General features: G+C 68.2%; 56 protein-coding genes and 3 tRNA genes (2 of these 59 running past the window's edge). 5 read left to right on the plus strand and 54 right to left on the minus strand.

Features of this window, described 5'->3' with window-relative positions; translation table 11 throughout:
• From rpsE to ACP56T_RS09615, 48 genes are all read right to left on the minus strand, one after another.
• Window positions 1-509: the 5' portion of a 30S ribosomal protein S5 gene (gene rpsE, locus ACP56T_RS09380; protein WP_430911877.1), read on the minus strand. 79 nt of this gene lie to the left of the window's left edge; 509 of the gene's 588 nt are visible here — the first part of the coding sequence; the start codon lies at window positions 507-509; the stop codon falls past the left edge of the window.
• Between the two features lie 204 nt (window positions 510-713).
• A complete protein-coding gene (gene rplR / locus ACP56T_RS09385) occupies window positions 714-1,076 on the minus strand; it encodes a 50S ribosomal protein L18 (protein WP_430911878.1) in 363 nt (120 codons plus the stop codon).
• A gap of 13 nt (window positions 1,077-1,089) precedes the next feature.
• A complete protein-coding gene (rplF, locus tag ACP56T_RS09390) occupies window positions 1,090-1,623 on the minus strand; it encodes a 50S ribosomal protein L6 (RefSeq protein WP_430911879.1) in 534 nt (177 codons plus the stop codon).
• A 16-nt stretch (window positions 1,624-1,639) separates the two neighbouring features.
• Window positions 1,640-2,035 (minus strand): 30S ribosomal protein S8, encoded by a 396-nt coding sequence (rpsH, locus tag ACP56T_RS09395; RefSeq protein ID WP_430911880.1) that lies wholly within the window; start codon window positions 2,033-2,035, stop codon window positions 1,640-1,642.
• Between the two features lie 12 nt (window positions 2,036-2,047).
• Window positions 2,048-2,353, minus strand: a complete 306-nt coding sequence (gene rpsN, locus ACP56T_RS09400) for a 30S ribosomal protein S14 (protein WP_430911881.1) — start codon at window positions 2,351-2,353, stop codon at window positions 2,048-2,050.
• Between the two features lie 45 nt (window positions 2,354-2,398).
• Entirely contained in the window at window positions 2,399-2,965 is a 567-nt protein-coding gene (gene rplE, locus ACP56T_RS09405) for a 50S ribosomal protein L5 (protein ID WP_430911882.1), read from the minus strand.
• Complete coding sequence (rplX, locus tag ACP56T_RS09410; RefSeq protein WP_430911883.1) at window positions 2,958-3,275, minus strand: 50S ribosomal protein L24; 318 nt, start codon at window positions 3,273-3,275, stop codon at window positions 2,958-2,960. Before rplX ends, rplE begins: the two co-directional genes overlap by 8 nt.
• On the minus strand, window positions 3,275-3,643 hold the full coding sequence (gene rplN / locus ACP56T_RS09415; RefSeq protein WP_305527278.1) for a 50S ribosomal protein L14: 369 nt from the start codon (window positions 3,641-3,643) through the stop codon (window positions 3,275-3,277). Before rplN ends, rplX begins: the two co-directional genes overlap by 1 nt.
• A gap of 259 nt (window positions 3,644-3,902) precedes the next feature.
• Entirely contained in the window at window positions 3,903-4,160 is a 258-nt protein-coding gene (rpsQ, locus tag ACP56T_RS09420; protein ID WP_430911884.1) for a 30S ribosomal protein S17, read from the minus strand.
• A gap of 11 nt (window positions 4,161-4,171) precedes the next feature.
• Window positions 4,172-4,387: a 50S ribosomal protein L29 gene (gene rpmC / locus ACP56T_RS09425; protein WP_430911885.1), complete on the minus strand. Its 216-nt coding sequence runs from the start codon at window positions 4,385-4,387 to the stop codon at window positions 4,172-4,174.
• 15 nt (window positions 4,388-4,402) lie between these two features.
• Window positions 4,403-4,816, minus strand: a complete 414-nt coding sequence (gene rplP / locus ACP56T_RS09430) for a 50S ribosomal protein L16 (RefSeq protein WP_430911886.1) — start codon at window positions 4,814-4,816, stop codon at window positions 4,403-4,405.
• Window positions 4,817-4,837: 21 nt separating this feature from the next.
• On the minus strand, window positions 4,838-5,587 hold the full coding sequence (gene rpsC, locus ACP56T_RS09435) for a 30S ribosomal protein S3 (protein WP_430911887.1): 750 nt from the start codon (window positions 5,585-5,587) through the stop codon (window positions 4,838-4,840).
• Between the two features lie 10 nt (window positions 5,588-5,597).
• Window positions 5,598-5,984 carry a 50S ribosomal protein L22 gene (gene rplV, locus ACP56T_RS09440; protein WP_430911888.1) on the minus strand — a complete coding sequence of 129 codons (387 nt, stop codon included), beginning with the start codon at window positions 5,982-5,984 and terminating at the stop codon, window positions 5,598-5,600.
• Window position 5,985: 1 nt separating this feature from the next.
• Window positions 5,986-6,264, minus strand: a complete 279-nt coding sequence (gene rpsS, locus ACP56T_RS09445) for a 30S ribosomal protein S19 (protein WP_430911889.1) — start codon at window positions 6,262-6,264, stop codon at window positions 5,986-5,988.
• Between the two features lie 5 nt (window positions 6,265-6,269).
• A complete protein-coding gene (gene rplB / locus ACP56T_RS09450; RefSeq protein WP_430911890.1) occupies window positions 6,270-7,106 on the minus strand; it encodes a 50S ribosomal protein L2 in 837 nt (278 codons plus the stop codon).
• A gap of 29 nt (window positions 7,107-7,135) precedes the next feature.
• Entirely contained in the window at window positions 7,136-7,432 is a 297-nt protein-coding gene (locus ACP56T_RS09455) for a 50S ribosomal protein L23 (RefSeq protein ID WP_430911891.1), read from the minus strand.
• Window positions 7,429-8,049, minus strand: coding sequence for a 50S ribosomal protein L4 (rplD, locus tag ACP56T_RS09460; RefSeq protein ID WP_430911892.1), 621 nt, complete (start codon window positions 8,047-8,049; stop codon window positions 7,429-7,431). Before rplD ends, ACP56T_RS09455 begins: the two co-directional genes overlap by 4 nt.
• On the minus strand, window positions 8,049-8,771 hold the full coding sequence (gene rplC, locus ACP56T_RS09465) for a 50S ribosomal protein L3 (protein WP_430911893.1): 723 nt from the start codon (window positions 8,769-8,771) through the stop codon (window positions 8,049-8,051). Before rplC ends, rplD begins: the two co-directional genes overlap by 1 nt.
• A gap of 50 nt (window positions 8,772-8,821) precedes the next feature.
• Window positions 8,822-9,130, minus strand: coding sequence for a 30S ribosomal protein S10 (gene rpsJ, locus ACP56T_RS09470; protein ID WP_109895582.1), 309 nt, complete (start codon window positions 9,128-9,130; stop codon window positions 8,822-8,824).
• A gap of 86 nt (window positions 9,131-9,216) precedes the next feature.
• The gene (gene tuf / locus ACP56T_RS09475; RefSeq protein WP_430911894.1) at window positions 9,217-10,407 is read right to left on the minus strand and encodes an elongation factor Tu; all 1,191 of its coding nucleotides are present in this window, start codon (window positions 10,405-10,407) and stop codon (window positions 9,217-9,219) included.
• Window positions 10,408-10,456: 49 nt separating this feature from the next.
• On the minus strand, window positions 10,457-12,532 hold the full coding sequence (gene fusA, locus ACP56T_RS09480) for an elongation factor G (RefSeq protein ID WP_430911895.1): 2,076 nt from the start codon (window positions 12,530-12,532) through the stop codon (window positions 10,457-10,459).
• Window positions 12,533-12,565: 33 nt separating this feature from the next.
• Complete coding sequence (gene rpsG / locus ACP56T_RS09485; protein WP_430911896.1) at window positions 12,566-13,036, minus strand: 30S ribosomal protein S7; 471 nt, start codon at window positions 13,034-13,036, stop codon at window positions 12,566-12,568.
• 122 nt (window positions 13,037-13,158) lie between these two features.
• Window positions 13,159-13,530: a 30S ribosomal protein S12 gene (rpsL, locus tag ACP56T_RS09490; protein WP_150966907.1), complete on the minus strand. Its 372-nt coding sequence runs from the start codon at window positions 13,528-13,530 to the stop codon at window positions 13,159-13,161.
• 345 nt (window positions 13,531-13,875) lie between these two features.
• Window positions 13,876-14,502, minus strand: coding sequence for a DUF805 domain-containing protein (locus ACP56T_RS09495; RefSeq protein WP_430911897.1), 627 nt, complete (start codon window positions 14,500-14,502; stop codon window positions 13,876-13,878).
• A gap of 196 nt (window positions 14,503-14,698) precedes the next feature.
• The gene (rpoC, locus tag ACP56T_RS09500; protein WP_430911898.1) at window positions 14,699-18,910 is read right to left on the minus strand and encodes a DNA-directed RNA polymerase subunit beta'; all 4,212 of its coding nucleotides are present in this window, start codon (window positions 18,908-18,910) and stop codon (window positions 14,699-14,701) included.
• A 173-nt stretch (window positions 18,911-19,083) separates the two neighbouring features.
• Window positions 19,084-23,208, minus strand: a complete 4,125-nt coding sequence (gene rpoB / locus ACP56T_RS09505) for a DNA-directed RNA polymerase subunit beta (protein ID WP_430911899.1) — start codon at window positions 23,206-23,208, stop codon at window positions 19,084-19,086.
• Between the two features lie 252 nt (window positions 23,209-23,460).
• On the minus strand, window positions 23,461-23,841 hold the full coding sequence (gene rplL / locus ACP56T_RS09510) for a 50S ribosomal protein L7/L12 (protein WP_430911900.1): 381 nt from the start codon (window positions 23,839-23,841) through the stop codon (window positions 23,461-23,463).
• Window positions 23,842-23,904: 63 nt separating this feature from the next.
• Window positions 23,905-24,435 carry a 50S ribosomal protein L10 gene (rplJ, locus tag ACP56T_RS09515; RefSeq protein WP_430911901.1) on the minus strand — a complete coding sequence of 177 codons (531 nt, stop codon included), beginning with the start codon at window positions 24,433-24,435 and terminating at the stop codon, window positions 23,905-23,907.
• 550 nt (window positions 24,436-24,985) lie between these two features.
• Entirely contained in the window at window positions 24,986-26,614 is a 1,629-nt protein-coding gene (locus ACP56T_RS09520; RefSeq protein WP_430911902.1) for a B12-binding domain-containing radical SAM protein, read from the minus strand.
• Window positions 26,615-26,800: 186 nt separating this feature from the next.
• Window positions 26,801-27,499 (minus strand): 50S ribosomal protein L1, encoded by a 699-nt coding sequence (gene rplA, locus ACP56T_RS09525; protein WP_430911903.1) that lies wholly within the window; start codon window positions 27,497-27,499, stop codon window positions 26,801-26,803.
• 13 nt (window positions 27,500-27,512) lie between these two features.
• On the minus strand, window positions 27,513-27,962 hold the full coding sequence (gene rplK, locus ACP56T_RS09530; protein WP_430911904.1) for a 50S ribosomal protein L11: 450 nt from the start codon (window positions 27,960-27,962) through the stop codon (window positions 27,513-27,515).
• 235 nt (window positions 27,963-28,197) lie between these two features.
• Window positions 28,198-28,731: a transcription termination/antitermination protein NusG gene (gene nusG, locus ACP56T_RS09535; RefSeq protein WP_430911905.1), complete on the minus strand. Its 534-nt coding sequence runs from the start codon at window positions 28,729-28,731 to the stop codon at window positions 28,198-28,200.
• A 68-nt stretch (window positions 28,732-28,799) separates the two neighbouring features.
• Window positions 28,800-29,099, minus strand: a complete 300-nt coding sequence (gene secE, locus ACP56T_RS09540) for a preprotein translocase subunit SecE (protein WP_430911906.1) — start codon at window positions 29,097-29,099, stop codon at window positions 28,800-28,802.
• Window positions 29,100-29,293: 194 nt separating this feature from the next.
• Window positions 29,294-29,370, minus strand: a tRNA-Trp gene (locus ACP56T_RS09545).
• Window positions 29,371-29,437: 67 nt separating this feature from the next.
• Complete coding sequence (locus ACP56T_RS09550; protein ID WP_430911907.1) at window positions 29,438-29,770, minus strand: YbjQ family protein; 333 nt, start codon at window positions 29,768-29,770, stop codon at window positions 29,438-29,440.
• 105 nt (window positions 29,771-29,875) lie between these two features.
• Window positions 29,876-31,066, minus strand: coding sequence for an elongation factor Tu (gene tuf, locus ACP56T_RS09555; protein WP_430911908.1), 1,191 nt, complete (start codon window positions 31,064-31,066; stop codon window positions 29,876-29,878).
• Between the two features lie 131 nt (window positions 31,067-31,197).
• Window positions 31,198-31,644, minus strand: coding sequence for a DMT family transporter (locus ACP56T_RS09560; protein WP_430911909.1), 447 nt, complete (start codon window positions 31,642-31,644; stop codon window positions 31,198-31,200).
• Window positions 31,645-31,751: 107 nt separating this feature from the next.
• Window positions 31,752-31,825, minus strand: a tRNA-Gly gene (locus ACP56T_RS09565).
• Window positions 31,826-31,899: 74 nt separating this feature from the next.
• Window positions 31,900-31,983 (minus strand) — tRNA-Tyr (locus ACP56T_RS09570).
• Between the two features lie 72 nt (window positions 31,984-32,055).
• The gene (gene recJ / locus ACP56T_RS09575) at window positions 32,056-33,891 is read right to left on the minus strand and encodes a single-stranded-DNA-specific exonuclease RecJ (protein WP_430911910.1); all 1,836 of its coding nucleotides are present in this window, start codon (window positions 33,889-33,891) and stop codon (window positions 32,056-32,058) included.
• Window positions 33,892-33,994: 103 nt separating this feature from the next.
• Window positions 33,995-35,392, minus strand: coding sequence for an NAD(P)(+) transhydrogenase (Re/Si-specific) subunit beta (locus ACP56T_RS09580; protein ID WP_430911911.1), 1,398 nt, complete (start codon window positions 35,390-35,392; stop codon window positions 33,995-33,997).
• A 4-nt stretch (window positions 35,393-35,396) separates the two neighbouring features.
• Window positions 35,397-35,843 carry an NAD(P) transhydrogenase subunit alpha part 2 gene (locus tag ACP56T_RS09585; protein ID WP_430911912.1) on the minus strand — a complete coding sequence of 149 codons (447 nt, stop codon included), beginning with the start codon at window positions 35,841-35,843 and terminating at the stop codon, window positions 35,397-35,399.
• A gap of 17 nt (window positions 35,844-35,860) precedes the next feature.
• Entirely contained in the window at window positions 35,861-37,003 is a 1,143-nt protein-coding gene (locus ACP56T_RS09590; RefSeq protein ID WP_430911913.1) for a Re/Si-specific NAD(P)(+) transhydrogenase subunit alpha, read from the minus strand.
• A 135-nt stretch (window positions 37,004-37,138) separates the two neighbouring features.
• Entirely contained in the window at window positions 37,139-37,432 is a 294-nt protein-coding gene (locus ACP56T_RS09595; RefSeq protein ID WP_430911914.1) for an aa3-type cytochrome c oxidase subunit IV, read from the minus strand.
• A 193-nt stretch (window positions 37,433-37,625) separates the two neighbouring features.
• Window positions 37,626-38,987: an ABC1 kinase family protein gene (locus ACP56T_RS09600; protein WP_430911915.1), complete on the minus strand. Its 1,362-nt coding sequence runs from the start codon at window positions 38,985-38,987 to the stop codon at window positions 37,626-37,628.
• 93 nt (window positions 38,988-39,080) lie between these two features.
• Window positions 39,081-39,467 (minus strand): type II toxin-antitoxin system death-on-curing family toxin, encoded by a 387-nt coding sequence (locus tag ACP56T_RS09605; protein WP_430911966.1) that lies wholly within the window; start codon window positions 39,465-39,467, stop codon window positions 39,081-39,083.
• A gap of 14 nt (window positions 39,468-39,481) precedes the next feature.
• The gene (locus tag ACP56T_RS09610; RefSeq protein WP_430911916.1) at window positions 39,482-39,907 is read right to left on the minus strand and encodes a hypothetical protein; all 426 of its coding nucleotides are present in this window, start codon (window positions 39,905-39,907) and stop codon (window positions 39,482-39,484) included.
• A gap of 83 nt (window positions 39,908-39,990) precedes the next feature.
• Window positions 39,991-41,865: a M3 family oligoendopeptidase gene (locus tag ACP56T_RS09615; protein ID WP_430911917.1), complete on the minus strand. Its 1,875-nt coding sequence runs from the start codon at window positions 41,863-41,865 to the stop codon at window positions 39,991-39,993.
• A 250-nt stretch (window positions 41,866-42,115) separates the two neighbouring features.
• On the opposite strand from ACP56T_RS09615, the gene ACP56T_RS09620 reads away from it, so the two are divergent.
• The 3 genes from ACP56T_RS09620 (at window position 42,116) to ACP56T_RS09630 (ending at window position 47,535) form a co-directional block, all read left to right on the plus strand.
• A complete protein-coding gene (locus tag ACP56T_RS09620; RefSeq protein WP_430911918.1) occupies window positions 42,116-43,600 on the plus strand; it encodes a sigma-54-dependent transcriptional regulator in 1,485 nt (494 codons plus the stop codon).
• Between the two features lie 116 nt (window positions 43,601-43,716).
• Window positions 43,717-45,813 carry a L,D-transpeptidase family protein gene (locus ACP56T_RS09625; protein ID WP_430911919.1) on the plus strand — a complete coding sequence of 699 codons (2,097 nt, stop codon included), beginning with the start codon at window positions 43,717-43,719 and terminating at the stop codon, window positions 45,811-45,813.
• Window positions 45,814-46,065: 252 nt separating this feature from the next.
• Window positions 46,066-47,535, plus strand: coding sequence for a peptidoglycan L,D-endopeptidase MepK (locus ACP56T_RS09630; protein ID WP_430911967.1), 1,470 nt, complete (start codon window positions 46,066-46,068; stop codon window positions 47,533-47,535).
• Between the two features lie 37 nt (window positions 47,536-47,572).
• Here the strand turns inward: ACP56T_RS09630 and ACP56T_RS09635 are convergent, their stop codons facing one another.
• The 4 genes from ACP56T_RS09635 to ACP56T_RS09650 all read right to left on the minus strand — a co-directional run bounded on the left by ACP56T_RS09635 (window position 47,573) and on the right by ACP56T_RS09650 (window position 53,694).
• Window positions 47,573-47,827, minus strand: coding sequence for a hypothetical protein (locus tag ACP56T_RS09635; protein ID WP_430911920.1), 255 nt, complete (start codon window positions 47,825-47,827; stop codon window positions 47,573-47,575).
• Between the two features lie 243 nt (window positions 47,828-48,070).
• The gene (ppdK, locus tag ACP56T_RS09640; protein ID WP_430911921.1) at window positions 48,071-50,776 is read right to left on the minus strand and encodes a pyruvate, phosphate dikinase; all 2,706 of its coding nucleotides are present in this window, start codon (window positions 50,774-50,776) and stop codon (window positions 48,071-48,073) included.
• A gap of 284 nt (window positions 50,777-51,060) precedes the next feature.
• Entirely contained in the window at window positions 51,061-53,019 is a 1,959-nt protein-coding gene (locus tag ACP56T_RS09645) for an HAD-IIIC family phosphatase (protein ID WP_430911922.1), read from the minus strand.
• 3 nt (window positions 53,020-53,022) lie between these two features.
• Complete coding sequence (locus ACP56T_RS09650) at window positions 53,023-53,694, minus strand: L,D-transpeptidase (protein ID WP_430911968.1); 672 nt, start codon at window positions 53,692-53,694, stop codon at window positions 53,023-53,025.
• 177 nt (window positions 53,695-53,871) lie between these two features.
• Here ACP56T_RS09650 and ACP56T_RS09655 point away from each other — a divergent pair, with 177 nt between their 5' ends.
• Window positions 53,872-54,315 (plus strand): VOC family protein, encoded by a 444-nt coding sequence (locus ACP56T_RS09655; protein ID WP_430911923.1) that lies wholly within the window; start codon window positions 53,872-53,874, stop codon window positions 54,313-54,315.
• Between the two features lie 4 nt (window positions 54,316-54,319).
• On the opposite strand, the gene ACP56T_RS09660 is transcribed toward ACP56T_RS09655, so the two are convergent.
• Entirely contained in the window at window positions 54,320-54,763 is a 444-nt protein-coding gene (locus tag ACP56T_RS09660) for a cyclic nucleotide-binding domain-containing protein (protein WP_430911924.1), read from the minus strand.
• 307 nt (window positions 54,764-55,070) lie between these two features.
• Here ACP56T_RS09660 and ACP56T_RS09665 point away from each other — a divergent pair, with 307 nt between their 5' ends.
• Complete coding sequence (locus ACP56T_RS09665; protein ID WP_147027425.1) at window positions 55,071-55,265, plus strand: con-10 family general stress protein; 195 nt, start codon at window positions 55,071-55,073, stop codon at window positions 55,263-55,265.
• A 173-nt stretch (window positions 55,266-55,438) separates the two neighbouring features.
• Here the strand turns inward: ACP56T_RS09665 and ACP56T_RS09670 are convergent, their stop codons facing one another.
• Window positions 55,439-55,650, minus strand: the 3' portion of a protein-coding gene (locus tag ACP56T_RS09670; protein WP_430911925.1) for a hypothetical protein. 154 nt of this gene lie beyond the right edge of the window; only the last 212 of its 366 coding nucleotides appear in the window; its start codon lies beyond the right edge, outside the window — the gene reads right to left on this strand; the stop codon is at window positions 55,439-55,441.

A 55,650-nucleotide genomic window follows, 5' to 3' on the forward strand; every position in this document is an offset into this window, starting at 1 on the left:
CGGCGGGCCGCGACGGAGCGCGGGCTGTCCTCGTTCTTGAGCGCCTCGAAGGTGGCGCGCACGAGGTTGTAGGGGTTCGAGGAGCCGAGGCTCTTCGCCACCACGTCCTGCATGCCGAGGGTCTCGAACACGGCGCGCATCGGGCCGCCGGCGATGATGCCGGTACCGGCGGGCGCCGCGCGCAGGATGACCTTGCCGGCGCCGTGACGGCCCTGCACGTCGTGGTGGAGGGTCCGGCCCTCGCGAAGCGACACGCGGACCAGGCCGCGCTTGGCGGCCTCGGTGGCCTTGCGGATGGCCTCCGGCACCTCACGGGCCTTGCCGTGGCCGAAGCCGACGCGGCCCTTCTGGTCGCCGACGACGACCAGCGCGGCGAAGCCGAAGCGGCGTCCGCCCTTCACGACCTTGGCGACGCGGTTGATGTGGACGAGCTTGTCCACGAACTCGCTGTCGCGCTCCTCCCGGTCCTCGCGGCGGCCGCGGCCCCCGCCTTCACGTTCACGTGCCATGTCTTTTTCCGTTCATCTCACTGGCGCGGATACGAACCATCCGCTCGCTCGATTCCCCTCACCCTTGCGGGGAGGGGGAAGGGGTGGGGGTGGTGCAGAAAAGGCCTTTGAGCCTCATCCGGCACCACCCCCACCTCCGGCTCCTCCCCGCAAGGGAGAGGAGAGTCCGTTCAGAAGTCCAGGCCGCCCTCGCGGGCGAGAGCCTTAGAAGTCCAGGCCGCCCTCGCGGGCGGCGTCGGCCAGCGCCTTGACGCGGCCGTGGTAGATGTAGCCCGAGCGGTCGAAGATGACCTTCGAGACGCCGGCCTTCTGGGCGCGCTCGGCGACGAGCTTGCCCACGGCCGAGGCCGCGGCGACGTCCGCGCCGGTCTTGAGGCTCGCGCGCAGCTCCTTGTCCACGGACGAGGCCGAGGCGAGGGTCTTGCCCTGCGCGTCGTCGATGACCTGGACGTAGATCTGCTTGGACGAACGGAACACCGACAACCGGGGACGCCCGTTGGCGGCGGCCTTGAGGGCCCGGCGAACGCGCGCCTTGCGACGATCGAGGGCTTCGAGTTTGCGTGACATGTCTCAGCCCTCCTTACTTCTTCTTGCCTTCCTTGCGGAAGATGAACTCGCCCTCGTACTTCACGCCCTTGCCCTTGTAGGGCTCGGGGCCGCGGTACTCGCGGATCTCCGCCGCGACCTGGCCGACGACCTGACGGTCGATGCCCGAGATCACGATCTCCGTGGGCTTGGGCGTCACGATGGTGATGCCGGCCGGGATCTCGTACTCGATGTCGTGGCTGTACCCGAGGGACAGCTTCAGGGCCTTGCCGGCCATGGCGGCGCGATAGCCGACGCCGGTGATCTCGAGCTTCTTCTCGAAGCCCTTCGACACGCCGGTGACAAGGTTCGCGACCTGGGCGCGCGAGGTGCCCCACAGCGAGCGGGCCTGCTTCGACTGGTTCTTGGGCTGCACCGAGACGGCGCCGTCCTTGAGTTCCACGTCGACGAGGTTCGGCACCACGAACTGGAGTTCGCCCTTCGAACCCTTCATCTTCACCGTCTGGCCGGTCACCGTGGCGGTCACGCCGGACGGGACGGGGACGGGCTTCTTGCCTACGCGAGACATCTGTCCTCCTCCCCGCTCAGAACACCTTGCAGAGCACTTCACCGCCGACGTTGCGCTCGCGCGCCTCGTGGTCGGCCATGACGCCCTGCGGGGTGGAGACGATGGTGACGCCGAGACCGTCGGCGACGCGCGGCAGCTCGTTCACCGACGAATAGACGCGGCGGCCGGGCTTCGACACGCGCTGGATCGAGCGGATCACCGGCTTTCCGTCGTAGTACTTGAGCTCGATGGCGAACTCGCTGCGGCCGTTGCCGAGGTCCGTCTTGGCGTAGTCGCGGATGAAGCCTTCCGACTTCAGCACCTCGAGCACGCTGGCGCGCAGGCGCGAGCCCGGCGTCTGGACGACGTTGCGACGGCGCATCTGGCCGTTGCGGATACGGGTGAGCATGTCACCCACGGGATCGTTGACCATGGTATGCCCTCCTTACCAGCTCGACTTGACCAGGCCGGGGATGAGCCCCCGGTTGCCGAGCTCCCGAAGGGCGACGCGCGAGACGCCGATCTTGCGGTAGAAGGCGCGCGGGCGGCCGGTGATCTCGCAGCGGTTGCGGATGCGGGTCGCCGACGAGTTGCGCGGCAGCTCCGCGAGCTTGAGGCGCGCCTCGAAGCGCTCCTCCATCTCGAGGGCCTCGTTGTTGGCGACCGCGAGCAGCGCCTTGCGCTTCTCGGCGAACCGCTTGACCAGCGCCTTGCGCCGGTTGTTGTTTTCGACTGAACTCTTCTTCGCCATGTCTCTATGGTCTCCGGTGTCCGCGTATAAGGCTCTTGTCGGGCCTTACTGCCGGAACGGGAACTTGAAGGCGGCCAGCAGGGCGCGGGCCTCCTCGTCGGTGGTGGCGGACGTCGCGACGACGATGTCCATGCCCCAGGTCTGCTCGGCCTTGTCGTAGGAGATCTCCGGGAACACGAGGTGCTCCTTGAGGCCGAGGGCGTAGTTGCCGCGTCCGTCGAAGGACTTCGGGTTCAGGCCGCGGAAGTCGCGCACGCGGGGGAGCGCGATGGTGATCAGCCGGTCCATGAACTCGTACATGCGCTGCTTGCGCAGCGTGACCTTGCAGCCGATCGGCATGCCCTCACGGACCTTGAAGGTCGCGATGGCCTTGCGGGCGCGGGTGATGACCGGCTTCTGGCCGGCGATCAGCGCTAGGTCGCCGGCGGCGACGGTGGCCTTCTTGGAATCGGCGGTGGACTCGCCGACGCCCATGTTGATGACGATCTTCTCGATCTGCGGCACCTGCATGGGGTTCTTGTAGCCGAACTGCTCGATGAGCTTCTGGCGAACCACCTCGTCGTAGTGCTTGCGAAGACGCGGCGCGTAGGCGTCCTTGTTTGCCTCAGCCATCGATCAGATCCCCCGAGCGCTTGGCGAACCGGACCTTGCGCCCGTCGTCGAGAATGCGGAACCCAACCCGCGTCGGCTGCCCGTCCTTGGGGTCGGCGACGGCGATGTTGGACAGGTGGATGGCGGCCTCCTTGGAGATGATGCCGCCCTCGGCGTTCTGGGTCTGGCGCTGGTGGCGCTTGACCAGGTTGATGCCGCGGACGACCGCGCGGTCCTCCTTCGGGAGCACCTGGACGACCTCGCCGGAGCGACCCTTGTCGCGGCCGGTGAGGACGACGACCGTGTCGCCCTTCTTGATCTTGGCGGCCATCACAGCACCTCCGGCGCGAGCGAGATGATCTTCATGTGGTTGCGCGCGCGAAGCTCGCGCGGCACCGGTCCGAAGATGCGGGTGCCGATCGGCTCCTTCTGATTGTTGATCAGGACGGCCGCGTTCTTGTCGAAGCGGATCACCGAGCCGTCGGGACGCTTCACGTCCTTGGCGGTGCGAACGACGACCGCCTTCATGACGTCGCCCTTCTTCACGCGGCCGCGCGGGATCGCCTCCTTCACGGAGACCACGATGACGTCGCCGACGCCGGCATATTTGCGCTTCGACCCGCCGAGCACCTTGATGCACATCACGCGGCGCGCACCGGAATTGTCGGCGACGTCCAGATTCGTCTGCATCTGGATCACGGAAGTGACCTTTCCTTGTTTCAGGCGGGTTTCCGCACGCGGGCGGTATTGCCCGGCGGACGACGCCTGATGGAGATCTGATGTCTCCGGCCAATAAGACAGACCGCGCCGAAGGCGTGTTCAACGCCGGCGCGGTCGAACGCAGTCGAAGGAGGACGGGGCGCGCCCTCGACACTCTATCGCGAAGGGCGGTCGCTTAGCGCGATCCGGCCCCCGGCGCAAGATACCGGGGCGCGCAAAAGATGCGCCCCGGCCAAAATCAGGCGCTCGCGGCGGCCTCGGCCTCGCCGCTCTCGACCAGCTTCCAGGTCTTGAGCTTGGAGAAGGGCCGCGACTCCTCGATGAACACCGTCTGGCCGACCTTGGCGACGTTGCCCTCGTCATGGGCATGATAGTTCTTCGAGCGACGGACGGTCTTCTTCATCACCGGGTGGGTGAAGCGGCGCTCCACCTTCACGACGACGGTCTTGTCCTGCTTGTCGCTGACGACGACACCCTGAAGAATGCGCTTGGGCATGATGAAACTCCTCAGGCCTTCGCTTCGGCCAGCGTCTTCTGACGCTGAAGGGTGCGGACGCGGGCGATGTCGCGGCGGACCTCGCGGACGCGGGCGACGTTCTCGAGCTGCCCGGTGGCACCCTGGAAGCGCAGGTTGAACTGCTCCTTCTTCAGGTTGAGCAACTCGTCGGTAAGCTGATCGGCGGACAGGGCACGCAGATCAGACAGCCTCTGGGAGGACTTCATGATCCTCGTCTCCTCTTAGTCGGCGATGCGGGCGACGACGCGGGTCCGCACGGGGAGCTTCGCCGCGCCGAGGCGCAGGGCCTCGCGGGCGATATCCTCGGCGACGCCGTCGACCTCGAACATGATGCGGCCGGGATGGATGCGCGCGGCCCAGTAGTCCGGCGCGCCCTTGCCCGAGCCCATGCGGACTTCCGTGGGCTTGGACGAGACCGGGACATCCGGGAACACGCGGATCCAGACGCGGCCCTGGCGCTTCATCTCGCGTGTGATCGCGCGGCGGGCCGCCTCGATCTGGCGCGCGGTGATGCGCTCCGGCTCGACGGCCTTCAGGCCGAACTGGCCGAAGTTCAGATCGAAGCCGCCCTTGGCCGCACCGTGGATGCGGCCCTTGAACTGCTTGCGGAACTTCGTCTTCTTGGGTTGCAGCATGGCTCGTTACCTCTCACGGGCTCAGGCGTGCGTCGGCTCGCGGCGGCCGCGGTCGCCGCGTCCACCCTCGCCGTCGCGATCACGGCGCCCGCCGGAACGGCCGCCCTCGTCCTGGGCCTTCTTGTCCTGGGCCATGGGGTCGTGCTCGAGGATCTCGCCCTTGAACACCCAGACCTTGATGCCGCAGGTCCCGTAGGTGGTGAACGCCGTGGCGACGCCGTAATCGACGTCGGCGCGCAGCGTATGCAGCGGCACGCGGCCCTCGCGGTACCATTCCTGGCGCGCGATCTCGGCGCCGCCGAGACGGCCGGAGCAGTTGATCCGGATGCCCTCGGCGCCCAGGCGCATGGCCGACTGCACGGCGCGCTTCATGGCGCGACGGAAGGCGACGCGGCGCTCGAGCTGCTGGGCGATCGAGTCGGCCACCAGGGTGGCGTCGATCTCGGGCTTGCGCACCTCGACGATGTTGATGGTCACGTCGGCCTTGGTCATCGTGCCGACGAGCTTGCGCAGCTTCTCGATATCCGCGCCCTTCTTGCCGATCACCACGCCCGGACGGCCCGAGTGGATGGTGACGCGGCACTTCCGGTGCGGACGCTCGATGACGATCTTCGAGACGGCAGCCTGCTTGAGCTGCTTCATCAGGGCGGCGCGGATGGCGACGTCCTCATGCATCAGCTTGGCGTACTCGCCCTTGCCGGCGAACCAGCGGGAGTCCCAGGTCCGGTTGATGCCGAGCCGAAGACCGATCGGATTGACTTTCTGGCCCATCAGGTCCTCCTCACGCCGCTTCGGCGGTCGGGACTTCGCGAACCACGATGGTGAGGTTCGAGAAGGGCTTCAGGATGCGGGCGCCGCGGCCGCGGGCGCGGGCGTGGAACCGCTTGAGCACGAGCGCCTTGCCGACGAAGGCCTGGCTGACGACGAGGTCGTCGACATCGAGCTCGTGGTTGTTCTCGGCGTTCGCGATGGCGCTCTCGAGGCACTTCTTGACCTCGCGCGCGATGCGCTTGCGGGAGAATTCGAGATCGGCCAGCGCCGTCTCGACCTTCTTGCCGCGGATCAGCGCCGCCACGAGATTGAGCTTCTGAGGGCTGATGCGCAGCATGCGCGCAACGGCCTTCGCCTCGTTCTCGGGGAGCGCGCGGGGGGTGGCAGCCTTGCCCATGTCAGCGCCTCTTCGCCTTCTTGTCGGCCGCGTGACCGTGGAAGGTGCGGGTCGGCGCGAACTCGCCGAACTTGTGACCGACCATTTCCTCGGAAACGTAGACCGGGATGTGCTTCTGTCCGTTGTGAACGCCGAACGTCAGCCCGACGAACTGCGGCAGGACCGTGGAGCGGCGGCTCCAGATCTTGATGACCTCGGAGCGCGACGAACCGCGCGCGGCCTCGGCCTTCTTGAAGAGGTAGCCGTCGACGAACGGCCCTTTCCAGAGTGAGCGTGCCATGATCGTTACTTCTTGCGGTTGTGGCGGCTGGACAGGATGAAGACGTCGGTCCGCTTGTTGGAGCGGGTCTTCTTCCCCTTCGTGGGCACGCCCCAGGGCGTGACCGGGTTGCGGCCGCCCGAGGTCCGTCCCTCGCCGCCGCCGTGCGGGTGATCGACCGGGTTCATCGCGACGCCGCGGTTATGCGGACGCTTTCCGAGCCAGCGGTTGCGCCCGGCCTTGCCGAGCGAGATGTTCATGTGGTCCGGGTTCGAGACCGCGCCGACGCTGGCGTAGCACTGCCCGTGCACGAGGCGCTGCTCGCCCGAGTTGAGGCGCAGCGTCACGTAGCCCTGGTCGCGGCCGACGATCTGGGCGTAGTTGCCCGCCGAACGCGCCAGCGCGCCGCCCTTGCCGATCTTCAGCTCGACATTGTGGACGATCGTGCCCACCGGCATGTTGCCGATCGGACCCGCGTTGCCCGGCTTGATATCGACCTGGTCGCCCGAGATCACCTTGTCGCCCGGCGACAGGCGCTGCGGAGCCAGGATGTAGCTCTGCGTGCCATCGGGGAAGGCGATCAGCGCGATGAACGCCGTGCGGTTCGGATCGTACTCGATCCGCTCGACATTGGCGGCGACGCCCGGCTGCATCCGCCGCTTGAAATCGACGTTGCGCAGCGAGCGCTTGTGGCCGCCGCCGCGGAAGCGGACGGTGATGCGACCGAGATTGTTGCGGCCGCCGGAGGACGACTTGCCCTCCGTCAGCGACTTGACCGGCTTGCCCTTGTAGAGCTCGCGGCGATCGACCAGCACGAGCTGGCGAAGGCTCGGCGTGACCGGTTTGAATGTCTTCAAGGCCATCGGCTGAATTCCCTAAACCCGGTCAGATCTCACAGGCCGGTCGTGACGTCGATCGTGTCGCCCTCGGCGAGGGTGACGATCGCCTTCTTCACGTCCGAACGCTGCCCGCGCATGCCGCGGAAGATCTTCTTCTTTCCCTTGGTCACGAGCGTGTTCACGCCCGTCACCTTGACATCGAACAGGCGCTCCACCGCTTCCTTGATCTGCGGCTTGGTCGCGGTCGGGGCGACCCGGAAGACGACCTTGTTCTGCTCGGTGAGGTTCGTCGCCTTCTCGGTGATGACCGGGGAGACGATGATGTCGTAGTGGCGCGGATCGGCACTCATTTGAAACGCGCCTCCAGCGCCTCGACGGCCGCGCGGGTGAGAACCAGCTTCTCGCGGCGCAGGATGTCGTAGACGTTGATGCCCTGCACGGGCAGCACGTCGATCTGCGGGATGTTGCGGGCGGCGCGACCGAAATTCACGTCGACCTCGGCACCGCCGATGATCAGTGCGCTCACGAAGCCGAGCTTCTCGAAGCGCTCGACCAGACCCTTGGTCTTGGCCTCGGTGATCTTCACGTCATCGACGATGATGAGCGTGGAGTCCTTGGCCTTGGCCGAGAGGGCGTGACGCAGCGCCAGGGCGCGGACCTTCTTGGGAAGGTCGTGGCCGTGGTCGCGCACCACCGGACCGAAGGCCCGGCCGCCGCCGCGGAACTGCGGAGCGGAGGCCGCGCCGTGACGGGCGTTGCCGGTGCCCTTCTGCTTGTAGAGCTTCTTGCGCGTACGGTCGACCTCCGAGCGGTTCTTGACCGCATGGGTGCCGGCGCGGCGCTTGGCGAGCTGCCAGCGGACCATGCGCTGGAGCAGGTCGGGACGGGGCTCGAGGCCGAAGATGGCCTCGTCGAGCTCGACCGAGCCGGCGCCCTCGCCGTCGAGCGTGGTGATATCGAGCTTCATCACGCGTTCTCCTCGGAAGCGGGAGCCTCGGGGGCCGCGGCGGCGCCGTTCTCACGGAACTTGCCGGGCTGCGGAACGTCGGCGGGCAGCTTGCGCTTGACCGCGTCGCGGACCTGGATCCAGCCGCCGGCGACGCCGGGAACGGCACCCTCGACCAGGATGAGGCCGCGCTCCGGATCGGTGCGGACGACCTTCAGGTTCTGCGTGGTCACGCGCTCGACGCCCATGTGGCCGGGCATCTTCTTGTTCTTGAAGGTCTTGCCCGGATCCTGACGGCCGCCGGTCGAACCGATCGAGCGGTGCGACACGGACACGCCGTGGGTGGCGCGCAGACCGCCGAAGTTCCAGCGCTTGATGCCGCCGGCGAAGCCCTTACCCGTGGTCGTGCCCGTCACGTCGACGAACTGACCGGGGATGAAGTGGTCCGCGGTGATCTCGGCGCCGACCGGGATGAGCTTGTCCTCGCTCACCCGGAACTCGGCGAGCTTCTGCTTCGGCTCGACCTTGGCGATGGCGAAGCGACCGCGCTCGGCGGCCGAGACGTTCTTCACCTTGGCCTTGCCGACGCCCACCTGGAGCGCGACGTAGCCGTTCTTCTCGATGGTCCGGTGTGCCACGACTTGGCACTGATCGATCTGGAGCACTGTGACGGGCACGTGTTCCCCTGCGTCTGTGAAGACGCGGGTCATGCCGACCTTCCGTGCGATGACGCCTGAGCGCATAGGTCTCTCCCTCGCGCGATGAAACGGTAAGCTCTAAATCCCGGCGGGACTTAGAGCTTGATCTCCACGTCCACGCCAGCGGCGAGGTCGAGCTTCATCAGCGCGTCCACGGTCTGGGGGGTCGGGTCGACGATATCGAGCACCCGCTTGTGCGTGCGCATCTCGAACTGCTCGCGCGACTTCTTGTCGATGTGCGGCGAGCGGTTGACGGTGAACTTCTCGATGTGGGTCGGCAGCGGGATGGGCCCACGGATCTGGGCGCCGGTGCGCTTGGCCGTGGAGACGATCTCACGGGTCGACGCATCGAGGATGCGGTGATCGAACGCCTTGAGGCGAATGCGGATGTTCTGACCGTTCATGACCTGAAAACCTCGACGGGAACGTGGAAGGGCGGGCGCGAGGGCCCGCCCCTCAATCGTCCCCTGACGGATGGTGTGTCCGGGAATTACTCGTTGATGGCGGCGACGACGCCGGCGCCGACGGTTCTGCCGCCCTCACGGATGGCGAAGCGGAGCTTCTCCTCCATGGCGACGGGGACGATGAGGGCCACGTCCATGGTGACGTTGTCGCCGGGCATGACCATCTCGGTGCCCTCGGGCAGCGTGCAGATGCCGGTCACGTCGGTGGTGCGGAAGTAGAACTGCGGGCGGTAGTTGGTGAAGAACGGCGTGTGGCGGCCGCCCTCCTCCTTGGTGAGGATGTAGGCCTCGGCCTTGAACTTGGTGTGGGGCTTGACCGAGCCCGGCTTGCACACGACCTGGCCGCGCTCGACGTCCTCGCGCTTGGTGCCGCGCAGGAGCACGCCGACATTGTCGCCGGCCTGGCCCTGGTCGAGCAGCTTGCGGAACATCTCGACGCCCGTGACCGTGGTGGTCTGGGTGTCGCGGATGCCGACGATCTCGACGGTCTCGCCGACCTTGACGATGCCGCGCTCGACGCGGCCCGTCACCACCGTGCCGCGGCCCGAGATCGAGAACACGTCCTCGATGGGCATCAGGAACGGCATGTCGATGGGACGCTCCGGCTGCGGGATGTAGGCGTCGACGCTAGCCATCAGCGCCAGCACGGCGTCATGGCCGACCTTCTTGTCGCCGTTGTCCAGCGCCACCTTGGCCGAGCCCTTGGTGATCGGGATGTCGTCGCCGGGGAAGTCGTACTTGGAGAGGAGCTCGCGCACCTCCATCTCGACGAGCTCGAGCAGCTCCTCGTCGTCCACGAGGTCGACCTTGTTGAGGAACACCACCAGCGCCGGCACGCCGACCTGACGGGCGAGCAGGATGTGCTCGCGGGTCTGCGGCATCGGGCCGTCGGCCGCCGACACCACCAGGATGGCGCCGTCCATCTGCGCCGCGCCGGTGATCATGTTCTTCACGTAGTCGGCGTGGCCGGGGCAGTCGACATGCGCGTAGTGACGGTTCGTGGTCTCGTACTCGACATGCGCCGTCGAGATCGTGATGCCGCGCGCCTTCTCCTCGGGAGCCTTGTCGATCTGGTCGTAGGCCGTGAACGTCGCCCCGCCCGTCTCCGCAAGAACCTTCGTGATCGCAGCCGTCAAGGACGTCTTCCCGTGATCGACGTGCCCAATCGTCCCAATGTTGCAGTGCGGCTTCGTGCGCGAAAACTTCTCTTTGGCCATGGTAGCCTCCGTCAGTCAGATGTTTCGGTTGAGGATGTTGCGGTCGCCCTTAGGCGTACTTGGCGATGACTTTGTCGGCCTCGCCGCGCGGCACTTCCTCGTAATGGTCGAACTGCATCGTGAAGTTCGCGCGTCCCTGCGAGAAGGAGCGCAGCTGGTTCACGTAGCCGAACATGTTGGCCAGCGGCACCATCGCGTTGATGACGTTGGCATTGCCGCGCATGTCCTGGCCCTGGATCTGGCCGCGGCGGGAGTTCAGGTCGCCGATGACCGAGCCGGTATACTCTTCCGGCGACACGACCTCGACCTTCATCACCGGCTCGAGCAGCACCGAGCCGCCCTTCTGGAGCGCCTCGCGCAGGGCCGCGCGGGAGGCGATCTCGAACGCCAGAGCGGACGAGTCGACGTCGTGGTAGGCGCCGTCGATCAGCTCGACCTTGATGTCGACCACCGGGAAGCCGGCGAGGATGCCGGCGCCGAGCACCGAGTTGAGGCCCTTCTCGACGCCGGGGATGTACTCCTTCGGCACCGCGCCGCCGATGATCTTCGAGGCGAACTCGAAGCCCTTGCCGGGCTCGTTCGGCTCGACCACGAACTTCACCCGCGCGAACTGGCCGGTACCACCGGTCTGCTTCTTATGGGTGTAGTCGATCTCGGTGCGCTTGGTCAGCTTCTCGCGATAGGCGACCTGCGGCTGGCCGATATTCGCGTCGACCTTGTAGGTGCGGCGCAGGATGTCGACCTTGATGTCGAGATGGAGCTCGCCCATCCCCTTGAGGATGGTCTGGCCGGACTCCTGATCGGTGGAGACGCGGAAGGACGGATCCTCCGCGGCGAGCTTCGAGAGCGCGATGCCGAGCTTCTCCTGGTCGGCCTTCGACTTCGGCTCGACGGCGATCTCGATGACGGGCTCGGGGAACTCCATCTTCTCGAGGATCACGGCCTTGACCGGATCCGACAGGGTGTCGCCGGTGCGGGTCTCCTTGAGACCGGCCAGCGCCACGATGTCGCCGGCGAAGGCTTCCTTCACGTCCTCACGGTTGTTGGCGTGCATGAGGAGCATGCGGCCGACGCGCTCCTTCTTGTCGCGCGAGGAGTTCAGCACGTTGGCGCCGGACTCCACCTTGCCCGAGTACACGCGGCAGAAGGTGATCGTGCCGACATGGGGGTCGTCCATGATCTTGAAGGCGAGCATGGAGAAGGGATCGGAATCCGTCGGGTGACGGACGATCTCTTCCTCGGTCTTGAAGTCGAGGCCCTTGATCTCGCCGCGGTCGGCGGGGGACGGCAGGTAGTCGACCACCGCGTCGAGGAGCGGCTGGACGCCCTTGTTCTTGAAGGCCGAGCCGCAGAGCACGGGATGGAAGGCGCGCAGCTGCACGGCGCGGCGCACCAGCTTGCGCAGGGTCGCCTCGTCCGGCTCGACGCCGTCGAGATAGGCGGTCATGGCGTCGTCATCGAGCTCGACGCAGGCCTCGATCATCTTGGTGCGGTACTCCGCAGCCTGATCGGCGAGGTCGGCCGGGATCTCTTCCTCGTCGTAGTTGGCGCCGAGCGCCTCACCCGACCAGACGATGGCCTTCATCTTGATGAGGTCGATGACGCCCTTGAAGGAGCTCTCGGCGCCGATCGGCAGCTGAAGGCAGACCGGCTTGCCGGCGACGCGGGTGATGATGTCCTGGACGCACTTGAAGAAGTCGGCGCCGATCTTGTCCATCTTGTTGACGAACACGACACGCGGCACGTCGTACTTGTCGGCCTGACGCCAGACGGTCTCGGTCTGGGGCTCGACGCCCTGGTTGCCGTCGAGCACGCAGACGGCGCCGTCGAGCACGCGCAGGGAGCGCTCGACCTCGATGGTGAAGTCGACGTGGCCGGGGGTGTCGATGATGTTCAGGCGCTTCTCGCGCCAGAAGCACGTCGTCGCGGCGGACGTGATCGTGATGCCGCGCTCCTGCTCCTGCTCCATCCAGTCCATGGTGGCGGCGCCCTCATGGACCTCGCCGATCTTATGGGACTTGCCGGTGTAGTAGAGGATCCGCTCGGTGGTCGTGGTCTTGCCGGCATCGATGTGGGCCATGATGCCGAAGTTGCGGTAGTCCTCGATCGCGTGCGTGCGGGGCATAACGCGTGCTCCTGAAAGAGACGGACGAACCGCTTACCAGCGGTAGTGCGAGAAGGCGCGGTTGGCTTCCGCCATCCGGTGCGTGTCTTCCCGCTTCTTGACGGCGTTGCCGCGGTTGTTGGCCGCGTCGAGCAGCTCGGCCGACAGGCGCTCGACCATGGTGCGGTCGTTGCGCGAGCGGGCGGCCTGGATCAGCCAGCGGATGGCGAGCGCCTGACGGCGCTCCGTGCGAACCTCGACGGGGACCTGGTAGGTCGCGCCGCCAACGCGGCGGGAGCGGACCTCGATCGCCGGGGCGACGTTGTCGAGGGCGGCGCGGAAGACCTCGATGGGGTTCGCGCGGGCACGGTTCTCGACGATGTCGAAGGCGCCGTAGACGATGCGCTCGGCGACAGACTTCTTCCCCTCGTACATGATCGAGTTCATGAACTTCGTCAGCACGATATCGCCGTACTTGGCGTCGGGGATGATCTCACGCTTCTCGGCGGAATGGCGACGGGACATCTTCGGGGACTTCCAAAAGACAAGGACTTAAGCACCTCACGCAGGCCGCCTCGAGCATCTCCAGGGAGAGCCGGCGACATCCTTGTGAGGCAGTGGAAATTGGTACTGCCGTCCGAAAAAACTTACTTCGGACGCTTGGCGCCGTACTTGGAGCGGCGCTGCTTGCGGTTCTTGACGCCCTGCGTGTCGAGCACGCCGCGCAGGATGTGGTAGCGCACGCCCGGAAGGTCCTTCACGCGGCCGCCGCGGATCATCACCACGGAGTGCTCCTGAAGGTTGTGGCCCTCGCCGGGGATGTAGCCGATCACCTCGAAGCCGTTGGTGAGACGGACCTTGGCGACCTTGCGGAGCGCCGAGTTCGGCTTCTTCGGGGTCGTGGTGTAGACGCGGGTGCAGACGCCGCGCTTCTGCGGGCAAGCGTCCAGGGCCGGAACCTTGTTGCGGCTCTTCTGCGCCTTGCGCGGCTGAGCGATCAGCTGGTTGATCGTCGGCATTCTCTGCCCTCTTCCTCATGGACCGCCGCGAGGCGATCGCGAATCCGGTTTTCGAACCCTCGGCTCACCCGGAGAAACCTCCGCGCAGCGCCGCAAAACGAATATGCGCCAGGAGCCGGTCAGGGCCCGTGGCGCTTCTGGCAGAGGAGCACATCCCGAGGAATGCGTTCGTACCGATTGTCTGACATGGTGTCAGGCTATGTGAGCCTCGGGGCCGGACCGACGAACCGGACGAGCAATGCTCGATGTCGTCGGGGATCAGCGAACCGCCGAAGTGGCGCGTGTCTACGCGGCGATCTCCGCCTCGTCAATGCTATCGCAGGATATTCTTCGGCCGGAGGACCGTCATAATGGGGTTGCGGCGGGCGCGGGCCCGAAACGCTTCGGTCCCTCGTCCCCCCGGCGGATGAGAACAGCGAAGATCAGCCAGACGCTGAGCCCGAGCCAGATCAGTCCGAAGACCGTGGCCATCGCGATTCCCGGCACCGCGTTGTTGGAGGCGCCGGCGATGATTCCCCCGATGACGGCGATCGCGGCCGGAACGAGGGGCAGGAACAGCCACCAGCCGGAGCGGCCGACATCGTGGCAGCGCTTGAACGCGATGGCGATGCCCGCCCAGGAGGTCGCCAGGGTGAAGATCTGCCCGAGGATCGGGATCCAGCCGACGAGCAGGCTCGACGCGAAGATCGCGAGCACGCCGTAGAGCCAGTAGTCCCGGCGCGAGATCCGTCCGGTCGGGCTCAGATAGAAGGAGACCCAGTCGCGCTCGGGGATCGTGACGGCGGGCAGGGTCAGGCCGATGGCGTAGACGTCGCGCGCATCGGTGCCGGAGGGTTCGAAATCGACCTCCTGGCCGGTGCGCGGCGCTGCGCTACGAAGGTCCGTCAGGGTGTAGCGATAGCGCTGGTTGTCCTCGCCCGAGATCAGGCCCGGCTTCGCCGCGTCCGCGATGTCGAGAACTTTTCCGCGCATCGCCGCCCGCCCGTACGTCGCCCGATATCATCGGGACCTGCCGAAGCGTGACTGTCTTCGAGGGCGGTGGGCCCGTCAATGCTCGCGTATTGCTCCGGCCCGAACCTGGGACCTTGGCCGCGACATCGATCCTGCGAACGAAGAAGGGCGGCCGAAGCGGCCGCCCTCCCAAAACGTCTCGATCCCGCCGGTCGCCTTACTCGGCGGCGGCCGGGGGCAACTCTTCCAGGGTCTGCGCGCCGCTCTCGGCCTGCTTCTGTTGCAGGATGAGCGAATCGCGCCGGCGCGCCACTGCCCGGATGTCGGCGGCCAGCGAGCCCGTGCCGGCCGGGATGAGCGAGCCGACGATGACGTTCTCCTTGAGCCCTTCGAGGTGGTCGACCTTGCCGTTGACGGCCGCTTCCGTGAGGACGCGGGTCGTCTCCTGGAAGGAGGCCGCCGAGATGAACGACTTGGTCTGCAACGACGCCTTGGTGATGCCGAGCAGGACCGGCACGCCCTGGATCGGCTTCTTGCCTTCCGAGACGAGCTTCTCGTTGATCTCCGCGAACTCCGTGCGGTCGATCTGATCGCCCGAGATGATGTCGGAATCGCCGCCGTCGGTGACTTCGACCTTCTGCAGCATCTGCCGGACGATGACCTCGATGTGCTTATCGTTGATCGACACGCCCTGGAGCCGGTAGACCTCCTGGATCTCGTTGACGAGGTAGGCCGCGAGTTCCTCCACGCCCTTGATTGCCAGGATGTCGTGCGGCGCCGGGTTGCCGTCGACGATGTAGTCGCCGAGCTCGACCACATCCCCGTCCTGAAGGTGGATGTGCTTGCCCTTCGGGATCAGGTACTCGACAGCCTCCGAACCGTCATGCGGCGTCAGCGTCAAGCGGCGCTTGTTCTTGTAGTCGCGTCCGAAGGCGATCGAGCCCGACTTCTCGGCGATGATCGCCGCGTCCTTGGGACGACGCGCCTCGAACAGCTCCGCCACCCGCGGCAGACCGCCGGTGATGTCGCGGGTCTTGGCGGAGTCCGTGGAGACGCGGGCGAGGATGTCGCCGGCCTTCACCTTGGCGCCCGGATCGTAGCCGATGATGGCGTCCACCGGCAGGAAGTAGCGCGCCTCCGAGCCGCGCGGCAGCTTGATCGGCTTGCCGCTCGCGTCGTGGATGACCATCGCCGGCTTGAGGTCCGACGTGCGCGGCGAGCCGCGCCAGTCGATGACGACGCGCTTGGCGATGCCGGTCGACTCGTCGGTGGTCTCGGTCATCGACTGGCCGTCGTAGAGGTCCTCGTAGGCCACCACGCCGTCCGATTCCGTGAGGATCGGGCGGGTGTAGGGGTCCCACTCGGCGATGCGCTGGCCGCGCTTCACCGTGTCGCCCTCGTCGACCTTCACGCGGGCACCGTACTGGAGGCGGTGGACGGCGCGCTCGGCCCCGTCCGATCCCACCACCACCACGGCCACGTTGCGGCCGAGGGCGACGAGATCGCCGTCCGTGTTCCGGGCCATGGCCCGGTTGCGGATCTTGATGGTGCCCTCGAAGCCCGACTCGATGAAGGACGAGTCGGCGATCTGGGCGGCGCCGCCGATGTGGAAGGTGCGCATGGTGAGCTGGGTGCCCGGCTCGCCGATGGACTGCGCCGCGATGACGCCGACCGCCTCGCCCATGTTGACGGGCGTGCCGCGGGCGAGGTCGCGCCCGTAGCAGGTGGCGCAGACGCCGCTCTTCGTCGCGCAGACGAGCACGGAGCGGATCTTCACCTCCTGGATGCCGGCCGCCTGGATGGCGGGCAGGTGCCGCTCCTCGATGGTCTCGCCGGTCTTGACGATGACCGTGCCGTCCTGGGCGACGAGATCCTCCGCCGTGGCGCGGCCGAGAATGCGGATCGCGAGCGTCGCCACGACCTGGCCGGCATCGATGATGGCGCGCATCTTGATGCCGCTCGTCGTGCCGCAATCCACCTCGCGGATGACGGCGTCCTGCGCCACGTCCACGAGACGGCGGGTCAGGTAGCCCGAGTTCGCGGTCTTCAGCGCCGTGTCCGCGAGGCCCTTACGAGCGCCGTGGGTGGAGTTGAAGTACTCGAGAACGTCGAGACCTTCCTTGAAGTTCGAGATGATCGGCGTCTCGATGATCTCGCCCGAGGGCTTGGCCATGAGGCCGCGCATGGCGGCGAGCTGCTTCATCTGCGCCGGCGAGCCGCGCGCACCGGAGTGGCTCATCATGTAGATCGAGTTGACCTGCTTGTCGGCCCCGTTCTCGTCCTTGCGGACAGAGGAGATACGGCCCATCATCTCGGCGGCGAGCTTGTCGGAGCACTTGGCCCAGGCATCGACGACCTTGTTGTACTTCTCACCCTGGGTGATCAGACCGTCGTTGTACTGCTGCTCGTAGTCCTTCACCAGCGCGCGCGTGTCGTCGACGATGGACCACTTGTTCTCCGGCACGACCATGTCGTCCTTGCCGAAGGAGATGCCCGCCTTGAAGGCGTGGTTGAAGCCGAGCGCCATGATCCGGTCGCAGAAGATCACCGACTCCTTCTGACCGCAGTGGCGGTAGACGGTGTCGATCATCCCCGAGATCTCCTTCTTGGTCATCAGCTTGTTGACGACATCGAAGGGCACGTTCCGGTGCAGCGGCAGCGCGCCCGAGAGGATCACGCGGCCGGGGGTCGTGTCGTAGGTCTTGGTCAGCGGCTCGCCGTCGGGACCGATGCCCTTCCAGCGCCACTTGATCTTGGAATGCAGCTTGACCGCGCCGGCGGCCAGCGCGTGCTCGAGCTCGCCGATATTGCCGTAGACGCCCTGCATCGGGTTGGTCTTGTTGGTCGCGTCGAAGGCGCCGACGAGACCCTCACCGACGATCGACAGGTAGTAGAGGCCGAGCACGATGTCCTGCGAGGGCACGATGATCGGCTGACCGTTGGCCGGGTGCAGGATGTTGTTCGTCGACATCATCAGCACGCGCGCCTCGAGCTGAGCCTCGAGGCTCAGCGGGACGTGCACGGCCATCTGGTCGCCGTCGAAGTCGGCGTTGAAGGCAGCGCAGACCAGCGGATGAAGCTGGATCGCCTTGCCCTCGATCAGCTTGGGCTCGAAGGCCTGGATGCCGAGGCGGTGCAGGGTCGGGGCGCGGTTGAGCATCACCGGATGCTCGCGGATGACCTCGTCCAGGATGTCCCAGACCTCGGGCTTCTCCTTCTCGACCAGCTTCTTGGCCTGCTTGACGGTGGCCGAGAAACCCTTGGCGTCGAGGCGCGCGTAGATGAAGGGCTTGAACAGCTCCAGCGCCATCTTCTTCGGCAGGCCGCACTGGTGCAGCTTCAGCTCGGGGCCGACCACGATGACCGAGCGGCCGGAATAGTCGACGCGCTTGCCGAGCAGGTTCTGGCGGAAGCGGCCCTGCTTGCCCTTCAGCATGTCGGCAAGCGACTTCAGCGGGCGCTTGTTGGCGCCCGTGATGACGCGGCCGCGGCGGCCGTTATCGAACAGCGCGTCCACCGCCTCCTGAAGCATGCGCTTCTCGTTGCGGATGATGATGTCCGGCGCGCGCAGCTCGATCAGCCGCTTGAGGCGGTTGTTGCGGTTGATGACGCGGCGGTAGAGATCGTTGAGGTCGGACGTGGCGAAGCGGCCGCCGTCCAGCGGGACGAGCGGGCGCAGGTCCGGCGGGATCACCGGCACCACGGTGAGGATCATCCACTCGGGCTTGTTGCCCGACATCTGGAAGGCCTCGATGATCTTCAGGCGCTTGAGGAGCTTCTTCGGCTTCAGCTCGGAGGTCGTGGTGGCGATCTCCTCGCGCAGCGCGTCGGCGATGCCGTCGAGGTCGAGCTCCTGGAGGATGCGCCGGATCGCCTCGGCGCCGATCATCGCGGTGAACGAGTCCTCGCCATACTCCTCCTGCGCGCGCAGGTACTCCTCCTCCGAGAGGAGCTGACGCTCCTTCAGGGGGGTGAGGCCCGGCTCGATGACGCAGTAGGATTCGAAATAGAGGATCCGCTCGAGATCCTTGAGGGGCATGTCGAGCAGCAGGCCGATGCGGCTCGGCAGCGACTTCAGGAACCAGATATGCGCGACGGGGGCGGCCAGCTCGATATGGCCCATGCGGTCGCGCCGGACGCGCGCCAGCGTGACCTCGACGCCGCACTTCTCACAGATGACGCCCTTGTACTTCATGCGCTTGTACTTCCCGCACAAGCACTCATAGTCCTTGATGGGCCCGAAGATGCGGGCGCAGAACAGGCCGTCGCGCTCGGGCTTGAAGGTCCGGTAGTTGATCGTCTCGGGCTTCTTGATCTCGCCGTAGGACCAGGACAGAATCTTCTCGGGCGAAGAGATCGAGATCTTGATCTGGTCGAAGCTCTGCGGCTGGGCCTGCTGGTTGAAAAGGTTCATGACCTCTTGGTTCATGATCCGCTCCTTGCTCGACGGTCGAGCCCCGCGCCAGGGCCGCCGTACTGATTCCGTTCGGCGCAGCGCCCTGCCGGGGCGCCGCTGGCCGTCTCAAACGAATCGGGAGGCCCCGCCCCTCCCCGCTCGGACCGTGCCGGCGAGCCGCCGGCACGGGAGGTGTCTTGCCGAGGCTACTCGGCGGCGTCCGCCGGCGGCTCGATCTGGTCGTTGGCCGCCTTCTTCGAGGAGGTGAGCTCCACGTTGAGGCCGAGCGAGCGCATCTCCTTGACGAGCACGTTGAAGCTTTCGGGGATGCCGGCCTCGAAGGTGTCGTCGCCGCGCACGATCGCCTCGTAGACCTTGGTGCGGCCGGCCACGTCGTCCGACTTCACCGTGAGCATCTCCTGGAGCGTGTAGGCCGCGCCGTAGGCCTCCAGCGCCCAGACCTCCATCTCGCCGAAGCGCTGGCCGCCGAACTGCGCCTTGCCGCCCAGCGGCTGCTGGGTGACGAGCGAGTAGGGGCCGATCGAGCGGGCGTGGATCTTGTCGTCCACGAGGTGGTGGAGCTTCAGCATGTAGATGTAGCCCATCGTCACCTTGCGGTCGAAGGGCTCGCCGGTGCGGCCGTCATAGAGCGTCGACTGGGCCGAACGGTCGAGACCGGCCATCTCCAGCATCTGCTCGATGTCGCTCTCCTTGGCGCCGTTGAAGACCGGGGTCGCCATCGGCACGCCGCGACGGACGTTGTTGCCGGCCTCCGCCAGCTCCTCGTCCGACAGGCCCTCGAGCTCGGACGGCGAGTAGATCGACGCCATCTCCGCCTTGAGGGGGGAGATGTCCTGGTTCTTCAGGTAGGCGTCGACGGCCTTGCCGACCTTGCGGCCGAGACCGGCGGCGGCCCATCCGAGATGGGTCTCCAGAATCTGGCCGACATTCATGCGCGAGGGCACGCCGAGCGGGTTGAGCACGATGTCGGCATGCGTCCCGTCCTCCAGGAACGGCATGTCCTCGATCGGCACGATGCGCGAGACGACGCCCTTGTTGCCGTGGCGGCCGGCCATCTTGTCGCCGGGCTGGATCTTGCGCTTCACCGCCACGAAGACCTTGACCATCTTCATGACGCCGGGCGGAAGCTCGTCGCCGCGCTGAAGCTTCTCGACCTTGTCGAGGAAGCGCTGCTCGAGGCGCTTCTTCGACTCGTCGTACTGCTTCTGCATCGCCTCCATCTCGGTCATGAGACGGTCTTCGACGACGGCGAACTGCCACCACTGCGAGCGCGGGTAGTCGGAGAGCAGCTCGCGGGTGAGCGTGGTCTCCTTCTTGAAGCCCTTCGGCCCGGCGATCGGCGACTGGCCGATGAGCACGTCGGCGAGGCGCGCGTAGGTGTTGCGGTCGAGGATCGCCTGCTCGTCGTCGCGGTCCTTGGCGAGACGCTCGATCTCCTCGCGCTCGATGGCCTGGGCACGCTCGTCCTTGTCGACGCCGTGGCGGTTGAACACGCGGACTTCCACGATGGTGCCGGTGACGCCCGGCGGCACGCGGAGCGAGGTGTCGCGCACGTCCGAGGCCTTCTCGCCGAAGATGGCGCGGAGCAGCTTCTCCTCCGGCGTCATCGGGCTCTCGCCCTTCGGGGTGATCTTGCCGCAGAGGATGTCGCCCGCGTGGACCTCGGCGCCGATATAGACGATGCCGGCCTCGTCGAGGTTCTTCAGCGCCTCTTCCGAGACGTTGGGGATGTCGCGGGTGATTTCCTCCGGTCCGAGCTTGGTGTCTCGGGCCATCACCTCGAATTCCTCGATGTGGATCGAGGTGAACACGTCATCCTTCACGATCCGCTCGGAGAGCAGGATCGAGTCCTCGAAGTTGTAGCCGTTCCAGGGCATGAACGCGACGAGCACGTTGCGGCCGAGCGCGAGCTCACCGAACTCGGTGGACGGTCCGTCGGCGATGATCTCGCCCTTCTTCACCCGCTCGCCGACGCGCACCAGCGGCTTCTGCGTGATGCAGGTCGACTGGTTGGAGCGCTGGAACTTCATCAGCCGGTAGATGTCGACGCCGGGCTTGTTGGCGTCGGCCTCTTCCGTGGCGCGGATGACGATACGGGTGGCGTCCACCTGGTCGACGATGCCGGTGCGGCGCGCGGCGATGGCCGCGCCCGAATCGCGCGCGACCACGGCCTCCATGCCGGTGCCGACGAAGGGCGCGTCTGCGCGCACCAGCGGGACCGCCTGGCGCTGCATGTTCGAGCCCATGAGCGCGCGGTTGGCGTCGTCGTTCTCGAGGAACGGGATCAGCGCGGCCGCCACCGACACGAGCTGCTTCGGCGACACGTCCATCAGGTCGACGCGCTCGGGGCCGACGACGATCACCTCGCCGGCCCGGCGGCAGACCACCAGCTCCTCGGTGAGCTTCTTGTTGGCGTCCATCTGCGCGTTGGCCTGGGCGACGTGGTACTTCGCCTCCTCCATGGCGGAGAGGTAGGAGACCTCGTCCGTCACGACGCCGTCGCGGACCTTGCGGAACGGCGTCTCGATGAAGCCGTACTTGTTCACGCGCGCGAAGGTCGCGAGCGAGTTGATGAGGCCGATATTCGGGCCTTCCGGCGTCTCGATCGGGCAGATGCGGCCGTAATGGGTCGGGTGCACGTCGCGCACCTCGAAGCCGGCGCGCTCGCGGGTCAGGCCGCCCGGCCCGAGCGCCGAGAGGCGGCGCTTGTGGGTGACCTCCGAGAGCGGGTTGGTCTGGTCCATGAACTGCGAGAGCTGCGACGAGCCGAAGAACTCGCGCACGGCGGCGGCCGCCGGCTTCGCGTTGATCAGGTCCTGCGGCATCACGGTGTCGATGTCGACGGAAGACATGCGCTCCTTGATGGCGCGCTCCATGCGCAGCAGCCCCAAGCGGTACTGGTTCTCCATGAGCTCGCCCACCGAGCGCACGCGGCGGTTGCCGAGATGGTCGATGTCGTCGATCTCGCCCTTGCCGTCGCGCAGGTCCACGAGCGCCTTGACCACCGCGAGCATGTCCTCCTTGCGGAGCGTGCGCACGGTGTCGGCGGCGTCGAGGTCGAGGCGCATGTTCATCTTCACGCGGCCGACCGCCGAGAGGTCGTAGCGCTCGGAATCGAAGAACAGCGAGTGGAACATGGCTTCCGCCGTGTCGAGCGTCGGCGGTTCGCCGGGGCGCATGACGCGGTAGATGTCGAACAGCGCGCCTTCGCGGCCGGAATTCTTGTCCACGGCCAGCGTGTTGCGGATGTAGGGGCCGACATTGACGTGGTCGATGTCGAGCACCGGCAGCTCGACGACGCCGACGTCGTCGAGGCTCTTGAGGAGCTTCTCGGAGATCTCGTCGCCGGCCTCGGCCCAGATCTCGCCGGTCTTCATGTTGACGAGGTCCTCGGCGATGTACTGGCCGACGAGATCTTCGTCGGTCGCCTTGAGGAACTTGGTGCCCTTCTCGCCGATCTGGCGGGCGTTGCGGGCGTTGAGCTTCTTGCCCGCCTCGAGCACGACCTCGCCGGAATCCGCGTCGATCAGGTCGACGGCGGCCTTGAAGCCCTTCAGGCGCTCGGGATCGTAGGCGACGCGCCAGTCCGCCCCGTCGCGGGTATAGGCGACGTGGTTGTAGAAGGTCGACAGGATCTCCTCGCCGTCTAGGCCGAGGGCGAAGAGCAGCGAGGTGACCGGCAGCTTGCGCTTGCGGTCGATGCGGACATGCACGATGTCCTTGGCGTCGAACTCGACGTCGAGCCAGGAGCCCCGGTAGGGGATGATGCGCGCGGCGAAGAGCAGCTTGCCCGACGAGTGGGTCTTGCCCTTGTCGTGGTCGAAGAAGACGCCCGGCGAGCGGTGCATCTGCGAGACGATGACGCGCTCGGTGCCGTTGACGATGAAGGTGCCGTTATCCGTCATGAGCGGCATGTCGCCCATGTAGACGTCCTGCTCCTTGATGTCCTTGACGGACTTGGCGCCGGTGTCCGGGTCCACGTCGAACACGATCAGCCGCAGCGTCACCTTGAGGGGCGCGGCGAAGGTGATGCCGCGCTGGCGGCACTCGTCGACGTCGTATTTCGGCGGCTCGAAGGTGTAGCGCACGAACTCGAGCAGCGCGGTCGAGGAGAAGTCCGAGATCGGGAACACCGACTTGAAGACGCTTTGCAGCCCCTCGTCGCCGCGGCCGCCCTCGGGCTCGTCGACCATCAGGAACTGATCGTAGGACGCCTTCTGAACCTCGATCAGGTTCGGCATCTCGGCGACTTCCCGGATCTTGCCGAAGAACTTGCGAATGCGCTTGCGACCGACCAGCATATTGGCCATGTGACCTCGCTCCACCATCCCCGCGTCGTGGTCGTCCGGGGAAAGTCGCCTTCCCGCGCCGGACCGTGACGCGCGCCCCGCCGGACCGCGCCACCCGAACTCGAATTCCCAAAGCCGGCCCCGTTCCAGGGACCGCCGGCCGCCTGAAGCGGCCTTAGCCCGCGGGTGAAACCACCCGCGGGCTTTGGCTCTCACGCACCGCCCATAAGGACGATGCGCCTGTCGACGGGCCGGAGACGGCCCATCGGCTGCTTACTTGAGCTCGACCTTGGCGCCGGCCTTCTCGAGCTGGGCCTTGAGCTTGGCGGCGTCGTCCTTCGAGACGCCTTCCTTGACGGGCTTCGGGGCGCCCTCGACCAGGTCCTTGGCCTCCTTGAGACCGAGGCCGGTGATCGCGCGGACCTCCTTGATGACCTCGATCTTCTTGTCGCCGGCGGCGGCGAGGACGACCGTGAACTCGGTCTGCTCCTCGGCGGCGGCAGCGGCGCCACCACCGGCGGCCGGGCCGGCGGCCACGGCGACGGCGGCGGCGGCGGAGACGCCCCACTTCTCTTCGAGCATCTTGGCGAGGTCGGCGGCCTCGAGAACGGTCAGGGACGACAGGTCGTCGACGAGCTTGGCGAGATCAGCCATGGTTCGGGTTCCTTGAGAGATATCGGTTTGAACGAATGGGTTTGTAAGGGGGGCGAGCGGCCGTCAGGCCGCTTCGTCCTTGGCCTCGTCCTTCGTGGCATAGGCCCCGAACACGCGGGCGAGCTTGGCAGCCGGCGCGTTGACGACCTGGGCGATCTTGGTCGCGGGAGCCTGCACGAGGCCCACGATCTTGGCGCGCAGTTCGTCGAGGGACGGGAGCGAGGCGAGGGCCTTCACGCCGTCCGGGTTCAGGGCTGTCGTTCCCATGGCGCCGCCGAGGATCACGAGCTTGTCGTTGGCCTTGGCGAAATCCACCGCTACCTTCGCGGCCGCGACCGGATCGCTCGAATAGGCGAGCAGGGTCGGACCCTTGAGCAGGGGCTTGATGGAGGCGACGTCCGTGCCATCGAGAGCGATGTTGGCGAGGCGGTTCTTGGCGACCTTCACGGTGGCGCCGGCCTGCTTCATCTGCGAGCGCAGCTTCTGCATGTCGGCGACCGTGAGGCCCTTGTAGTGGGCCACGACGACGACGGCGTTCGAGGTGAACACGCCGTTGAGCGTCGCGACGAGATCAGCTTTTGCTGTCCGGTCCACTGGGGCTCTCTCCGGTTGGCGGAACCCGATCACGGGTCCGCCGGTTGCACTTGCCGCCCGGAACGGATCTCGGCCTTCAAGAAGCCGGAACGTCCTGGCGACGCTTCACGGCCCTGTCCCCTGACGCCCGCGTGACGCGGCCGGCATGGGCGAGATGGTTCAAACCGATGCCTCTCCGATCCGCCTTGCGGCGTCCCGGCGAGGGCTTTGGAATTCGGTCTTCCCCGTCTGTGCAGGCTTTGCGGATTAAGCCGGGAGACCCCGGCGCCTGCAGTCTCGGACAGGACATGGCCGGAACGGGCTCCGCGACACCTTCCGGTGCTCGGCTCCCTCCGGCCATTGTCGTCCGGTTGCCCGAACGACATCTCTTTCGGAAACACGACCTCTCGATCGGCTCCCATGGATCGCGTATGAATTCGTGGAGGGCGCTGTATAGAGCCTCGCAATCCTCCTGCCAAGTCCCGGAACGCGACAATTCCGTCGCAGGCAAGCGATCTCCCGTCAGGAATGTCTCAAGGCTTTCGCGGGGCGCCGCTCGGGTGGGCGGGAATCAAGTCGGGAGGAAGCGCCGCGCCGCCTTCCACCAAGGCTCGCCCGCCCGCTCGGCGCGCTGCTCGGCCTTGGCCGCGTAGAAGGAGGCGTTGTGCTCGCCGCGCAGCGCCTCGCGGGTGAAGCGGATCAGGTGATGGGCGACGAAGCCCATGTTGAACACCGCCTCGATCTGGCCCCGCTTCAAGGCGTAGCCGGCGGCCCGCCAGAACGGCCCGCGATAATCCGAGAAGAGCCCCACGCGGGTGATGATGTTGAAGCCGAGCACCAGGCCGCGACGCAGATTCGTGCGGGTGAGCTTGCCCTTGGCCGGCGTCTTGATGCGGTGCGGATACGTCACCGCGCATTGGTGCTTGAAGCGCTCGAAGATCCGCTCCGGCTCGTAGGCATGCGCGATGGCGCGCCGCCAGCTCGCCACCACCGTGTCGTGCGGCCGCTTGAACAGGACGTTCGATTCGAGGGAGGCGTCGTGCACCAGGCGCCCTTCCCGCGTCAGCCGGTCCCAGAGCGGGGTCTTGGGCAGGGCCTGGAGCAGGTTGATCGTCAGCACGGGGATCGCCGAGCGGTCGATGAAGTCGATGAGGTTGTCCTCCGACGCGTCCGTGTCGGTGTCGAGGCCGAGGATGATGCCCGACGTCACCTCGAGCCCGTAGGAGTTCAGCGTCTCGATGGCCTCGTACATGGGCACGGCGGCGTTGTGGGTCTTGTCGATGCCCTTCAGCGCCTCCGCCTCCGGCGTCTCAATGCCGACGAAGACGGTCATGAAGTTCGCCTGCCGCATCAGCTCGAGGATCTCGGGCTGCTTGGCCATGTTCAGCGTCGCCTCGCAGGCGAACTGGAGCGGGAAGTGATTCCGCTTCTGCCACTCCACCAGATGCGGGAGCATGTCCCGCGTCGCCTTGCGGTTGCCGATGAAGTTGTCGTCCACGAAGTAGATCACCGCCGGATGGCCGGGCTGGGCGATGATGGCGTCGAGCTCGGCGCACATCTGCTCCGGCGTCTTCAGGCGCGGCTGGCGGCCGTAGAGCTGCGGGATGTCGCAGAACTCGCAGCGATAGGGGCAGCCGGAGGAGAACTGAAGCGAGCCGATCAGGTAGCGCTTCAGCGGCACCGCCTCATAGGCGGGCGCGGGGAAGTCGGAGAGGCCGAGCCGCTCCTTGGTCTCCAGCACCACCTGGGCGGCCGGCCGCGACAGGTCGCGGTCGAGGATCTCCACGAGCTGGTCGGTGGCGTCGCCGATCTCGCCCATGTGGAGATAGTCGAAATCCGCGTATTTCTCGGGCGCTCCCGAGACCGAGGGGCCGCCGAGCACCGTCACCTTGCCGGCCTTGTGGGCGCGGGCGCGGATCTCGTGGATCTGCGGCTCCTGGATATGCATGCCCGACACGAACACCGCGTCGGCCCAGGCGAAATCCTCGGGGGTCGCGCGGGCGATGTTCTCGTCGACGAAGCGGCTCTCCCAGGTCGCGGGCATGTAGGCCGCGATGAGCAGCAGCCCCTGGGGCGGCATGAACGCCTTCACCCCGCCCATCAGCGGATAGGCGTGGGAGAAGGTGCCGAAGGAGGGAGTGTAGGCGGGGAAGACGCACAGGATGCGTCGGCGAGACGAGACCGGGAGGGAGCATCGCATGTCCCGGTATCTAGCACAGGCTTTCGGGTTGTGACGCCCCCGCGCCACGCTTTCGGCGTCGCACCCGAGAAATGTGAAGGCGCCCCCCGCCCGTGGCGGCCGGCCCCGCGTCGCTGCGCTCCGAAAAAAAGAACGCCCGGCCGCAGGGGCCGGGCGTTCGGGGCTCTGTTCGCTGTCGGAGCCGGATCAGGCGCCGATGACGCTCGCGGGCTCGACCTTCACGCCGGGGCCCATCGTCGAGGTGACGGCGATGCGCTGGATGTAGGTGCCCTTGGCGCCCGTGGGCTTCGCCTTGGCGACGGCGTCGGCGAAGGCCTTGATGTTCTCGACGAGCTTGTCGCCGTCGAAGGACACCTTGCCGACGCCGGCATGCACGATGCCGGCCTTCTCGACGCGGAACTCCACCGAGCCGCCCTTGGCGCCGGCCACGGCACCCTTCACGTCCATGGTGACGGTGCCGACCTTCGGGTTCGGCATCAGGCCGCGCGGGCCCAGCACCTTGCCGAGACGGCCGACGAGCGGCATCAGGTCCGGGGTCGCGATGCAGCGGTCGAACTCGATCTTGCCGCCCTGGACGATCTCGAGCAGGTCCTCGGCGCCGACGATGTCGGCTCCGGCGGCCTTGGCTTCCTCGGCCTTGGCGCCGCGGGCGAAGACCGCGACGCGCAGGCTCCGGCCCGAGCCGTTCGGCAGGTTGCAGACGCCGCGGACCATCTGGTCGGCGTGGCGCGGGTCGACGCCGAGATTCATCGAGATCTCGACGGTCTCGTCGAACTTGGCGTTGGCCTTCGACTTCACCAGGGCGATCGCCTCGGCGATCGGGTAGAGCTTGATCCGGTCGATGCCCTCGCGGGCGGAGCGGATGCGCTTGCCTTCATGTGCCATTGCTCGCCCTCCCTTACGCGACGACGTCGAGGCCCATGGCCCGCGCGGAGCCACGGATCATGGCGACGGCCGAATCGACCGAATCGCAGTTGAGGTCGGGCATCTTCTTCTCCGCGATCTCGCGGAGCTGAGCCTCGGTGACCTTGCCGACGGTCGGGCCCTTGCCCGGCGTCTTGGAGCCGGAGGCCGGCTTCTTGCCGATCTTCAGCCCGGCCGCCTTCTTGAGGAAGAACGTCACCGGCGGCTGCTTCATCTCGAAGGTGAAGCTGCGGTCCTGATAGGCGGTGATCACCACCGGGATCGGGGTGCCCTTCTCGATCTGCGCGGTCTTCGCGTTGAAGGCCTTGCAGAATTCCATGATGTTGAGGCCGCGCTGACCGAGCGCGGGACCGATGGGCGGCGACGGATTGGCGGCGCCGGCCGGGACCTGAAGCTTCACGTAGCCCGTGATCTTCTTCGCCATGGGACTGCTCCCAGAATAGCCCGCCATCCGGCTGCCTCAGCGCGGATCGGAAACGGGCGGTTGCAGGTCGCGGTGCGGACCGTGGCTCCCGGCGGCGAACCGGGCGGACCTCCCGCGGGTTTATCGCGAATGGGGAGCAGCGAATGGCGAATGGAAGGCATCACGGCCGTGGCGGGCCGTCGTGCCGGGCTCGTCGGCCCTATTCGCTATTCGCTACTCCCCATTCGCTCTACGCTCAGGCCTTCTCGACCTGGGCGTATTCGAGCTCCACCGGGGTGGCGCGTCCGAAGATGGACACCGCGACCTTGAGGCGGGAGCGGGCTTCGTCGATTTCCTCGACGGTGCCATTGAAGGAGGCGAAGGGACCGTCCGCGACGCGGACCGTCTCGCCGATCTCGAAGGAGACCGTGGGCTTGGGCCTATCGACGCCCTCGGCGACCTGGCCCTTGATGCGCTCGGCCTCGGCGTCGGGGATCGGCACGGGCTTGGCCTTGTCGGCGCCCAAGAAGCCGGTGACCTTCGGGGTGTTCTTGATGAGGTGATAGACCTCGTCGGTGAGGTCGCATTTCACCAGCACGTAGCCGGGGAAGAACTTGCGCTCGGCATCGACCTTGCGGCCGCGCCGCACCTCGGTGACCTTCTCGGTCGGGACCATGACCTCGTCGAACAGCTCCAGCAGCCCGCGCTGAGCCGCCTGGTCCTTGATGGACTGGGCGACCTTGTTCTCGAAGTTCGAGTAGGCGTGGACGATGTACCAGCGCTTCGACACGGCTCTCTTTCAGCTCCAGGCATCCCGCGCGGCTCGCGCCCGCGGACGATGGTCGTTCGGTTCGGGCCTCAGACCCCGAGGATGAGGCCGACGAGGTAGCGCAGCGCCTGATCCACCACCGTGAAGAACAGGCTCGCGGCCACCACCATGACGAAGACCATGATCGTGGTGACGGTGGTCTCCTTGCGGGTCGGCCAGGTGACCTTGCGGCCCTCGTCGCGCACCTGCGCGATGAACTCCATCGGGCCGGCCCGCTTCGGCGCCGGCCGGGCGGGCGGCGTCTGACGGGGCGGCGTGGGCGCGGCAGGCCCGCCGCGCGGGGTCCCACGCGTCGCGTCCATCTTCTTCGTCGCTTCGTTCGATGCCATGGGGCGGTGGACCGGGGATACGCTGCCGGGATGTGAGGCCGTGCCGGGAACGGGGACGAGGCGGCGCCGGGGCTGTCTCAAGCCCGCACCGACGACTGTCATCGATCTCGGAGTGCGCCGCTCTAGCGCAAGTCCGGCCCCTTGTCGACAGGCGGACGATGTCGACGGGCGGACAGGGGCGCCGCTTTCGCGGCTGGCAGGAGTGGAGGGACTCGAACCCGCAACCTCCGGTTTTGGAGACCGGCGCTCTGACCAGTTGAGCTACACTCCTAGGCGCGGCCGATGCTCTATACAGGATCGGCACGCCGCACAAGCCGGTCCGGACGGCCTTTCGCAGGCTATTCCGGCACCACGCGCATGGCGGTGCCGTAGGCCAGCACCTCGGTGATGCCGTCCATGATCTCGGTGGCGTCGTAGCGCATGCCGACGATGGCGTTGGCGCCCTCGGCCGCCGCCTGGTCGCACATATGGACGAAGGCCTCCTGGCGGGCGGTCTCGGCCAGCGACACGTAGGCGCCGATCTTGCCGCCGAAGATCGCCTGCACGCCGCCGAGGAAATTGCCGACCACGCTGCGCGAGCGCACCGTGATGCCGCGCACGACCCCGATATGGGCGACGATGCGGTGGCCGGGGATGTCGTTGGTGGTGGAGACCATCATGGCGCGGAACACCCCTTCGATTCGACGGCGGGCCGACATGAGAACGCCCGCGCGCCCTTGTCGGGCGGCGGGCGTCGAAGGGCAAGGCCGGGCCACGAGGCCCGGCCGGTGAGGTGATTACTCGTTGATGGCGGCGACGACGCCGGCGCCGACGGTTCTGCCGCCCTCACGGATGGCGAAGCGGAGCTTCTCCTCCATGGCGACGGGGACGATGAGGGCCACGTCCATGGTGACGTTGTCGCCGGGCATGACCATCTCGGTGCCCTCGGGCAGCGTGCAGATGCCGGTCACGTCGGTGGTGCGGAAGTAGAACTGCGGGCGGTAGTTGGTGAAGAACGGCGTGTGGCGGCCGCCCTCCTCCTTGGTGAGGATGTAGGCCTCGGCCTTGAACTTGGTGTGGGGCTTGACCGAGCCCGGCTTGCACACGACCTGGCCGCGCTCGACGTCCTCGCGCTTGGTGCCGCGCAGGAGCACGCCGACATTGTCGCCGGCCTGGCCCTGGTCGAGCAGCTTGCGGAACATCTCGACGCCCGTGACCGTGGTGATCTGGGTGTCGCGGATGTCGACGATCTCGACGGTCTCGCCGACCTTGACGATGCCGCGCTCGACGCGGCCCGTCACCACCGTGCCGCGGCCCGAGATCGAGAACACGTCCTCGATGGGCATCAGGAACGGCATGTCGATGGGACGCTCCGGCTGCGGGATGTAGGCGTCGACGCTAGCCATCAGCGCCAGCACGGCGTCATGGCCGACCTTCTTGTCGCCGTTGTCCAGCGCCACCTTGGCCGAGCCCTTGGTGATCGGGATGTCGTCGCCGGGGAAGTCGTACTTGGAGAGGAGCTCGCGCACCTCCATCTCGACGAGCTCGAGCAGCTCCTCGTCGTCCACGAGGTCGACCTTGTTGAGGAACACCACCAGCGCCGGCACGCCGACCTGACGGGCGAGCAGGATGTGCTCGCGGGTCTGCGGCATCGGGCCGTCGGCCGCCGACACCACCAGGATGGCGCCGTCCATCTGCGCCGCGCCGGTGATCATGTTCTTCACGTAGTCGGCGTGGCCGGGGCAGTCGACATGCGCGTAGTGACGGTTCGTGGTCTCGTACTCGACATGCGCCGTCGAGATCGTGATGCCGCGCGCCTTCTCCTCGGGAGCCTTGTCGATCTGGTCGTAGGCCGTGAACGTCGCCCCGCCCGTCTCCGCAAGAACCTTCGTGATCGCAGCCGTCAAGGACGTCTTCCCGTGATCGACGTGCCCAATCGTCCCAATGTTGCAGTGCGGCTTCGTGCGCGAAAACTTCTCTTTGGCCATCGTCTCTTTCCTGCCGGAGGGCGGCGCGGGAAGCGCGCCCATGACCATGCCTTCCAGTCCGTGAGCCGGGAAAAGGCGCGGACCGCTTAGAGGCTTGGCGTCCTTTGATCAAGGGGCGCGATTCGACGGGCCTAGCGGCGGATCAGCACGACGCCGCCGACGAGGAGCGCGACCCCCACGAGACGGGGAAGATCGAAGGAGCGCTGCGCCACCCCGAGCCAGCCGAAATGGTCGACCGTCACCGACGCGATCATCTGCCCGGACACGAGGAGCGCGATGAAGGTCGCCGCGCCGAGCTGCGGCACGAGATAGATCGAGAGGCCGATGAAGATCGCGCCGAACAGGCCGCCGCTCCAGGCCCACCACGGGATGCGCGCCGCAAGACCCGCCGAGGGGACCGGATCGCGCAGCGCCAGGGCCAGCAGCGCCATGCAGACGAGGCCGACGAGATAGGAGACGAAGCCCGACCAGACGGCCGAACTCAGGGCGAGGCGCAGATTGGCGTTGAGCGCCTGCTGCACGACGATGCTGGCGCCCGCCAGCGCGGCGAGAAGCAGGGGCAGGAGCATCGTGGACATCGGCGGCCGTTGCATTTCCCGTCCCGGAGAGGCTGCGGCGCCGTCGAGCGCGACGGGTCAGGGGATGGGCCGCCGGGCCGGGACGCGCCGGCCTATCGCGGGCGGAGTGGAGCGGGTGAAGGGAATCGAACCCTCGTATTCAGCTTGGAAGGCTGCTGCTCTACCATTGAGCTACACCCGCGTCCCGCGCCGGATACCATGGCCCGGCCCCCGTGAGAAGGCGGCCTCGGCCCGGTGCGCATGACGATGATCGCTTGGTGGGGGAAGTAGGACTCGAACCTACGAAGCTTACGCAGCGGATTTACAGTCCGCCCCCTTTGCCGCTCGGGACATTCCCCCAAACGACGGCCCGTGGGCCGTGCGGAGGCCCTTATGGTGAGGGGGCGCGCGGGTGTCAACGCCCCGAATGGCTCAGTTTTCCTCCGGCTCGACCACGGCGAGGTCGCGGATGCGCAGTTGCGCCCGCTCCGCGCCCTGCCAGCGGTTGAGGGAAAGCGTGCCGGCGACATGCATCTCGCGCCCGATATTGTCGAGGATCGCCCGGCCGAGGGGCCCCTGCGCGGCGCGGAAGGCGATGGCGCCCATGGCCTGCCCGTCACGGCTCTTCAGGCGGGCGCGCACATGGCCGGTGCCGACGATGCCGGCATCGACGATGCGGTGGCGCGGCAGGACGAAGACGGGCTCCGGGGCGCCCTGGCCGAAGGGCCCCGCCCGCTCGATCATCCGCACGAGCTCGGCGGTGGCGCCCCCCGCGCTCAGCGTCGCGTCGACCAGAAGCGCCTCCGCCTCCCGCGCCGATGCGACGGCGCCGCCGAGATCGGCGGCGAGACGGCTTTCGAACTCCGCGAGCCTGTCCTGGGCGACGGTGGCGCCGGCGGCCATGGCGTGGCCGCCGCCCTTCAGGGCGAGACCGGCCTCGACCGCGCCGCGCACCGCCGCGCCGAGATCGGCGCCCGCGATGGAGCGGCCCGAGCCCACCGCCGTGCCGTCCGGACGCAGGGTGAAGGCGAAGGCCGGGCGGTCGAACCGCTCCTTGAGGCGCGCGGCGACCAGCCCGACGATGCCCGGATGCCAGCCCTCCGACGCGGCGACGAGCACGGCCCTGCCCGGATCGTCCGTCAGGACGCGGTCCATGGCCGCCTCGGCCTCCTCGACGGCCAGCGCCTCGATGGCCTGCCGCTCGCGGTTGAGCCTGTCGAGATCGCCGGCGATGCGCGCGGCCTCGGCGGCATCCTCGGTCAGAAGCAGGCGCGCCCCGAGCCCCGCCTCGCCGATGCGGCCGCCGGCATTGATGCGGGGGCCCAGCAGGAAGCCGAGATGCCAGGATTGCGGCGGCTCGGCGAGGGCGGCCGCATCGAGCAGCGCCGCGATCCCGCGCCGGCCCCTCCCCCGCATCACCGAGAGGCCCTGGACCACGAAGGCCCGGTTGAGGCCCGTCAGCGGCACCACGTCGGCGACGGTAGCGAGGGCCACGAGGTCGAGGGCGGCCTTGAGGTCCGGCTCCGGCCGCGCCGGGGAGAAGTATCCCGAGCGCCGCAGGGCGCGGTTGAGGCCGACCAAGGTCAGGAAGACGATCCCCGCCGCGCAGAGATGCCCGAGGCCGGAGACGTCGTCGCGGCGGTTCGGGTTCACCACGGCGCCGGCCGGCGGCAGGGTCTCGTCGGCGCCGTGGTGGTCGAGGACGAGGACGTCGAGCCCGACGTCCCGCGCGTGCCGGAGGGGGGCGTGGCCCGTGGTGCCGCAATCGACGGTGACGAGGAGCGTCGCCCCCTCCCTCGCCAGAACGGCGACGGCCTCCGCGTTGGGGCCGTAGCCCTCGGTGATCCGGTCGGGGATGTGGATGCGGACCGGCACGCCGAGCCCGCGCAGATAGCCCGCGAGCAGCGCCGCGCTGGCGGCGCCGTCCACGTCGTAGTCGCCGAAGACGGCGACCGGCTCTCCCGCGCGGACCGCCCGCGCGAGGCGTTCGGTCGCGGCCTCCATGTCGAGGAGGCGGGACGGGTCCGGCATCAGGTCGCGCAGGCGCGGGTTGAGATGGCGGTCCGCCTCCGCCGCCCGAACGCCACGGCCGACGAGGACGCGGGCCAGGAGGTCGGGCAGTCCGTGGGCCTGGACCATGACGGCCGCCTCGGCCTGCGCGCGAGGGTCGGCGCAGCGCTCGCGCCAGGGCCGGCCGAGGACGGAGCGGTCGACGCCGAGGAGGGCGCGGGGGGCGGGGGCGAGGATGTCCGGCACGAGGCGGAGCATAGCGCCGATGCGGCGCCGGGACTGCCGCGCGGAAGCGACAGGCGCGAAACGAAGAAGGGCGGCCGTTGCCGGCCGCCCCTCGGTGTCGTCGATGGAAGAACGCTCAGAGGTTCTTGAGGATCTGGTCCACGACCTTCTTGGCGTCGCCGAAGAGCATCATCGTGTTGTCGCGGAAGAACACCTCGTTCTCGACGCCGGCATAGCCGGAGCCCATGCCGCGCTTGATGAAGAGGACGGTCTTGGCCTTCTCCACGTCGAGGATCGGCATGCCGTAGATCGGCGAGGCCTTGTCGGTCTTGGCGGCCGGGTTGGTGACGTCGTTGGCGCCGATCACGAAGGCCACGTCCGCCTGCGGGAACTCGCCGTTGATGTCCTCCAGCTCGAAGACCTCGTCGTAGGGCACGTTGGCCTCGGCCAGCAGCACGTTCATGTGGCCCGGCATGCGGCCCGCCACCGGATGGATGGCGTATTTGACGTCGACGCCCTCCTTCTTGAGCATGTCCGCCATCTCGCGGAGCGAGTGCTGGGCCTGGGCCACCGCCATGCCGTAGCCGGGCACGATGATGACCTTCTCGGCGTTCTTCATGATGTAGGCGGCATCGTCCGCCGAGCCCTGCTTGACGGGGCGCGTCTCGACCTGGCCGTTGCCGGCCGCGGCGGTGTCGCCGCCGAAGCCGCCGAGGATGACCGAGAAGAACGACCGGTTCATCGCGTGGCACATGATGTAGGACAGGATCGCGCCCGACGACCCCACCAGCGAGCCGGTGATGATGAGCGCGAGGTTGCCCAGGGTGAAGCCGATGCCGGCGGCCGCCCAGCCCGAGTAGGAGTTCAGCATCGAGACGACGACGGGCATGTCGGCGCCGCCGATCGGGATGATGAGCAGCACGCCCAGGGCGAAGGAGGCGAGCACGATCAGCCAGAACACCGCCTTGCTCTCGGTCGCGATGAAGATCGCGAACAGAGCCACCACCGCGATGGCCAGGGCGATGTTGATGGCATGGCGCTGGGGCAGCATGATCGGCTTGCCCGACATGCGGCCGTCGAGCTTGGCGAAGGCGATGACCGAGCCCGTGAAGGTGATCGCGCCGATGGCGACGCCGAGGCCCATCTCGAACAGCGACTGGCCGTGGATATGGCCGCCCTCGACGATGCCGAAGGCCTGGGGCGCATAGAGCGCGCCCGCCGCCACGAACACCGCCGCGAGGCCGACCAGGGAGTGGAAGGCCGCGACGAGCTGCGGCATCGCCGTCATCGGCACGCGCTTGGCGATCACCGCGCCGGCCCCGCCGCCGATGGCGAGGCCCATGATGACGAGGCCCCAGGCGGCCGCGCCGGCCGGCGGATGGCCGACGAGGGTGGTCGCGATCGCGAGCCCCATGCCGATCATGCCGTAGAGGTTGCCCTGCCGCGACGTGGTCGGGTGCGAGAGCCCCCGCAGCGCCATGATGAACATGACGCCGGAGACGATGTATAGAAGGGACGAGACGTTCTCGGACATCGCCTCAGGCCTTCTTCTTGTACATGCCGAGCATGCGCTGCGTGACGAGGAACCCGCCGAAGATGTTCACGCTGGCGAACACGATGGCGATGAAGCCGAACACGCGCGCCCAGCCGGTGCCGTGTTCGATGAGGGGCACGCCGGCCGCGAGGATGGCGCCGACGATGATGACCGAGGAGATCGCGTTGGTGACGGACATCAGCGGCGTGTGGAGCGCCGGCGTCACCGACCAGACCACGTAGTAGCCGACGAAGATCGCCAGCACGAAGATCGCGAGCCGGAAGACGGTGGGATCGACGGCGCCATGGGTCATGGCGGCAGCGCCATGGCCGAGCGAATCGGCGATGGACTGCGCGTAATGCGCATTCTGGGCGGCGATCTCGGCCGCGTGGCGGGCGGCGTCGGCCGCGGCCTGCGCCTGGCCGGCGGCGTCGGAGGGGGGCATGGCCATCGAAAAGCTCCGCGCGATCAGGCTGCTTTGGGCTGGAAGGAGGCGTGCACGACCTGACCGTCGCGGGTCAGGTTGGTCGCCTTGACGAGTTCGTCGTCCCACTTCACCGCGAGCGCCTTCGTCTCCTTGTCGATCATGGTCTCGACGAAGTTGTAGAGGTTGCGCGCGTAGAGGCTCGAGGCGGTGGCGGCGAGCCGGCCGGCGACGTTGACGTGGCCGACGATCTTCACGCCCTTGGCCAGGGTGACAATCTCGCCTGCCTTGGCGCCCTCGACGTTGCCGCCGCGCTCCACCGCGAGGTCGACCAGCACGGAGCCGGGCTTCATCGAGGCGACCATGGCCTCCGAGACCAGCTTCGGCGCCGGGCGGCCGGGAATGAGGGCCGTTGTGATGACGATATCCTGCTTGGCGATGTGGCTCGCCACCAGCTCGGCCTGCTTGGCCTTGTAGGCGTCCGACATCTCCTTGGCGTAGCCGCCGGCGGTCTCGGCCTGCTTGAACTCGTCGTCCTCGACCGCCACGAACTTGGCGCCGAGCGACTCGACCTGTTCCTTGGTGGCGGGGCGCACGTCGGTGGCGGTGACGACCGCACCCATGCGGCGGGCGGTGGCGATGGCCTGGAGGCCGGCGACGCCGACGCCCATCACGAAGACGCGCGCAGCGGGCACGGTGCCGGCGGCGGTCATCATCATCGGCATGGAGCGACCGTACTCGGCGGCGCCGTCGACCACGGCGCGGTAGCCGGCGAGGTTCGCCTGGCTGGAGAGCACGTCCATCACCTGCGCGCGGGTGATACGCGGCATCAGCTCCATGGCGAAGCCGTCGACCCCGGCCTCCGCCATGGCCTTGAGAGCGTCCTCGTGGCCGTAGGGATCCATGATGGCGACGACCACGGCGCCGCGCTTGAAGAGGCCGAGCTCCTCGGCGCCCGGACGGCGGACCTTGAGCACGAGGTCGGCGTCGCGGGCGGCGTCGGCGGCGGAGCCGGCGATCGAGGCGCCGGCGGCCTCGTACTCGTTATCCGGAACGCCGGCCCTGTCGCCGGCTCCGGACTGGACGACCACGTCGGCGCCGAGCCCTTTGAATTTTTTCACCGTTTCGGGCACCGCCGAAACCCGCGGTTCGGCGGGGTCCGTCTCCGACAGCACAGCGATGCGCATCCAGGCATTTCCTTCGAATCGTCGCCAACGCATGCGCGACTTTCGCCGTCGTTTCGAGACGCGTTGGCGGTTTGATCTGATCGAACGGGTCGAATTGTAACCAGCCCCGCTCGATGAGGGGACTGGATAAAAGTCTCAGGCGAAGGCGAGGTAGAGGGCGAGCAGCACGGCGACCACCAGGGGGGCCTTCCAGCCGATCGGCGGCGCGAAGGCGCCCAGCGCGCCGGCGGCGCTGGCGGCGACGACCCCGAGGATGGCCGTCATCCAGGCTTCGCGGATGCCGCCCACGGCGAGCGCCAGGACCCAGCAGATGACGACGCCGGTGGCGATCTCCACGAAACGGACGAAGCCGCGATAGGTCTGCTCGTGCGTCTCAGCGTCCATCGCGGGGCTGTACGCCCCCGCCGACAAGCTCTTGGTATCCGCCATCGCCCACTCGTCCCTTCCGCATCGACTTGATGAGAACCCGCGCGGATTTAGCGCAAGCGTATCCCCGTCGCAATCGACAAGCCGGAGCGTCTCCCTGGGCGGCACCCTCTGGTATACCACATACAAAGTCCAGGGCTTTCATCGCCCGGCGGCCCTGAATCCGGAACTTTTTTGCTGGTCCCGCCGTCCGGCCTCAGATCGGAAGCGGGAGCCCGGCCGTGGCGAGCAGCTCGGCCTGCCGTTCCGCCAGGGCGTCGAGGGAGAAGCGCTCGATCTCCGCCTCGAACAGGCGATGGTAGTTCAGCTCCGAGCGCAGGTGCAGGAACACCGCGCCGAGCCCCACCGCCGCGCGGTCCATGAACACAAATTCCTGCGGCACGGTCACGGGCCCGCGCTGCTTCAGGGCCTGGTGCACCTCGAAGGCCTGCTTGCGTCCGTAGGCGCCGGGCTTCACGCCGTCCGCCACGGTGCGCACCCGGTCCTCCAGCAGCGGCCCGTAGATGAAGCGCGCCCAGATGTTGAGGATGTCCACGATCTCGCGGCTGAGGTTCTTGAACCCCCAGACCTCGTAGGCGTGCACGATGCGCGCCTCGTCGTTCTCGAGCAGGCCGCGATAGAGGTCGACCACACCGCCGACGAAGCGCGGATGGAAGATGCGCACGCAGCCATAGTCGAGCAGGTTGATGCCGCGTGCCTCGCCGCCCTCGGAAAAGACCGTGTAGTTGCCGAGATGCGGATCGCCGTGGATCACGGCGGCGCGGCCGAAGGGGTGCCACCACGCCTTGAACATCGCCTGCGCGACGCGGTTGCGGATCTCCACCGGGCTCTCGGTGACGCTCAGGATCCTGTCGCCGTCGAGCCAGCCCAGCGCCAGGAGCCGCTTGGTGGAAAGATCGGCGTGGACGGCCGGCACCCGCACCGCCTCGACATCGGCGAGCACCGCGCCGTAGAGGGCCGCGTGCCGCGCCTCGCGTTCGTAGTCGAGCTCCTCGCGCACCCGCGCGCCGATTTCCTTGGCGATCTCACGGGTATCGAGCCAGGAGTTCATGCGCCGGTGGAGCGCGAAGGCGATGTCGAGCTGCTGGAGGTCGGCCTCCACCGCCGACTGCATGTCGGGATATTGCAGCTTGCAGGCGAGCGGCTCTCCGGCCAGCGAGACCGCCCGGTGGACCTGCCCCAGGGAGGCGGCCGCTGAGGGCTTCAGGTCGAAGCGCGAGAATCGCGCCTGCCAGTCGGGCCCGAGCTCGGCCATCATCCGGCGCTTGACGAAGGCCGCCCCCATGGGCGGCGCGTCGGCCTGGAGCTTCTGCAACTCGGCGGCGTATTCCGGTGGCAGAAGATCGGGAACGGTGGCAAGGAGTTGCGCCACTTTCATGATCGGGCCCTTGAGCCCGCCGAGCGCCTGGGCGAGCGCGGCCGCGTTGGTGGTGCCCTCCTTGCCGAAGAGCCGGGCGCCCGCCATCCGGGCGGCGACCCCGCCGACATTGGCGCCGACCCGCGCGTAGCGGCTGGCGCGGGCGGAGAAGCGGTTGGCTTCCGGGTCGGTGTCGGCCATCGGTGCTCGGGCTGTTCTCAACGAGGGGCTGAGCCGGAGATAAGCCGCATCGCCCCGGCTACCAGGGCACCGGGACCTCGCGACGCGGGCGCCCTACCCGTCCGGCCAATTGTCGCGGATCCAGCGGGTGAGGCCGGATTCGTCGATGTCGCCGGCGGCGAGGGCCAGTGTGACGGCGGTGGCCTCCGCCGGATCCGGCGCGAAGTCGACCTCGTTCAGGATCAGGAAACCGATCATCGCCATGAAGCCGGCTCGCTTGTTGCCATCCGTGACAGGATGATTGCGCACGATGCCGAAGCCGTAGGCGGCCGCCAGCTCCGCGAGTTCCGCAGCCTCGTAGCGCCATTTGTTGATCGGGCGCCCGATCGCCGATTCCAGCGCGCCGCGATCGCTGATGCCCGGTGCTCCGCCGAAGATGCGCAGTTGGCGGGAATGGGCATCGACGATGTCCTCGATGGTGAGCCACTCCGGCTCCTCCATCGAGGACTGTTCCGTCACTTGGCCAACTCCGCGAGCGTCGTGCTGTAACGGATCATGATGTCGTCCATGATCGCCGCGACCTTGTCGCGGTGAGCGCTACCGCCTTCGCTGGGCAATTCCCAGATCGTGCCGGACTTCACGAAACGCGCCTTGCGGACCCGGCCACGCCGTTTCTCGCCCCGCGCATCACGCGCGATCCGGAAGCCGCGGGCCGTCAGCAGGTCGCCGATCAGCGCGCCGGACGACTGGATGGCATGGTTGCGAGCGCCCGCGTCGAGCGTCTCGATGAGGGGCTCGATAGCCCAGACGGCGGCCTGGACCGCCGGCATCTCGAGGCGGCTCAGAAGCTCATATTGCGGAAGCATCTCCGGCCGGGTCAGCGCCCGTTTCAGGGCGGCGGTCTCCGGCCTTTCGAAGAACGCGGCATGGCTGGGATTCATCGGAACCTCCTCCAGAGAAGTTTCTAATAATCCGCAACGTTTCGAATATCAACGTGCTTCCATGCAACGTTCTCGTCCGCCCGCTACCCCTCCATCGCCTCCAGCTCCGCGATCATGCCCTCGATCATGCCCAGACCGATCTGCCAGAAGGACGGGTCGGTGGCGTCGAGGCCGAAGGGTTCGAGAAGCTCGCCGTAGGGCTTGGAGCCGCCGGCCGAGAGCAGCGCGAAGTAGCGCTCCACGAAGCCCTCCTCCGCCTTGGCGTAGACACCGTAGAGGGAGTTCACCAGGCAGTCGCCGAAGGCATAGGCGTAGACGTAGAAGGGCGAGTGGATGAAGTGCGGGATATAGGCCCAGAAGGGCTCGTATCCGGCATCGAGCGTGATCGCGGGGCCGAGGGATTCCGCCTGCACCGACATCCACAACGCGTTGATCTGCTCGGCGGTCAGCTCCCCCTCGGCGCGGGCGAGGTGGACCTTCCGCTCGAAGGAATAGAACGCGATCTGGCGCACCACCGTGTTGATCATGTCCTCGACCTTCGCCGCCAGCATGGCGCGGCGCTGGGTCGTGTCGGTGGTGGCCGCCAGCAGCCGCCGGAAGGTCAGCATCTCGCCGAAGACGGAGGCCGTCTCGGCAAGGGTCAGCGGGGTCGGCGCCATCAGCGCCCCGTTGGGGCCGGCGAGCACTTGATGGACCCCGTGGCCGAGCTCGTGGGCGAGGGTCATCACGTCGCGCGGCTTGCCTTGGTAGTTCACCAGCACATAGGGGTGCACGGACGGCACGGTGGGATGCGCGAAGGCGCCCGGCGCCTTGCCCGGACGGGTCGGCGCGTCGATCCAGCGGCGGTCGAAGAAGTCCTTCGCGATGCCGGCCATGCGCGGCGAGAAGGCGCCATAGGCGTCGAGCACCGTGTCGCGCGCCTCCGACCAGGGGATCGTGCGCTGCTCGACCTTCGGCAGCGGCGCGTTGCGGTCCCAATAGGGCAGCGCGTCGAGCCCGAACCACTTCGCCTTCAGCGTGTAGTAGCGGTGCGAGAGACGCGGATAGGCGGCGCGCACGGCCTCGACCAGCGCCTCCACCACCTCGGGCTCGACCCGGTTGGCGAGGTGGCGCGCGTCGGCGACGTCCTTGAAGCCGCGCCAGCGGTCGGCGATCTCCTTGTCCTTGGCCAGCGTGTTGGTGATGAGCGCGAAGATGCGCAGGTTCGCCCGCAGCACGTCGCCGAGGGCCACCGCCGCCTCGTGGCGGACGGCGCCGTCGGCGTCCTGGAGCTTGTTGAGGGTGGGCTCCAGCGTCAGGCTCTCGCCCTGCACGGGAAAGCGCAGCGCCGCGATGGTCTCGTTGAAGAGCCGGTCCCAGGCCGCGTTCGAGGTCACGGACTTTTCGAGGAAGAGCTTCTCGATCCGGTCCTCGAGCTGGAACGGCTTTTCGCGCCGGAGATCCGCAATCCAGGGCGCGTAGTGCTGGAGCGGGCCCTCCGCCATCGCGGCGTCCATGGCGGCGTCGTCCGCCCGGTTGAGCTCCAGGGCGAAGAACAGGAGATCGCCGGAGGCGTCGGTGAGGCGCTGGCGGGTGTCGCCGTAGAACTTGGCGCGGCGCTCGTCGGTGGTGTCGCCGGAATAGACCAGCCCGGCATAGGACATCAGCTTGCCGAGCAACTCCTCGATGGCCTCGTAGGCGCGCACCGCCTCCGCGAGCCTCTCCGACGCGTCCGGGCCCGCGACGATGCCGGCGATCCTGCCCGCATAGGCTTGCGAGAAGCGGCGGCACTCCGCCTCGGCCCGCGCGAGATCGTCGCGGAACTCGGGGGCCTCCATGCCGGGATAGAGGTCCGACAGGTCCCATTCCGGCAGCACGCCGAGATCGACGGCCCGCGCGGCGGCCCTCGCGGTGGAGGCCCCCTCGGGGCTCCGGGCCGGCTGCGGCGGGAAGACGGGCGCGGATGCTCGGCTCGGCATGGGCTGCTTGCGTTCCTGAAAGCTTGCGATCGCGACTCGCCTGACCGGGCGGCCGCGTCGGGCGACTGATATCGAGCGCGCGGGGCTCGCGATCAACCGGCGGCGCGGTCGCGCGAACGCGATCGTGTTCCTGTCCAGTCGGGTTCGCGATCGTCGTTAAGCGGGACTTTACGCATATCGGCGACCCTGCGGCTCGAATCGAAACACCTGCCGGCGCGCCTCCCGCGCGAACGATCGAGGGTCCCCCCTGATGTCGACAACGGTCCTTATCGTCGACGACGATCCGGTCCAGCGCCGCCTCACCGAGGCGATGGTGCGCCGCTTCGGGTTCGAGCCGAAGCTGGCCGAGAACGGCGCCGACGGCCTCGCGGCCCTGCGTGCCGGCGACGACATCGACGTGATGCTGCTCGATCTGGTGATGCCCGGCGGGCTCGACGGGCTCGGCGTGCTGGCCGAGATGCGAAAGGCCGGCATCGACACCCCGGTGATCGTGCAGACCTCGAACGGTTCCATCGACGCGGTGGTCAACGCCATGCGCGCGGGCGCCGTGGATTTCGTGGTCAAGCCCGCAGGCGCCGAGCGGCTCCAGGTCTCGATCAAGAACGCGCTGCGCGTCGACCAACTGGAGGAGGAGGTCCGCCGCATGCGCCGCCGGGCCACCGGAGCGCTGACCTTCAAGGACCTGTCCTCCCGCAGCCCCGACATGGAGCGCGTGATCCGGCTCGCCGAGCGCGCGGCGAAATCGAACATTCCCGTCCTGATCGAGGGCGAGTCCGGCGTCGGCAAGGAGGTGCTGGCCCGCGCCATCCAGGGCTCGGGCGAGCGGCGCGGCAAGTCCTTCGTCACGGTCAATTGCGGCGCGATCCCCGACAACCTGGTGGAATCGACCCTGTTCGGCCACGAGAAGGGGGCGTTCACGGGCGCCACCGAGCGGCATGTCGGCAAGTTCGTCGAGGCCTCGGGCGGCACGCTCTTCCTCGACGAGATCGGCGAATTGCCCCTCGACGCCCAGGTGAAGCTCCTGCGCGCGCTCCAGGAGGGCGAGGTCGATCCGGTGGGCGCCAAACGCAGCGTGCGCGTCGACATCCGCCTCGTCTCCGCGACGAACCGCTCGCTGCTCGATCTCGTGAAGCAGGGCAAGTTCCGCGAGGACCTCTATTACCGCCTCAACGTCTTCCCGATGACGCTGCCGCCCCTGCGCGCGCGCCGCGAGGACATCCCCGAGCTCGCCCGCTCGTTCTGCGCGCGCTTCGCCGCCGAGGAAGGCAAGCGCGTGCGCGGGCTCAGCCAGGAGGCCATGGGCCTCATCACCCGCTACGGCTGGCCCGGCAACGTGCGCCAGCTCGAGAACGCTCTCTTCCGCGCCGTGGTGCTCGCCGACGGCGACGAACTGACGGTGGCGGAGTTCCCGCAGATCGCGGCGCAGGTCGAGGGGTTCGACGTGCGCATCCCGCCGGCTCCCAGCCGCCCGCTGCTGTCGGCCGACATGCCCGAGCCGGTGCGCGAGATCGTCCGCGTCGAGGTGCGCGATCCGCACGCCATGTCGCTGGTGGTCGAGGACACGGGCGAGATGAAGACCATGGAATCGGTGGAGGCGGAGGTGATCCGCTTCGCGCTCCAGTTCTATCGCGGCCGGATGTCGGAGGTGTCCCGCCGCCTCGGAATCGGCCGATCCACCCTCTATCGCAAGCTCAAGGATCTCGGCCTCGAGGGCGACGACGAGGCGGCGGCCTGAGCGCCGGCGATGTGCGGCGCCGCACGGGCGCCGTGATTGCTAACGGTCGTGCTTGAGACGATAGTCATAGGAACCGGTCGGCCGCTCGACGGTCGCGCTTCCGGGAGATGTCCGACATGGGTGCCGCGCGCTCCCTCACCGCCGCATTGGCAGCCCTGCTGGCAGGCTCGGTCGCCTCGGCGACCCTCGTTCGCGCCCAGGCGGCCGGAGGAGCCCCCGGCGCGGTCGTCCGGGAGGCCGCCATCGGGCCGGATGCCGCGCTCGCGCCCGGCCGCCCCGACGCGCCCTCCCCCGCGCAGACGCCCAAGCCCGCCGAGCCCGACGCGGTGACGGGCGGCCCCGCCTCGGCAACGCCCGACCCGGCCAAATCCGACCCCGCCAAGCCGGACTCGGCCAAGGCTGATCCGGCAAAATCCGACGTCGTCAAACCGGACCCGGACAAGCCCGCCTCGGCCGAGACGGCGCCCGCCGTTACGCCCGTGCCCGCCGATCCCCTCGCGGCGGCGATCGCCGCGCGCCTGTCGGGACCGCAGCCGCTGCTACCGCGCTTCGGCACCAAGGACCGCGAGTCCGTGCAGGCGTTCTACGCGCTCGGCGCCTTCAAGCCGGTCTGGATCGTCGACGGCCGCTTCACGCCGGCGGCGAAGTCCGTGATCGCGCGCCTGTCGGCGGCCGGGGAGGACGGGCTCAGCCCCGCCGCCTATCCGGTCCCGGTGCTCGGCGCCCCCGGCCAGCCTTCGAGCGAGGCGGAGACGGCGCAGGCGGAGGTGAGGCTCTCGGCGGCGGTGGCGCTCTATGCCCGCGACGCGCGCGGCGGCCGCATCGTCCCGTCGAGCCTGTCGAAGCTGATCACCCCGGTTCTCGACCTGCCGGCGCCGGACGCCGTGCTGGCGCAGGTGGCCGCTGCCGGCGACCGAGCCGGCGAGGTGCTCCAGCGCTACAACCCCCGGACCGCCGGCTATCTCGCGCTGAAAGGTCGGCTCGCCGCCCTGCGCGGCCCCGTGCCGGCGCCCGCCCCCGGATCGTCCTCGACCCTGAGCCTGCCGCCGGGGCCCATCCTGCGGACCGGCATGCGCGACAGGCGCGTGCCGCTGCTGCGCGCCCATTTCGGCCTGGAGGCCCGCAGCCCCGGCACCCTCGACGCGGCGCCGGGCGAGCCCGATCTCTACGACGCTTCCGTCGCGGCGGCGGTCGCCGATTTCCAGCGCGGTCGCGGCATCCATCCGAGCGGCAACCTCAACGCCCAGACGGTGATGGCGCTTTCCGGCTCCGACCCGCGCGGCGGCGCGGCGGGGATGGGCGGCACCGCCAGCGAGGCTGCGCTCCTCGTCAACATGGAGCGCTGGCGCTGGCTGCCGTCCGAGCTCGGCAGCGACTATGTGCTCGTGAACGTGCCGGAGTTCCGCCTGCGGATCTTCCGGGGCGGCGTCCTCAAGGACGAGACCCGCGTCATCGTCGGCAAGCCCGATTCCCCGACCCCGCTGTTCTCGGGGATGATGGAATACGCGGTGGTCAATCCGTCCTGGTACGTGCCGCCCTCGATCCTGAAGACCATGCTGGCCCAGGGGCGCACGGGCGGCTTCGAGGTCGTGCGGCACGGCAGCACCATCTCGCTGCGCCAGCCGCCGGGGGAGCGCAACGCGCTCGGCTTCATCAAGTTCATGTTCCCCAACCAGCACGCCGTCTACCTGCACGACACGCCGAACCGCTCGCTGTTCTCCCATTCGGAGCGCGCGCTGAGCCATGGCTGCGTGCGCGTGGACGACCCGTTCCGCTTCGCCGATTCCGTGCTGCCCGACGCCTGGACCAGCGAGAGGCTGAGGAAGCTCATCGGCAAGGGCGAGCGCACGATCCAGCTCGGCCAGAAGCTGCCGGTGCATCTTGCCTATTTCACCGCCTACGTGGACGATCTCGGCGGCTACCGCACCCTGCCCGACATCTACGGCTACGACGCCCGCATGCGCGCGGCGCTGGGCCTCTCCGGCGGGGAGCCTGCGATGGTGCGCGGGCCGGCCGAGCCCCCGCGCGTGGTCGCGGCCCGGCCGGAGGCGGCCCAGCCCGCGCGCAAGCCTCGCCGTCCCGTGGTCGCGCAGGCGCCCGCCCCCCGCCGGATCGCGCAGCGGCCGGTGCGCGCCGCCGCCGACGTCTTCGGCGAGCCCGGCCTGATGACCCCCCGCCCCGAATCGACCGGCCGCACGCACGGCTGGTGGTAGGCGACGGGCCGGCTCAACGCCGGCAATCGCGCCGGAATCGGTGGATCGATGCACGGATGCCTCGCTCCCGCGTGCGGCGGCGCACTTGCGGGCACGATTCCGCCATGGTCGCGGCTTAGCCGTTCCGGATCGACCGGTGTCCAGGCACGGACCCGATAACCGCGCGTTCACGGTTTTCGGCAACCTTGCGTTCACCATGAGGCCGCGCCCTGCGCGCGGGTTCCGGACGGGGGTGGGGCGATCGTGACTGCGGTGCTGCGCGACGGGCCGGAAACGGCCGATTCTTTCCCCGCCCGCCCGCGCGCCCACCGGATCCGCGGTCTTGCCGCGGCCGTCTTCGCGGTCGCCGCGAGCCTCGTCGGCGGGGCCACGGGCACGCAGGACGCCGCCGCCAACGGCGATACCCGCACGCTCTCGATCTACCACACCCATTCCAAGGAAAGCCTGACGGTCACGTTCAAGCGCGACGGGCGCTACGACCGGGCGGCGCTGGAACAGCTCAACTGGCTCCTGCGCGACTGGCGCACCGACGAGCCCATCAAGATGGACCCGCGCCTGTTCGACACCGTGTGGGAGGCCTACCGCCAGGTCGGCTCGTCGGAGCCGATCAACGTCGTCTCCGCCTACCGCTCGCCCGGAACCAACGCCATGCTCCGCCGCCGCTCGAAGGCGGTGGCCGAGTTCAGCCAGCACATGCTCGGCAAGGCGATGGACTTCTACCTGCCCGACGTCTCAATCGACCAGATCCGCGCGGTGGGCATGCGCATGCAGCGCGGCGGCGTCGGCTGGTATCCGCGCGCGGGCTCGCCCTTCGTGCATCTCGATGTCGGCTCGGTCCGCGCCTGGCCGCGCATGACCCACGACCAGCTCGCCAGCCTCTTCCCGGACGGCAAGACCGTCCACCTGCCCACCGACAACCGGCCGCTCGCCCGTTACGAGGAGGCGCGCGCCGAGATCCTGTCGCGCGGCGGCACGGTGCTCGGCGTCACGCAATACGCGCAAGCCTCGGACGAGGACGAGGGCCCGAGCATCCGGGGCTTCTTCGCCGGGCTCTTCGGCGGCAGCAGCAGCACGCCCCCGGCTCCCACTCCCGCGCCGGCCGCCGCGCGGATCAAGGCCAAGCAGCCGGTCGTCGCCGTGGCGAGCGCCGATCCCGAGGACATCGTCGGCACCCAGCGCGCGCTGGCCTATGCGGCGCCCGAGGCGGTGAAGCCCGACGCCAGGGCACTCCTCACCGCCGAGGCGCCCCCCCGCGCCGCCGCGCCCGAGGCGGACGCGATCGCGTCCGTCGCCGCCCCCCTGCCCCCGCGCCGCCCCTCGGAATTCGCCGCCGTGGCGGCCGCTTTGGCGATGCCGCTGCCGCCGGCCCGCCCGGTCCAGCTCGCCGCCCTCGGCAGCGGACCGGCGGGCATGGCCAATCTCGCGGTGGAGGCTGCGCTCCCGCGCCCGGTGCGCAAGGCCGCGCTGGTTCCGCCCGACGCCGATGCGAAGACGCAACTGCGCGCCCTGTTCGACGCGGTCGCCGTGGCGGATGCGGCTAAGCCCGCCACGCCCGTCAAGCTCGCCCTCGCCCGCGCCAACGCGGATGCCGCCCCGAACGCGGTGGTGTCCGCTCCGGCCGGACCCGTTGCGAGCCGGTTCGCGGTCCGCGCGCCCGGAGACCAGCTCGCCACCTCGCGGTTCACCGGATCGGCCACGCGGCCGGTGCCCGGCGCGCGATAGGCGTGCCTCCGACACCGTCCTCGATCGGGAATAGCGCTTAGAGCGGCTTGCGTCCGTGTCCGGCGGCGAGCGCCGAGACGAGGGTGCCGAGATAGCTGCCGCCCGTGGAGGCCGCGATCCGCTCGGCCTCGGCGCTGCTCTGATAGGCGACGGCGAGCATCAGCAGCAGGGCCGTGGCGAGACCGCCCAGGCCCCCGATCGCCCAGAGATAGGCGCGTTCCACGGCCCGCGGCAGCGGGACCGCCACGGGGCTTTCGCCGAGATAGAGGGGGGATGGTGCGGAGTCGTTCATGGCCGGCGTTCCCACGAGTGACAAGCGCCCAGGCGGGCCGCCCTGCCAAGCTCGCGCAGCAGAGTTCCGCTAGCACCTAACGTGCCGATGCGACAGCGGTTCAACGGCGGCTGCGAATTTTCATGCACAGTGACGGAAGGGCAGCGACCTGGGAGCGTGCGAGGCGCCGCGCCCTTCCTCGCCAACCGTCTTCATCCCGCCCCGTCCGAGCCGATCCGGCGGCTCGGACGACACGCGGGAGGCTCAGCCCTCCGACTGGTGCGCGCCGCCGGAGGTTCCGGCGAGGGCGGCCTGGGCGGCGGCGAGACGGGCGATCGGCACGCGGTAGGGCGAGCAGGACACGTAGTCGAGGCCGACCTCCTGGCAGAAATGCACCGAGGCCGGATCGCCGCCATGCTCGCCGCAGATGCCGAGCTTGAGATTCGGCCGCACCGCCCGGCCGCGCTCGATGCCGATGCGCACCAGCTCGCCGACGCCCTCCTGGTCGATGGTCACGAAGGGGTCGGCGGCGAGGATGCCCTTCTGCGTATAGGCGCCGAGGAAGGTGCCGGCATCGTCGCGGGAGATGCCCAGCGCCGTCTGGGTCAGGTCGTTGGTGCCGAAGGAGAAGAACTCGGCGGTCCGCGCGATCTCGCCGGCCTTCAGGGCGGCGCGCGGCAATTCGATCATCGTGCCTACCTGATAGGCAACGCTGCTGCCGGTTTCATCGGAGACTGCCTTCGCCATGGCATCGATGCGCGCCTTGACGATGTCGAACTCGGCCTGGGTGAAGACCAGCGGCACCATCACCTCGGGCGTCACCGGGGAGCCGGTCTTCTTGGCGGCCTCGACGGCGGCCTCGAAGATGGCCCGCGCCTGCATCTCGGCGATCTCAGGGAAGGCGATGGCGAGGCGGCAGCCGCGGAAGCCCAGCATCGGGTTGAACTCGGAGAGCTCGCGCATGCGGTGGCGCAGCTTGTCCTCGGACACGCCGGTGCTGGAGGCGACCTCGGTCACCTCGGCATCCGTGTGGGGCAGGAACTCGTGCAGCGGCGGGTCGAGCAGGCGGATGGTGACGGGCAGGCCCGACATGATCGTGAACAGCGCCAGGAAGTCCTGGCGCTGGTAGGGCAGGATCTTGGCGAGCGCCGCGCGGCGCCCTTCCGCGTCGTCGGAGAGGATCATCTCGCGCACCGCGACGATGCGGTCGCCCTCGAAGAACATGTGCTCGGTGCGGCACAGGCCGATGCCCTCGGCGCCGAACTCGCGGGCGACGCGGGCGTCGGTGGGGGTGTCGGCATTGGCGCGCACCTTCATGGTGCGCACGCCGTCGGCCCATTCCATCAGCGTGGCGAAATCGCCCGACAGTTCCGGCGCCACCATCTCGACGCGGCCCTGCATCACCTGGCCCGTGGAGCCGTCGATGGTGACCATGTCGCCGGCCTTCAGGGTGACGGCGCCCACCGACAGCGTCCCGGCCTTGTAGTCGATGCGGATCGAGCCGACGCCCGACACGCAGGGCTTGCCCATGCCGCGCGCCACCACCGCCGCATGGCTGGTCATGCCGCCGCGCGTCGTGAGGATGCCCTCGGAGGCATGCATGCCGTGGATGTCCTCAGGCGACGTCTCGATGCGCACCAGGATACAGGGGCGCCCGGCCTTCCTGGCCGCTTCCGCCGCCTCGGAGTTGAACACGATCTCGCCCGTGGCCGCGCCTGGCGAGGCCGGAAGCCCCGAGGCGATGACCTTGCGCTCGGCCTTGGGATCGATGGTCGGATGCAGGAGCTGGTCGAGGGCCGCCGGCTCGACGCGGCCGACCGCCTCCTCGCGGGTGATGAGCCCCTCGCCCGCCAGTTCCACCGCGATCCTGAGGGCGGCCTTGGCGGTGCGCTTGCCGGAGCGGGTCTGGAGCATCCAGAGCTTCCCGCTCTCGATGGTGAACTCCATGTCCTGCATGTCGCGGTAGTGCTTCTCGAGGATGCCGTAGATCCGGGTCAGCTCGGCGAAGCTCTCGGGCATCGCCGTCTCCATGGACGGCTTGTCGGACTTCGCCTCGACGCGCGCCTTCTCGGTGATGTCCTGGGGGGTGCGGATGCCCGCCACCACGTCTTCGCCCTGCGCGTTGATGAGGAACTCGCCGTAGAGCGCGCTCTCGCCGGTGGAGGGGTTGCGGGTGAAGGCGACGCCGGTGGCCGAGGTGTCGCCCATGTTGCCGAACACCATGGCCTGGACGTTGACCGCCGTGCCCCAGCTCTCGGGGATGGCGTTCAGCTCGCGGTACTTCTTGGCGCGCGGGATCATCCAGGAATCGAACACGGCGCCGATGGCGCCCCAGAGCTGGTCCTCGGGCTTCTGCGGGAAGTCGGACCCGTGCTCGTCGCGGACGATCTTCTTGTAGGTGCCGACGAGGGTCTTCCAGTCCTCGGCGCCGAGCTCCGTGTCGAGGCTGACGCCCTTGCGGTCCTTGTAGTGCTCCAGAGCCTCCTCGAAGGCGTGGTGCTCCACGCCGAGCACCACGTTCGAGTACATGGTGATGAAGCGGCGATAGGAATCGTAGGCGAAGCGCGGGTCGCCCGAGCTGGCGGCGAGCGCCTCGACGGTCTCGTCGTTGAGGCCGAGATTCAGCACCGTGTCCATCATGCCGGGCATCGAGGCGCGGGCGCCCGAGCGCACCGAGACGAGGAGCGGGTTCCCCGCGTCGCCGAACGCCTTGCCGGTGAGCGCGCCGACCGCCGTCAGCGCCTCGGCCACCTGCTCGCGCAGACCCGGCGGGTAGGACTTGCCGTTCTCGTAATAGGCCGTGCAGACCTCGGTGGTGATGGTGAAGCCGGGCGGCACCGGCAGGCCGAGATTGCACATCTCGGCGAGGTTCGCGCCCTTGCCGCCGAGCAGGTCGCGCATGGACGAACGGCCCTCGGCCTTTCCGTCGCCGAAGGAATAGACCCACTTCGTCGCGCTGTCGGTCGCCATGTCGCTCGTCCGTTCCGCAAATGATCGGCAGCCTAGCCGCCTCGCGGCGGGTTGGACCATCCCCTGTCGCAACGCAAGATGAACGCCGCCGACCCGTCGGAGACGGGCATTGACGGTTCGAACCTGCTGTCACGCGCGGGCGGCCGCCGCTCAGGATAGGGCGCGGACCACGCCGAGGCCAAGCGGTGTCGCGCCATGAGCCGGCTCATGACGATCGGCGTAACGGGAGGCGGACGGAGCGCCCCCGGCGGAAAGCGGGTCTTCGGCCTTTCCGCCGAGGCGTCCTACCGGTCCGCCGTCATGGCGATGTGCGAGGGGATCGCCGAGGCGGCGGCGAGGGCTTTCTCGTAGCCTCCCCGCTCGGCGCTCTCGAAGCCCGCGCGGGGGTACATCGTCCGGCAGGGCAGGTTGGCCGGCGTGTCGACGAAATCGGCCGTGAGCACGGGCCGCCCATCGGCCAAAGCGAGATTGGCCAGTTGATGGAGAACCGCGATCTCGACATCGAGGCCGACGACGCGGCAGCTCATCGCCATCTGCGTGATCGCGTCGTCGCGGATCAGCAGGGTCCCGACCAAACCGTAATCTGTGTATTTGTCGCGGACGCTGAAGGCCTCCATGCGGCCGCCCGCATCGAGGTAGCGGGTCATCTCCTCGAGCGACCAGCGCTTCCCGGTGGTGTTGAACTGGTTGGTCTTGTTCAGCAGTTCGAAGGCGCGCTTGAAGAGGCCGTCGTCGCTCCGCGCGATGGAGGTCAGCCTCACGCGAAGGCCGAGATTGGCTAGAAAATCCTCGCGCGAGAATGTCGAACGCTCCTCCTCGCGCTTGATCTGGGCCCGGATCATGCTCGTGCGGTTCGTTGATTCCCGGCTGATATGGGCCGACTGCATCTCCGGCGCCCAGAGCAGCGTGCGCCGGAGATGGTACAGATCCCTTCCCAGCACGCGAATGCCGGGGATCGCCTCGGTGACGGATGCGCGCTCGACGGGGTTGTCGTCGATGAAGAGCACGTTCTTGGGAAGGATATTGAACTCCTGAATGATCTCCCGGATGTTGTCGATCTTGGGGTTCCAGTTGATCTTGACGGAGGCAAAATCCTCCAGGCGGATGTGGTTCCCGGTCGCCGCGGGCCAGAGTTCCGCGATGCGGGACGCTTCGTTCTTGCTCGATATCGCCAGGAGGATGCCGCGCTTCTTCGCGTAGAGGAGCGCTTCCATGAAGCCGGTCGGCCACCCTTCGCCGTGGTTGTCGGGAACCCTGTCGTATTCGGCGAGGACGCCCCGCCAGAGCGTATCGTCGAGGTCGATGACGACGGCCTTGATCGCGTCGAGGCCCATGATCGAGCGATAGGATGCGGCGAGCTCGAACCAGATCGCACGGGAAAATTCGGCCGTCCTGTTCGAGAAGGATTCGTTCGGCGAGCCGGCGGGTTCGAGCCGCCCGCCATCGACCTCGCGATCCTCGTCGGGGAGCGTGAACCCCTGGTTCAATTGAAGGAGCGAATCGTCCTGAACGTATTGCTTGCCGATGGACGACGCGATCTGGTCGATGTCGAGATAATAAACGTTCTCGATCGACGCGATGCGCTCGACGATGTAGGCGTTGAGTTGCTCGATGAAATAGACCATGTTCCGCAGGTCGTTGCGCGGCATGAGGCGCCCATAGGGATTCTGCTGCGGAACCAGAAATCCCATCACGAATGTGAGCATCTTATACTTGGTGTTCCAGGCCAGGACGATGTCGAGCTGGATGCCGACGATCTCCTTAGCCTGAACGAAAATCCGCTCGTATTCCGCGACATCGTCGTATTCGAGAAAAAAATACTCCAGATCGCGGATGGCATGCCGCAACTGGAGCTGAACGACCTGGAATTTGTAGTCCGCCGCCGCCGCGGGCGGCTCTTCCGGCAGCGGGGCGAGGTTCCCGAACAGGACGAAGTCGATCTCGGCGTTCAGGCCCGCTTCGTCCAGGTAGGGCGCGTGGGCCCAGTTGATCGCGAAGCAGGGGCCGATCGTGGCGATGCGGCCGCGATCGAGCCCCGCCGCCTGCAACTCCGTCGGGCATCGGAAGCGTTCGGGGGCCGGGCGCCGGTCGCGCGGCGCGGGAGGAGCCGGGGCGGGCTGGACCGGTTCCGGTCCCGGCTCAATCGCGTCTGCCGGTCCGGCGGGTTCCGGTCCGGCGGGCTGTCCGGTGGCGGCTTTCCCGATGAGCTTGCCGATGTATCGACGCAGGAAACCGCTCGGCATCGCTCACACCCGGTACTTGCCGTTGCGCTTGATCAGCACCGTGGCGCCCACCGGCACGCGCTCGTAGAGGTCGACGATGTCCTCGTTGAGCATGCGCACGCAGCCCGACGACATCTGCTCGCCGATGCTCCAGGGCTCGTTGGTGCCGTGGATGCGGAAGAGGATGTCGCGGTTGCCCTGGTAGAGATACAGCGCGCGGGCCCCGAGCGGATTGTCGACGCCGCCCTTGCGGGTGCGCGGCAGGTCGGGATGCAGCGAGACCATGGTGGTGGTCGGGCTCCAGTCCGGCCAGACGCCCTTGCGGCCGACCCGCGCCTCGCCCTTCCAGGAGAAGCCGAGCTTGCCCACGCCGACGCCGTATTGGCGGGCCGTGCCGTCGTTCTGGACGAGGGCGAGCTGGCGCTTGTCGATGTCGACGACGATGGTGCCGGGCTTCTCGGGGCCGGTGTAGCTCACCACCTGGCGGCGGTATTTCGGGTCGAGCCGGGAGGTGTCGACCAGGGGCACGTCGTGGGGCTTGTCCGGCATGGTGCCGATGTACCAGGCCGATTCGTCGTCCGCCGCCGCGACGTTGACCGGGCCGCGCTGCTGGCAGGCCGCGAGCGGCGCGATCAGCATGGCCGCCAGCGCGATCCGGCGCAGTCCCGTCGCGGCATTGGCCCGGAAGGTCGGCATGCGGGGATCCTGCATCGGCGCGCTCTCGGAATGTGTCTCTCGCATGTCTCCTGTGTAACCGCTGCGCCGGAGGGAGGGTGTCACCTTTGGGCCGCAGCCACGATGCTTCGGCCCGCTGCCTTCTCCACGGAAAAGCCCTAGTTTCCATCGGCCAGACCCAGGACCGCCGAGGGCATCATGGCCGATACGCTCACCGAGACGACCGATCAGCTCGCGCCGGGCGCTCCCGTCCTGCGACCGGCGATCCATCTCGACCATTGCGTCATCCACGTCTCCGACTGGGAGCGGGCGGCGGCCTTCTACGGTGCCGTGGTCGGCGCCGAGGTGGTGCCGTTCAAGAAGGGGTTCGTGTTCCGCTTCGGCGGCGTGCAGCTCAACGTGCACGGCCCCGGACAGATCGGCGAGCCGCGTGCCGGCCTTCCGGTGATGCCCGGCGGCAGCGACCTCTGCTTCCGCTGGTCCGGCACCGTCGAGGAGGCGATGGCGCATCTCGCCGCGCATGGGGTGCCGGTGGAACTCGGGCCGGTGACGCGCAACGGCGCCGCCGGCAAGGGCACCAGCGTCTATTTCCGCGATCCCGACGGATCGCTGCTCGAATTCATCACCTACGCCTCGGAGTGAGCGCTCAGGCCCGGCTGCGGGCGAGGGCCTGGTTCGACTGTTCGAGGCGCAGCGCCAGCTCGCGCATGACGGCGATGCCGAGCTTCGGGAACTGGGCCAGCAGTTCGAGGAAGACGTCGCGGTCGATCCGCAAAGCCACCGTCGCGCCCTCCGCCGTCACCGTGGCGGAGCGCGGCTGGTCGGCGAGGATGCCCATCTCGCCGACGAGGGCGTTGGTGCCGAGCAGCGCCAGCCGGAACGGCCCCTGCGGGCCTTCGATGGAGACGGCGGCGCCCCCTTCGAGGATGAGATAGGCGGCATCCGCCTCGTCCCCTTGCGCGAAGAGGCGCTGGCCGGGCTCGAAATGGACCCGCTCGCTGGTGAAGGCCAGGAGTTTCAGCCGCGACGGCTCGACCTCGCGGAAGAGGGGCACCTGCCTGAGGGACGAGACCTCGGTGTCGAGGGTCATGACGGGGCTCCGCGTCCTGTCCGGGCGGATGCCCGCCTGCCCGCGCATCCATGCGGGTTGCGCGCGCCATGTCCACCCCGTCCGCAGTATCCGCCCCGCGCGGCTCGTCTCGGTGCTCCCGGATCCGCTCGGGGCGGCAGGGATTTTCCGCCATGGCGCGGCTTCGATGTGCGGCGGCCCACATCCGGTGCGCATATCGATCCACACCCGCTTCCGATTTTCGCTTGCATGATGCTATAAAGACACAGGAACCATTGCGTGGCGGCGAAGGTTGTCCCCACTGAAATAGAAAGCCGAGGAGGCGTCGATGGCATCAGGAAATTCGACTTCGAAGCGTGGGTTCGCGTCCATGGACCTCGAGCGCCAGCGCGAGATCGCCAGCAAGGGCGGTCGCAGCGTCCCGGCCGAGAAGCGTTCCTTCTCCCAGGACCGGGAGCTCGCCTCGTCCGCCGGCCGCAAGGGCGGTCAGTCGACGGGCACGGGCCGCGGCGGTGCCGAGTAATCGTCATTCTGCGGCGTCCGGCATCGGCCGGGCGCCCATGCAGGCGCCGAAAGATCCCCGTCCATTCAGGCGGGGATTTTTTGTTGGCCCGAGACAGCTTGTGGCTGCGAACACGGAAAAAGCCGCGCCCGAGCGGGTGCGGCTTTCAAAAAAAACCTGCCGTGCTTCGTCGGTCAGGCGATGCAGCGGCCTGGCACCATCCGGCGCGCTTCGGGGCCGGCGAGACTGCTGACGGCGGTCTCGCAGCCCTCGCGGACGCTGCGGCGAGGCTTGATCGAGAGTTGCGCCTTCTCGTCCGTCTGCTGCGCCGTCTCGGGAGCCCGGCGTTCACCGATGCGGGTGGCATGCGCGACATGGATGGGGCTGATCGCGAGGCTGACCGGAC

It is taken from the genome of Methylobacterium endophyticum (genome assembly GCF_050591105.1).
Lineage (GTDB): Bacteria > Pseudomonadota > Alphaproteobacteria > Rhizobiales > Beijerinckiaceae > Methylobacterium.

Bases quoted from the DNA above. Each gene is read 5' to 3' on its own strand.
- ACP56T_RS09665 (WP_147027425.1), top strand. From the start codon at position 55,071: ATGGCATCAGGAAATTCGACTTCGAAGCGTGGGTTCGCGTCCATGGAC.
- rplE (WP_430911882.1), bottom strand. From the start codon at position 2,965: ATGGCTGAGGCAAACAAGGACGCCTACGCGCCGCGTCTTCGCAAGCAC.
- rpsH (WP_430911880.1), bottom strand. From the start codon at position 2,035: ATGGTCAACGATCCCGTGGGTGACATGCTCACCCGTATCCGCAACGGC.
- ACP56T_RS09625 (WP_430911919.1), top strand. From the start codon at position 43,717: ATGGGTGCCGCGCGCTCCCTCACCGCCGCATTGGCAGCCCTGCTGGCA.
- rpsC (WP_430911887.1), bottom strand. From the start codon at position 5,587: ATGGGCCAGAAAGTCAATCCGATCGGTCTTCGGCTCGGCATCAACCGG.
- rpoB (WP_430911899.1), bottom strand. From the start codon at position 23,208: ATGGCCAATATGCTGGTCGGTCGCAAGCGCATTCGCAAGTTCTTCGGC.
- fusA (WP_430911895.1), bottom strand. From the start codon at position 12,532: ATGCCCCGCACGCACGCGATCGAGGACTACCGCAACTTCGGCATCATG.
- rplB (WP_430911890.1), bottom strand. From the start codon at position 7,106: ATGGCCTTGAAGACATTCAAACCGGTCACGCCGAGCCTTCGCCAGCTC.
- ACP56T_RS09650 (WP_430911968.1), bottom strand. From the start codon at position 53,694: ATGCCGACCTTCCGGGCCAATGCCGCGACGGGACTGCGCCGGATCGCG.
- recJ (WP_430911910.1), bottom strand. From the start codon at position 33,891: ATGCTCCGCCTCGTGCCGGACATCCTCGCCCCCGCCCCCCGCGCCCTC.
- ACP56T_RS09660 (WP_430911924.1), bottom strand. From the start codon at position 54,763: ATGACCCTCGACACCGAGGTCTCGTCCCTCAGGCAGGTGCCCCTCTTC.
- ACP56T_RS09455 (WP_430911891.1), bottom strand. From the start codon at position 7,432: ATGAGTGCCGATCCGCGCCACTACGACATCATCGTCTCCCCGGTCATC.
- ACP56T_RS09590 (WP_430911913.1), bottom strand. From the start codon at position 37,003: ATGCGCATCGCTGTGCTGTCGGAGACGGACCCCGCCGAACCGCGGGTT.
- rpoC (WP_430911898.1), bottom strand. From the start codon at position 18,910: ATGAACCAAGAGGTCATGAACCTTTTCAACCAGCAGGCCCAGCCGCAG.
- ACP56T_RS09495 (WP_430911897.1), bottom strand. From the start codon at position 14,502: ATGCGCGGAAAAGTTCTCGACATCGCGGACGCGGCGAAGCCGGGCCTG.
- ACP56T_RS09620 (WP_430911918.1), top strand. From the start codon at position 42,116: ATGTCGACAACGGTCCTTATCGTCGACGACGATCCGGTCCAGCGCCGC.
- rplK (WP_430911904.1), bottom strand. From the start codon at position 27,962: ATGGCGAAGAAGATCACGGGCTACGTGAAGCTTCAGGTCCCGGCCGGC.
- rpsL (WP_150966907.1), bottom strand. From the start codon at position 13,530: ATGCCGACGATCAACCAGCTGATCGCTCAGCCGCGCAAGGCGCAGAAG.
- rpsG (WP_430911896.1), bottom strand. From the start codon at position 13,036: ATGTCCCGTCGCCATTCCGCCGAGAAGCGTGAGATCATCCCCGACGCC.
- rplX (WP_430911883.1), bottom strand. From the start codon at position 3,275: ATGGCCGCCAAGATCAAGAAGGGCGACACGGTCGTCGTCCTCACCGGC.
- rplF (WP_430911879.1), bottom strand. From the start codon at position 1,623: ATGTCTCGCGTAGGCAAGAAGCCCGTCCCCGTCCCGTCCGGCGTGACC.
- rpsQ (WP_430911884.1), bottom strand. From the start codon at position 4,160: ATGCCCAAGCGCATTCTTCAGGGTGTCGTCGTCAGCGACAAGCAGGAC.
- rplV (WP_430911888.1), bottom strand. From the start codon at position 5,984: ATGGGCAAGGCTGCCACCCCCCGCGCGCTCCCCGAGAACGAGGCGAAG.
- rpsS (WP_430911889.1), bottom strand. From the start codon at position 6,264: ATGGCACGCTCACTCTGGAAAGGGCCGTTCGTCGACGGCTACCTCTTC.
- ACP56T_RS09520 (WP_430911902.1), bottom strand. From the start codon at position 26,614: ATGCGATGCTCCCTCCCGGTCTCGTCTCGCCGACGCATCCTGTGCGTC.
- ACP56T_RS09605 (WP_430911966.1), bottom strand. From the start codon at position 39,467: ATGGAGGAGCCGGAGTGGCTCACCATCGAGGACATCGTCGATGCCCAT.
- secE (WP_430911906.1), bottom strand. From the start codon at position 29,099: ATGGCATCGAACGAAGCGACGAAGAAGATGGACGCGACGCGTGGGACC.
- ACP56T_RS09595 (WP_430911914.1), bottom strand. From the start codon at position 37,432: ATGGCGGATACCAAGAGCTTGTCGGCGGGGGCGTACAGCCCCGCGATG.
- ACP56T_RS09645 (WP_430911922.1), bottom strand. From the start codon at position 53,019: ATGCCGAGCGGTTTCCTGCGTCGATACATCGGCAAGCTCATCGGGAAA.
- rplR (WP_430911878.1), bottom strand. From the start codon at position 1,076: ATGTCACGCAAACTCGAAGCCCTCGATCGTCGCAAGGCGCGCGTTCGC.
- ACP56T_RS09635 (WP_430911920.1), bottom strand. From the start codon at position 47,827: ATGAACGACTCCGCACCATCCCCCCTCTATCTCGGCGAAAGCCCCGTG.
- rpsJ (WP_109895582.1), bottom strand. From the start codon at position 9,130: ATGAACGGTCAGAACATCCGCATTCGCCTCAAGGCGTTCGATCACCGC.
- ACP56T_RS09580 (WP_430911911.1), bottom strand. From the start codon at position 35,392: ATGTCCGAGAACGTCTCGTCCCTTCTATACATCGTCTCCGGCGTCATG.
- ppdK (WP_430911921.1), bottom strand. From the start codon at position 50,776: ATGGCGACCGACAGCGCGACGAAGTGGGTCTATTCCTTCGGCGACGGA.
- rplA (WP_430911903.1), bottom strand. From the start codon at position 27,499: ATGGCACATGAAGGCAAGCGCATCCGCTCCGCCCGCGAGGGCATCGAC.
- ACP56T_RS09655 (WP_430911923.1), top strand. From the start codon at position 53,872: ATGGCCGATACGCTCACCGAGACGACCGATCAGCTCGCGCCGGGCGCT.
- ACP56T_RS09560 (WP_430911909.1), bottom strand. From the start codon at position 31,644: ATGTCCACGATGCTCCTGCCCCTGCTTCTCGCCGCGCTGGCGGGCGCC.
- ACP56T_RS09610 (WP_430911916.1), bottom strand. From the start codon at position 39,907: ATGAATCCCAGCCATGCCGCGTTCTTCGAAAGGCCGGAGACCGCCGCC.
- rplP (WP_430911886.1), bottom strand. From the start codon at position 4,816: ATGCTGCAACCCAAGAAGACGAAGTTCCGCAAGCAGTTCAAGGGCCGC.
- rplD (WP_430911892.1), bottom strand. From the start codon at position 8,049: ATGAAGCTCGATATCACCACGCTCGACGGCGAGGGCGCCGGCTCGGTC.
- rplC (WP_430911893.1), bottom strand. From the start codon at position 8,771: ATGCGCTCAGGCGTCATCGCACGGAAGGTCGGCATGACCCGCGTCTTC.
- rpmC (WP_430911885.1), bottom strand. From the start codon at position 4,387: ATGAAGTCCTCCCAGAGGCTGTCTGATCTGCGTGCCCTGTCCGCCGAT.
- rplL (WP_430911900.1), bottom strand. From the start codon at position 23,841: ATGGCTGATCTCGCCAAGCTCGTCGACGACCTGTCGTCCCTGACCGTT.
- tuf (WP_430911908.1), bottom strand. From the start codon at position 31,066: ATGGCCAAAGAGAAGTTTTCGCGCACGAAGCCGCACTGCAACATTGGG.
- tuf (WP_430911894.1), bottom strand. From the start codon at position 10,407: ATGGCCAAAGAGAAGTTTTCGCGCACGAAGCCGCACTGCAACATTGGG.
- ACP56T_RS09585 (WP_430911912.1), bottom strand. From the start codon at position 35,843: ATGGCCATGCCCCCCTCCGACGCCGCCGGCCAGGCGCAGGCCGCGGCC.
- rpsN (WP_430911881.1), bottom strand. From the start codon at position 2,353: ATGGCGAAGAAGAGTTCAGTCGAAAACAACAACCGGCGCAAGGCGCTG.
- ACP56T_RS09615 (WP_430911917.1), bottom strand. From the start codon at position 41,865: ATGCCGAGCCGAGCATCCGCGCCCGTCTTCCCGCCGCAGCCGGCCCGG.
- ACP56T_RS09600 (WP_430911915.1), bottom strand. From the start codon at position 38,987: ATGGCCGACACCGACCCGGAAGCCAACCGCTTCTCCGCCCGCGCCAGC.